The sequence below is a fragment of the Nonomuraea maritima genome (assembly GCF_900100395.1).
In the GTDB taxonomy this organism is placed as follows: Bacteria; Actinomycetota; Actinomycetes; order Streptosporangiales; family Streptosporangiaceae; genus Nonomuraea; species Nonomuraea maritima.
In genome coordinates, this window is sequence record NZ_FNFB01000004.1 from 114,050 (window position 1) to 168,410 (window position 54,361).

Below are 54,361 nucleotides of genomic sequence, written 5' to 3' on the forward strand. Positions count from 1 at the left end.
AGTACGGACAGGTCGGCGTCGCAGAGCACCGCGCCGTCGCGGTCGTCCGGTTCCACCCGGTCGTGCGCGGCGGTGAGGCGTACCAGCCTGGCCACCTCGGCGACGCGTTCCGCGGGCACGCCGCACCTGGGCAGCCTCGCCTGCGCGAGCTGGGCGCTGCGCTCCTCGTCCCAGCCGGGCCTGCCGTCGTAGACGGCGTCGTGGAACCAGGCCGCGAGCCGCACGGCCGTCTCGTCGCGGGCCTCGCCTGCGATCCCGTCGAGCGCCGTGAGGACAGCGGCGAGGTGGTCGAGGGTGTGGTAGCGGCGGTGCGGCTCCGACCAGCGGGCGATCAGCTCCGCCCCGGTGGCGAGCGAGGCGGGCGAGCGGCCCGCCGGCGCGGTCCAGTCGTCGATCATCTGTTCACCGTACGCCCCCGCTGGTAGCGTCGCCGGTATCGGGACGACAGCACGGGAGCCGCGGCGCCTGCCTCGCTGGCGGGAGCTGGTGCCGCTCATGCCCGGGTGGCCCCGCTGGTCGCGGTCGAGCCGGATCGCCACCGCGGCCGACGTCGCCGATCTACGGAGGCTGGCGCTGCGGCGCGCTCCGCGCATGGTGTTCGACTACGTCGACGGCGCGGCCGAGGGCGAGCTGGCGATGTCCCGGTCGAGGGAGGCGTTCGCCCGGGTGGAGTTCCGTCCCCGGGTGCTGCGCGACGTCTCGGCCGTCTCCACCGAGGTCGAGATCCTGGGGCGGCGCGTCACGATGCCGGTCGTGCTCGGACCGACCGGTTTCACCGGGATGATGCACCGCGTGGGCGAGCCCGGGGTGGCGCGGGCGGCCGCGAGCGCGGGGGTGCCGTACACGCTGTCGACGATGGGCACGACGACGGCGGCCGGGGTCGCCGCGGCGGCGCCTGGCGGGTGGAACTGGTTCCAGCTGTACGTGGTGCGCGACCGCGCCCGCAACCTGGAGACGCTGTCCATGGCCCGGCAGGCCGGCATGGACGTGCTGGTGCTGACCGTCGACGTGCCGGTCGCAGGGGCGCGGCTGCGCGACGTGCGCCACGGGCTGACGATCCCGCCCACGCTGCGCTGGCGCAGCCTGCTGCAGGCGGCGCGGCGACCGGCATGGTGGTTCGACCACCTGACCGGCGAGCCGCTGAGGTTCGCCACCATGGACGACGCGCCGCCCGACATCGCGGGGCTCACCAACCTGATGTTCGACCCGTCGGTGACCGTGCGCGACCTGGAGTGGATCCGGTCGGCCTGGGACGGGCGGCTGCTGGTCAAGGGCGTGCAGCGGGTCGACGACGCCCAGCAGCTCGCGGCCATGGGGGTCGACGGGATCGTGGTGTCCAACCACGGCGGGCGCCAGCTCGACCGCGCCGTGACGCCGCTGGAGCTGCTGCCCCACGTGGTGGAGGCGGTGGGCGACCGTACGGAGGTCTTCATGGACGGCGGCGTGCGCACCGGGGCCGACGTGGCCGCGGCGGTGGCGCTCGGGGCGCGGGCCTGCTTCGTCGGGCGCGCCTACCTGTACGGCCTCATGGCGGGCGGCGAGCCGGGGGTGCGGCGGGTGCTGGAGCTGTTGCGCGCGGAGCTGGTCCGTACGCTGCAACTGCTCGGCGTGACCGGCGTCGACGGCCTCGGCCCCGATCTCGTACGGCTGCGCTGAGCGAGGTTCGCTCCCGATCGGCATGACGCGTATCTGACGACCGCCATGGTCGCTCTGGTGCTCACAGGCCCGTCCTGTGAGAGGAGACCGCTATGGCGTCCGGAGAGTTCCACCTCATGAAAGTGCCGGCCGAGCAGCTGGCAGGGGTGGTCCACGGCCAGGTTGTCGACCCCGGCGCGCAGCCGACCAAGGTGGTGCGGCGGGGCGAGGGCTGGACCGTGGACGTGAGCTGGGAGGTCACCGGCGAGCTCGTCGACTGGCTGGCGGGCCGGTGGCGGCTGGAGGTCATCGCGGACCTGGTGGGCGGTGGCGAGTCGCGGCACCCGTCGCCGCCGGTGGAGCTGACGTTCACGCCTGGCTCGGGACGCTACACGGCCTCGATCCCCATGCGGGGGCTGCTCGCTCCCGGCACCTATGACCTGGTGGTCAACCTCACCACGACGACGGCCGCGGGCACCGCGGGGGCGCTGGGCGGCTTCGTCGTGATCAGCAAGCTGATGGTGACGGAGTGACCACCGCCGGATCGTGCCGCCCCAGGGCCGTCCCCGGGGCCGTCCCTGGGGTCGCCGCTGGGGCGGCACGATCCGGACTTCTCAAATCTGGCAAGAGTCCTGCAAACGGGTCGCAAGCCGCGATTCCTAGGCTCCTGCCCTGGCGGCTGGACGGGCCGCCGCGTGTTGACACCGCTGTGTCCGGCGCCACCGGGCACCGGCGAACGGGAGACCCCACATGCCCGACCCTGCGCTCACCGCGGACGACGTGCTGCGCATCGCGGCCTACCAGGGCCGCGGCCCGGCGCTCGAGGCGATGGTCATCGCCTGGAGCTACCACCGCGTGGCCGCCGACCTCGCCACGCGCCTCGGCACGGAGACGAACAACTGGTACTGCTACGCCGCCTGGACGTCCAAGGCCATCGGCGAGAGCCTCGACCTGTCGCCCGCCTCGCCCTTCATCGAGGACTTCGGCCGGCGGCTGCGGGTGCCGAAGCGGCTGCGCGGGCTGTTCCGGGCCGCGCTGCTCACCCTGCTCGGGCCCAGCTACCAGCTCGGGCTGGCGCTGGCCAACCGCGCGATCTTCCTGGAGACCGCCGGCCTCGCGGCGAACCTGTGGCAGGACGCCCCCTGCCGCCTCCTCAAGGTCAGCCCCGACCTGACGCCGGCGCCGCCGCGCTTCCTGTCGGACCTGCTCTCACCGGCCGACCCCCGCTACCTGAGGGACGCCGTCGAGCTCATGCGGGAGGCGGCGCGGACCTCCGACCCGCGGGCCAGGGCCGAGCTGATGCTGGGCGCCAACATCGCGCTGTCGGCGTACGAGCAGGCCCGCGCCCAGGCGGCGCTGGAGCTCGTGCTCTACCGGCCGGTCCGCTGGCTGACCCGGGTGTCGTGGCGGTCGCTGCGCTCGCTGGTCACCCGCCGCCCGTTCGCCCGCCTGCGCCTGTACGCCGCCGCCCACGCCGACCAGCCGTGGCTCACCCGCACGCTGGAGAGCCTGTGGTCCTCGCTCTACACCCGCCACTTCTTCGCGGTGCGCACGCCGCTCAGCGACATCCGGGTGGGCCGGCCGCTCACCGCGCCCGAGGGCGTCGACATGGACCAGGCGTGGGCGCCCATCCGCGACGAGCGGGTGCGCAAGCTGGCCGAGGAGTTCGTCACCGACGACCGGCAGGCGTCCACGGCCGGGGTGTCCGACTGGGTGTCCTACCGCGACCGCATGCGGTTCATCGTCAGCTACTTCCGCGTCTACCAGCGGGTGAACGCCCTCTACTCGGCGCCCTTCGCCCAGGACGTCGCCGACCGGCTGGCCGAGGAGATGGCGCGGGGCACGGTGCCCGAGCCGATGAGCGGGGGCGGGCTCTATCGTTACCCGTCGCGGACCACCGACCCGGACGCGTACGAGATGGCGCACTTCGACTTCGCACCGTTCCTGGAGGCGATCCCGCTTGACCCGGCGGCGGAGTAGTCAGTCGAGGAAGTCCCTGGTGATCTCGCGGTCCTGGAGCAGGCCCCTGAGCCTGGCGAAGCAGCGGGCGCGGGTGGGCCCGATGCTGCCGACCGGCCTGCCCAGCCTGCGCGCCACGTCCACGTAATGCGGTTCGGAGGTCTCGGTGAGCGCTCTGAACAGGACCCGCTGCGCCGGCGGCAGCTCGTCCACGAGTTCCTCCAGCGTGCCGGCCAGCCAGATCCTGGCCAGTTCGCGGTCGACGTCGTCGGTGCCGCCGAGCGAGTCGAGGTCGGGGATGCAGATCTCCCTCGTCCGCCGGGTGAGCTTGAGCCCTTCGCGGAAGGCGATCGTGGCGAGCCACCCGGCGAAGCGGTGGCCGTCGGTGACGCTGCCGAGGTTCTGCCAGGCGAGCAGCCAGGTGGTCTGCAGGACGTCCTCGGCGTCCTCCGGCCGGAGCCTGAAGCGGCGGACGCGGCCCCGCAGCATGGGGCTGAACTCCTCGACCAGCTGCTCCCAGGCGACGGGGTCGCCCTCCTTCGCGGCCGCCACGAGAGCGGCCGTGTCGGTGTGCGCGGCGTCCGGGCGCGCGACGGTGTCCACGTGCATGTCGATCTCCCTGCCGGCCGGACACTCGGGGGGTCATCTCCGGACGGCTCCCCCACCGTGCGCCCGGTGACCGGGCTGGGCTGTCTCGGGCGTGACAGTCCGGATGTGGCGTTCGTCACAGAGGAAAGATCAGTTCCGCCCTTCTGTCGGCCGGGTGCGTGCGGCCTAAAGTTCTCGCATGAACGCGCGCAGCGGGCCGCACGACGCCGAGCGGGTCGCCGCCGTGCTGTCGCGGACGTCGCTGTTCCGCGTCCTCGAGGAGGACGGCATCCGCGACGTCGCCAGGGCCGGGCTGTCGCGCCGCTACCGCCAGGGCGAGACCATCCTGCGCCAGGGCGACCCTGGCGAGTCACTGTTCGTGCTGCTGGACGGCCTGGCGAAGGTGGTGTTCACCACCGAGCACGGCGCCGAGATCGTCCTCAACATGCTGGAGGGCGGCGACGTCTTCGGCGAGCTGGCGCTGCTCGACGGCTCGCCGCGCTCGGCCTCGATCGTCACCACCCGGCCTGCGTGGGTGTTCGCGCTGCCCCGGGCCCGGTTCGTGGAGCTGATCCACGAGCACCCCGGCCTGACCGACGAGTTCCTGCGCCTGCTCGGCCGGATGGTGCGCAGGCTCACCGGGCAGGCGGCCGACCTCGCCTACCTCGACCTCGGCGGACGCCTGGCCAAGCTGCTGCTCCGGCTGGCCGACCGGAACGGCCGGCCAGGCGACGTGGTCGATCTGCCCGGGCTGACGCAGTCCGACCTCGCCGCGCTGGTCGGCGCGACGCGACCGGCCGTCAACCGGGCGCTGCAGTCGCTCGTGGCGCACCACCTCATCGCCGTCCACGGCCGGACGATCACCCTGCTGGATGTCGCCGCCCTGCGCAGACGGGGCGGCCTCTGACCGGATCTGGAGTGCGGGTCACATGAACGATCACGATGGACGCTGGCCGCAGGAGCGGTTCCGGCGGCTGCGGCAGCAGGCCGACCCGGAGATCGACAAGGTCGTCGCCGAGTACCTGCGGGCGCAGCCCGACGGCAGGAGCGCCCTCGACCTCGTCAAGGGCGTGGTCGAGGAGCTGGCGCTGGCCAAGCGGGAAGCCAGGGCGCCGTCGGGCGACCCTCCCGCGTCGCTGATCTTCGACGCGATCGACTTCGCCGCCGGCCTGCCCGCGTGGGGCGACGACAAGGAGCTGCTGGCCAGGGGCCAGGCCGTGTTCGCCGACTACGGGCTCTACCAGGCGGCCGCGCTGTTCTGCAAGTGCCTGCCGATGGCGTACGTGGAGGTGTCGAGCGCCAAGGTGCTGTACGGCGTCTCCAACCTGGCGACGCACAGCCTCACCCGCCGGGTGGCGGAGACCGGCCAGATGCTCGTGGACGTGATGGGCCTCAAGGCCACCGACAGCCTGCTGCCGGGCGGCCCCGGGCACACCACGGCGATCGGCCTGCGCATCCTGCACTCGTTCGTACGGGCGCTGGTGGACGAGCGCTTCGGCGACAGCTGGGACACCGCCCGGCACGGCCCGCCGGTCAACCAGGAGCTGCTGCTGGCCACGATCTTCGACTTCTCCGTCGTCACCTGGGAGGCGCTGAAGACCATGGGCGTGACGCTGACCCCCGAGCAGCGCGCCGCCCACCTGTACACCTGGAGCGTCTTCGGGCACATCATGGGCGTCGACGCCTGCCAGGACGGGCCCCTCACCCTGGCCGACGTCGATCCGGTCAGCCGCAGGCTGGGCCGCCTGTACGAGTCCAGCGACGAGGGCCGCCGCCTGATGGCCACGCTGCTGGCCGAGATGGAGGAGTTCATGCACCTCGGCTGGCGCAAGCTGCCGCGCAGCCTGGTGCACTGGGTGTTCCGCGACGCCGCGCACGGTGCCGACCGGGTGCCCGAGCTGCTCGGCGTGCCGAAGCCCGCGTGGTGGTGCACGGCGCTGTTCGCGGTGGCGCGCGCCGCCCACCGCCACGGCCGGCCGGCCGGTCCCGTGGACGTGGTGGTGCGCGGACTGGTCCGCCGGGTGGGCCGGCACATCGTCGTCGGCATGATCGACCGGCATTCCGACGGGCACGCGGCGTTCCGCATCCCGGAGGAGCTGGCGCGCGCCTGGCGCATCCGGCAGTCGGGCGTGGCGGTCAGGACCCGTACCGTCCGGCGGCGGGCCCGTGGCTTCTTCCGGGGCGCGGCGCGACGGCGGACGCCCGCCGAGCCGGGAGGGCCGCGCGCGTGAGCACCCCGCAGCCGCCCGGCACGCTCACCACCGCCACCATCCTGTTCACCGACGTCGTCAGCTCCACCGCGCTGCGCGTCAGGCTCGGCGAGGAGCGGGCCAACGTCGTCTTCCGCCGCCTGTACGAGTTGCTGCACTCGGTGGTGACGGCGAACGGCTCTACGTTCACCAAGAGCCTGGGCGACGGGCTGATGGCGGTGTTCGGCTCGGCCACGGCGGGGCTGGACGGGGTGATCGCGGTCCAGCAGGCGGTGGCCGACGAGAACGAGCGGGCCGCGGACCGGATCTCCGTCCGGGCGGCGCTCGCGGCCGGCGACGTGTGCTGGGGGCTCGACGACGTCAGCGGCCTGCCGACGGTCGAGGCGGCCCGCCTGGTCGCGGTGGCGGAGGGCGGCCAGGTGCTCTGCACCGACCTGGTACGGCGGCTGGCGCAGGGGCGCGGCAGGCACGAGTTCAAGGACCTCGGGCGGCTGCCTGGCAAGGGGCTGCGCGAGCCGCTGCACACGTACGAGCTGCACTGGCAGAGCGCCGCCCACCACCTGGGCGGGGCGCTCGCCCCGTGGCTGGACGAGGGCCACGTGCTGCCGTTCGTCGGGCGCGAGGAGGAGCTGCGGACGCTCGACTCCGCGCTCGCGGCGGCCGAGTTCGGCAGCGGGCTGGTGGTGCTCGAAGGCGACCCAGGGGCGGGCAAGACCCGTCTCGCCTCCGAGGTGGCCCGGCGGGCGCTCAAGCGGCAGTTCACGGTGCTGGCCGGGCGGTGCACGAATCCGGCGCGGCAGGCGTACGAGCCGATCGCCGGGGCCGTGGAGCGGCTCGCCCGCTCCTCGCCCGCGCTGCTCCTGCGCGCGGGCGTCGACCAGCGCTGCGGGCAGCTGGTCCGGCTCGCGCCGTCGCTGGGCGCGCCGCCGCTGTCGCTCCAGGTGCCGCCGGCCACCGAGCCGGTGTCGGAGCGGTACCACCTGATGGCCGCGGCCCGGACGTTGGTCGAGCGGCTGGCCGCGGTGCGTCCCGTGCTGCTGGTGATCGACGATCTGCAGTGGGCGACGCTGGAGTCGCTGCAGATGCTGGGCGCGCTCATGTGGGAGGCCGAGGCGCTGCCGCTGCTGGTCCTCGCCGTGTCGCGGCCCGTGCCGGTCGACTCCGCCGCGAGCGCGACCGGGCCCGAGCTGCACCGGCTGACCGCCGGCGCGCGGGTCGTCCAGGTGCCGGCCTTCCGTCCTGAGGAGGTGTCGCTCGCGCTGGACGGGGCGCGCGCGAGCGGCGACGCCGAGCTGCTGCACCGGATCACGGGCGGCAACGCGTTCCTCGTCAGCGAGGTGGTCAGGGAGCTGGCCGCGGGCCAGGAGCTGGACGCGCTGGCCGTGCCCGACGCGGTGACCCGCATGGTCGTGGCGCGCCTCGCGCAGCTGCACCCCGACGCCCGCGAGCTGGTGAGCCTGCTGGCCGTCGGTGAGCGCATGGAGTTCGCCGAGTTGCGCGCCGGGCTCGGGCTCGACGGCGTGGCGGGCGAGGCCAGGTTCGTGGCGGCGGTCGAGGAGGCGATGGGCGCGGGCCTGGTGACGACGCCGGCCAACGGCTCCTGCCAGTTCTCCCACGCGCTGACCAGGAACGCGCTGTACGCGACGCTGTCGCCGCCGCGCGCCGCGCTCCTGCACGGGCGGGTCGCCGACGCGGTGTGCGCCACCGACCCGACGGCGCTGCGGACGCGCCCGTACGTGGTCGCGGCCCATGTGATGGCCGCCGCCGAGCACGGCCGCGACCCGGCCAGGGTGAGCGCGGCGGTGGACGCCGGCGTGCGGGCCGCCGAGCACGCACTCGCCGGGCTGGCCCACCGCGAGGCGGTCGCCTGGTACCAGCGGGTGCTCGACCTGCTGGCCGACTTCCCCGCCACCACGCCGGAGCGGCGCGCCGAGCTGCTGGTGGAGTGCGGGCGGGCGATGTGGCTGGCGGGCGACCCGCAGGCCAGGCCGACCCTGCTGGAGGCGGCCGACCTGGCCAGGGAGCACGGGCGCGGCGACCTGATCGTCCTCGCCGCGCTCGGCGGCGACCGGGGGTTCTCCGGGGTCTCGGCCGCGCCCGACGAGCAGCGCATCGCGCTGCTGACCGAGGCGCGCCGGGTGGTCGACTCGACGGACGTCAGCACGCGGGCGCTGCTGGCCGCCATGCTGGCCTCCGAGCTCATCTGGGCTCCCGGCGGCGAGCGGCGCTTCGCGCTGAGCGACGAGGCGGTGGCGCTGGCCCGCAAGGCGGGCGACCCGCGCACGCTGGCCAGCGTGCTGGGGATGCGCAGCCTCACGATCGTCCCCGCGGACCCGCTGCACCAGCGGCACCGCGACGGCGACGAGATGCTGGAGGCGGCCCGGCGCACGGGCGACGACCTGGTGCTGTTCCACGCGTACGTGCAGCGCACTCCCCCGGTGCTCGACAGCGGCGACGCGGAGCGGGCGGGCGAGTTGCTCGACCGGGCAGGGGAACTGGCGCACCGGCTCGGGCAACCGCACCTCGACTGGCTGCTCGGCTACTCCAGGGCCGGCCTGACGCTCATGCGCGGCGACCTCGCGCAGGCCGAGGCGGAGGCGGAGGCGGCCATGCGGCTGGGCTCCGAGATCGGCCGCAGGCTGGAGGCGGTCGCGATCTACTCCGAGCAGATCGCCGAGATCCGGCGGCTGCAGGGGCGGCTGTGGGAGCTGCGCGACCGGCTGCGCCGCGCGGCGCTCGCCCCGCGCGTCGACCCGGTGCACGCGGTGCTGCGCTACCTGTGCGAGCTGGACGACGAGGAGGCCGCGCCGCTCCTCGACCGCATCCTGGCGGCCGGCGGGGCCGAGCCGCCGCGCAACATGGCGCACCGGCCGGCGCTGGACAACCTCGCCGTCGCCGCCTCCCGGCTGGGACGCGCGGACCTGGCCGGACGCCTGTACGACGCGCTGTCCGGCGAGGGCGAGACGTTCGGGCACGGCACGGTGGCCCACCACTGCGGGCACCACTACCTGGCGCACCTGTGCGTGGCGGCGGGCGACCGGGAGCGCGCCGCCGGGCACTTCGAGGCGGCGGCGGAGGTGCACGAGCGGCGCGGGGTGCCGTTGATGCTGGCCGAGTCGCTGCTCGACTGGGCCGACCTGCTCGACGAGGGCGGCACGGCCGGGCCGGACCCGGCCGACCTGCGCGCGTGGTGCCGCGGCCTGCTGACCGGCCGCGGCGCCGTACTGCTCGAACGCCGCCTGCACTGACCGGACGGCCGGCGGTTCAGAGGGCCAGTGGTTCAGAGGGCGACTGGTTCAGAGGGCCAGGGTGCGGCCCGCTTCGACGGCCTCCCGCACGCTCCTGGCCAGGGTCTCCTCCAGGGCCTCGCCCTGGGCCTCCAGCGCCCGTACCGCGTCCTGGTCGTGGGTACGGGCGAGCAGCGCCCGGTACTTGTGGTTGTTGTCGAGCGCCTCGCGCGCCCGCAGGGCCGCGTCCGCCTCCTGGACGCGGCGGGCGTACCGCTCCAAGCTCTCCACCCGGGAGGTGACGGCGGCCAGGGAGCGGCGCAGCGCCTCCTGCTGCGGCTCCAGCACGGCCTCCAGCTCGGGCGTCACGAGCCCGTGCCGGGCGCGGTCCTGCTCCTCCTGGAGGGACGCCTGGGTACGCAGCAACACGGCGATCTCCCAGATCTGGCGCGGGAGCACCACCTCGTTCGCCAGGCCGTCGAGCATCCTGTGGCGCATGGCCAGCGAGGCGTAGACCGAGGTCACAGCCCGCCTGGCGCGTTCCAGCAGGGCGCGGGCGGGCGGCGGCAGCTCCCGTACCAGGACGAGCCTTTCCGTGAGGACCGCCCGGTCGGCCCTCACGCCGAGCCACGGGACGAAGGAGTCGATGACAACCAGGCGCTCCTCCTCCGTCAGGTCGGGGTCGGCGACGAAGTCGACGGTCCGGCGGACGTGGTCGCGCTCCCTGGCGAGCAGGCGGCGCTCCTCGGCGGCGTCCTCCCTGCGGCGCAGCAGGTCGTACGTGAGGACGAGCCCGCACGGAGCCGCGAGGACCGCCACCAGGGCGATGACCGGGCTCGCGAACCCGGCCACCGCACCGAGCACGGCGACGACCACCAGGACCGACACGCAGAGCGCTGCCGTGGCAAGCGCATGGCCGCCGCTCTTGGCCACACCGTCCCCCTCAACGCGAGTTCACGAAGTGCCCTGAGAGTTCACAATAAACCGCGATATCCGGGGGATCGCTAGAATCTGCCGACTTGCGATGGCTGCGGGGTCAGCGGAGGTAGGAAGCGCCGTTCAGGTCGATGATCGTGCCGCTGGCCCACTCGGCCTCGGGAGAGGCCAGGTAGAGCACGGCTCCGGCGATCTCCTCTGCGCGGGCCACCCGCCCGAACGGGCTCTGCGCCCGGATCGCGTCGCCGCGCGGAGCCTTGAGGTGCTCGTTCGTCATGTCCGTCTCGACGAAGCCGGGCGCCACCGTGCCGACCGCGATGCCGCGCGGCGCGAGGGCGATGGCGAGCGACTGGCCGAGCGCGTTCATCCCGGCCTTGCTCGCCCCGTACGCCGGACTGTCGGGTTCGCCACGGAAGGCGCCGCGCGACGAGACGTTGATCACCCGGCCGCCGGGGGGCATGTGGCGCAGCGCGCACCAGGTCACGTTCGCCGCGCCGACCAGATTGACGTCGAGGGTGCGCCGCCACGCCTGCTGCCACTCCTCGTACGTGGTCTCCGTGACGGGGTGGTGCAGGAACAGGCCCGCGTTGTTCACCAGGACGTCGATCGCGCCGAGCGCCTCGGCCGCCTCGTCGACCATCCGGCGCACCTGCTCGGCGTCGGCGACGTCCGCGCGGACGATCGTGTGCCCCTCCCCGGGCAGTTCGGCGAGCAGGCTCTCGGCCTCCTTCGCGGAGTCGCGGTGATGAATCGCGACCCGGTCCCCGCGAGCGGCGAACGCCGCCGCGACCGCCCGCCCGATTCCCCTCGACGCCCCGGTGACAAGTACTGCACGTCCACTCATCCCCCGCACACTAGAGGATCACGTACGGGCATCCCCCGCCGGGGCCTTCCCCGCATCTTCGCCCGTCTCCTGGGTAGCGGCGAGCGGATGCGGATCGAGGACTGGTTCCTCGCAGAGGACGAACGCGACAATCCGGCCACCGCTCTGGCTCCCTGGACGTCGGGCAACGAGGTGCGCCCCCTGCTCCACGGCTCGACGTACGACGCCGAGCTGCTGGCCTGCCTGGAACGCCTCGGCGAGGGCGACTCCCTGATGTTCGCTCACTGGCGCGGCGACCCCGACGAACGCCTCTCCCCCGATGGGCCGACCGTGGGCACGGCCCTCGCGCGGACGGCCGGGCGCGGTGCGTACGTACGCGGGCCCATCTGGCGCTCACACCTCGACCTGCTGCGCTTCTGTCGTGGAGGGGCCCTCCACGACTGGTCAGCTCACCTCGTGCGACAACGAGGCTGGGTTCAGGCGGATCAGGGTGATGCCGTACGCGATGATCCAGGCAACCCACATCAGCCAGCCGGCGAGGCCAAGGAGGCCGAGGGGGCCGGTGTGGTCGATGACCAGGGGGGTGAGGGTGGCCGAGCCGAACAGCAGCGCGGCCGATGCCAGCCCCAGGGTGCCATGCCACGGCCGGATGAGACCGGCGCGCAGGCCGGCGACGGACAGGCCGATGAGGGCGACTGCCAGGAAGGTGCCGTTGAGGGTGAACAGCGCGTCGTGCAGGACCCACAGTCCCCCGGCTGTGGCGCTGTCGCGCGCGGCCGTCGACGTGAGAGCGAGGCGGGTCGCGATGACCGCGGCGAAGGTGGCGTTCTGCAGTGCCAGGCCGGTGAACCCGAACAGTGACCACGCCTCGCCCCGGCCGCGTTCGAAGCGCCGCAGCGCGGAGACGGCGCCCGCGCCGAACAAGGTGGCCAGCAGCCAGGCGGAGGGAGTGAGCGCGGACGCGATGGCCACGATATCGCCCTCGGTGCCGAAGAACGCGTTGACCTCGCCGATCTCGGCACCGGTGAGCGGCAGGCCGGCGGGCACCATGATCGCGTTGGCGAGGACGATCGTGACGGCGAAGCCAAGGGCGGCGATGCCGGTGAGTCGAGAGAAGTCCATGACTGCCTCCGTATTCACGTTTGACGTGGTAGGGGCGAGCGCATGCCCTGAATTGCCATATGTAGAGACAACGGGCTGTGGTGCTGGCGGCCGCCGCGCGCTGATCAGGCGGTGCCTGCCGCGCAGACCAGGACGAAACCGATCAGCAGCAGCCAGGAGCGCACGCCCTGGAAGACCTCCCAGCGGCGGCGGGTCCGTTCCCATCCGGCGGGCGGGTGCGCCGGGTCCCAGCGTCCGGTGGCGATGTTGATCGGGACGTTGACGGCGACGGTGAACCCCACCGCGACGGCGAACGCGACCACCGCGGACCAGGCGAGCCACCCGGGCCCGCTGCCCTCGATCGCGACGGCCACCGCGAGCACCACGCACAGCGTCATCCCGACCGGCATGACCCGCCCGAATGTCTTGAGCAGGCCCTTCTCGACGGTGATGCGTTCGGTGCCGGGCAGATGGCGCAGCACAGGATGGACGAAGGCATAGGAGCCGAACTCGGAACAGGCGACGAAACCGGTGACGGCCAGTGTGACGAAGACGAGCAGGTTCACGGCGACTCCGCGGGTAGTGGCCTCGACGGCGATGCGGCCCGCACAGCGGTCAACGCCGTCTCGATCAGCGCATCGGGCTCGGGCCATGGCATGTCGGGTTTGGTGATGCGCAGGTCAATGGCGCCGTGCAGGGAAGCCCACAGCTCTGTGGCCAGCACGAACGCCGCACCGCGGCGGGCGGGCGACAGGCACGCGCTGACCGCATCGACCAGTACCTTGTAGGAGGCCGCGCCGGGATGCGCAGCGCCGGGCTCGAGCCCCAGCCCGGCCGGGCCCGCGTTCATGGCGCTGAACAGCACCCGGTAGTGCCCCGGCTGCTCCAGACCGCTCCGGACGTACGCCCTGGCGATCGCCTCGAGCCGCGCGACGGGGTCGCCGGCGGCGGACACGGCGGCGCTTTCGAGCTGCTCGGTGAACTCGGCGAACCGCTCGGCGATGACAACACGCAGCAACGCCTCCTTGTCCGGGAAGTGCCGGTAGACCGAGGGCGCGGTGACGCCTGCGGCGGCGGCGACGGCCCGCATGGTGAGCGCGTCGGCGTCGCCGAGCTGCGCCAGCAGGTCGGCGGCCACCCGGACCACCACTTCACGCAGCTCGTGCCCGGTGCCACGGCGCCTGCGGTGCGTTGCGGTCATGGGGTGATGGTCTCGCCGTCCAGTAGCACGCGGACCAGAACCCGGCCGCTCGCGATAGCCGCGTGTACGTCTGCGGTGTCCGGGGTGCCGTCCGCGCCGACCCGGACCCGCGCCCAGCGCCCGTACGCGCGGTGGTCACGCACGAGTGCGGTGAGCGCCTCGGCCACAACAGTGGGCTCGCGCACCGCCTCGGCCACCGCCGCGACCCGGCGGCCCCGCAGCCGCAGCTCCACCGGCCCCCCGCCGTCGAAGTTGCGCCACCACCCACTCCTCGTGGTGATCAGCAGCTCGCGGTCACGCTGGAGGTAGTTGACGGGGGTGACGTAGCGGACGCCGCTGCGGCGCCCGGTGAAGCTCAGCAGGAGACTCCTCCGGCTCATCATCGGGTGCAGCGGTGAGGACAGGATCGCGGCCGGGATCCAGTTGCGCGGCGATGGGGTGGCCATCAGACGACACCGCCGGGGCGCGGCACACCCAGCCGCCGTCCCATCTCGTCGGCCAGCGCTTGCAACGTCGCGAGCGGCCGGACGAACAGCGTGAGATCCGAGATCCGCTCGTCCCGGTCCTGGCGGGCGACGAGCAGCCCGTCGGCCCGGCCGGGGTGGCCCGCGACCTGGGCGCCGAACATCAGAACCGAGGTGTCGCCGACGCCGCCGATGGTCGCCGACACCTCGATGTCGTGCAGCTCCCCGTCGAGTACAGCCCCGCTGATGTGAGACGCGGCACCGGCCCCCTTGATCGGCTCGTCGTGCACCGCGACCCGCGAGATGACGTCCTCGGCCAGCACCACGGATACGGCAGTGGCGTCCTCCGCGGCGAGCGCCCGTTTCAGCTGATCCAGCACGGCTCCCCCTCCAAGTAGGTTAACGACCGTTATGGTAACGTACGTTAACGTATTTTTGCAGTGCGGGCCCGCGGACGAGTCAGCGGGCGCCGTCCGAAGCTCACCGAGGACCAGGCACCGGCGGCCAGGCGCCGCTCGACACGCGCACAAAGGCGGGCGGCGCGCACCACCAGGAGTTCGTCGTCCTGCGCCACTACCGCGACCCCGCCCGTGACGTGGCCTTCGCCGGCGGCATCGACCTGTGCCACGGCCGCCGTGACGACGCCTCCCACGAGGGCGACCCGCAGCCCTCCCCCATGCCCCACGCGTACGGCGAGAACCATCGGGGCACGCCGGTGTACGTCCACGCGAAGGCGTGCGTGGTGGACGACGTCTGGGGCTCGGTCGGCTCCGACAACGTCAACCTGCGGTCGTGGACGTACGACTCCGAGCTGAGCTGCGCCGTCCTCGACGCCCGGGAGGACCCGCGGCCACCGCACGGCGCGCTGCGGTTCGCCCGGGACCTGCGGCTGGATCTCATGGCGGAGCACCTCGACCTGCCGGACGGACGGCGTGACGAGCTGTGCGACCCGGTGGCGGCCTTCGACGCGTTCGCCCGTTCGGCCGCGGCGCTGGACGCCTGGCACCGTCGCGGCCGCGTGGGGCCCCGCCCGCCCGGCCGCCTGCGGACGCACGCCGCTCCCCATCTGTCACGGGTTCGGAAACTGCTCGCGATGCCGCTGTACCGCTTCGCGGTCGATCCGGACGGCCGTCCGCCAGATTTGCGACGCTCGCGAGACTTCTAGCCAATACGGCTGCCGCATCCTTTTTGGCAATGATCCGCAATCCTGAATAGCGACCGGATCGATTCACCCCATGGACGGAAATTCCATAGCTCGATCTTCGGTATGTGAGCTTGCTCACATACCGCTAAATCCATTCTCTTGGGACGATCAATCAGAAGATCGGACAAGGCGGCATTACGGTTATCAAGTGGACCTTGGAGCATGATCCCGAAACTCGGCATCAAATCCCCGCACTGATGCTTCACACCGCCGCATCCAGCGAGCCAAGCGTCGCGATCACGCGACCCCTGCGGCGGGGACGTGCCGCGACGGCGCGCCTTCGGCCACCTGGCACCGCGCAGCGATGGCACAGCCCTCGGCTCCTGCGGCGACCTCAGTTCTCACGCGGGTCGACGACCGGCGGCCCCCTTCCCGGCCCTCGCCGGCCCCGCAGCGGCGAGACCTTGCGGGAGAGCACGGCAGCACGGCGGACCACCCGGCAGAGGAGCCCTGACAGGGTCTTACGAGAAGCCGGCCGGCGCGAGCGCCTCACACCCGGCCCCATGGCCCTGGTGGGGTTCGGGCGTCCTGGCGTCACGGCCCCAGGCGGTTCTCCGGCATGCCACGGAGATCGGTCGGTCCGGATACGCCGAGAGGCCGGTCCTTTGGGACCGGCCTCTCGGCGATGGTGGGCGATACTGGGATCGAACCAGTGACCTCTTCGGTGTGAACGAAGCGCTCTCCCCCTGAGCTAATCGCCCGCCCTTGCCGGCTCCTTCGCGGTGCCGACGGGGAAAACCATACCGCACTCCGGCACCTGCTGGCGAAGCGAAGTCCTCCGGACGCGATCTCCGCAGGCCACGACGCCCGTCCGGACGGCGGACAGACCGTCCCGCCGCCCACCCGGACAACCCGAGGACCGTCCCAGGAGACCGGGCGGACGCCTCCCGAAGGCGACCGAGCGACCCGCCCCCCGTACCGGACGACACGCGACCCGCCAAGGGCGTCTCCGCGGCCGGCCTGTCACCCGCCCCGCGCGGCGGAGGGCCCGTCTCGCGGCCGGGGCCCCGCCGTCGAGGCGCGGGAAGGGCGAAGTTTCCCGGGTCGCGACGCGGCCGGAGATCCTCGCGGAGGCGGCGCCAGAGGGATTCGGGTGAAACGCGGCGGTTGCCCATCGGCACGGCGGGTGGGTGGCATACCATCGTCCTGTCCCGGAAGGCTGCGGCCACGATCTTTACGCGAGAAACGTTCATGGAGGAGCCGTCCGGGGCAGGCTCCAGAGCACGCAAAACCCTTGCAAATACGACCCGATTGATGCCGTTTAGCCAGGTAGATGCCTAAATGTCCAGCTGTGATGTGCGTTACAGAAGGCCCCGGAAGCGGAATCTTTCCTACGGGTTTCTTCGTTCCGCGTCATAGCTCAGGACGAAGTCCGTCAGAGCAGCGAAAGCCCCGAAGAGGGGACCTACGACGAAAAGGTTTGGCTGACGATGAACAGCACCACCGTCTCCGCCGAGCTTGGCCTTCGGCTTGTGGTCCCCGACCGGACAACCGTCCCCCTGCTCGCCGGACTGAGCTACACAGCCGACGACCCGTATGCCATCCGTATGGCTTTCCACGTGGGGAATGACGAACCGGTCGAGTGGATCTTCGCCCGCGAGTTGCTGACCGTGGGCATCGTTCGACGCGTCGGCGACGGCGACGTGCAGGTCTGGCCCGCTAGGGCCGACGGCGAACGTACTTTGCACATCAGTCTCACCTCCCCGTTCGGTCAGGCGCTCTTCGAGGTGCCGCTGGCCCCGCTCACGGAGTTCCTCCACCGCACCTACGAGAAGGTGCCGGCGGGCCGGGAAACCGACTTCATGGACCTGGACGCCGAGCTCACCAACATGCTCTGGCCGTCCTGACGGTCGGCGTCACCCGAGTCGGGGCGAGGAAGCCCGGCTCAGCGCAACGCCTCCAGGGCCTTGCGCATGCGGGCGATCTCGATGCTCTGTCCCGAGTACACGTCCTTGGCCAGCAGGCGCATCCGCTGGTCGGCACCGCTCGCGAGCTGCTCGTCCGCCATCCGCAGCGCACCCTCGTGGTGCCGGGTCATGAGCTGGAGGAACAGCCGGTCGAAAGCCGTTCCCCTGGCCGCGCGCAGCGCGTTCAGCTCCTTCCGGGTCGCCATGCCGTAGCCCGCGGCGTCCGCGTGCGCGTGGGTGTCCGGCGGGGTACGGCCCAGCTCCCGCAGCCAGCCGGCCATCGCCCTGATCTCGGGCGTCTGCGTGGCCGCGATGCGGCGGGCGAACGACCGCACGGTCCTGGTCGTCGTACGGGCCTGCACCAGCGCGGCCATCTCCAGAGCCTGCCGGTGATGCGGGATCATGCCCTCGGCGAACCGTACGTCCGCCGCGACGGCCGCGGCGGGCGCCTGCCCGATCCGCTCTCCCGGCGACGCCGTGCGCGCCGGGGCGCCGGGGCTGCCTGGCACGATGACCGGAGCGTCCGTGCCGACCGGCGACGGTCCCGACGAACCGGAGAACTCCGGCGAGCACCCAGCAACCAGAAATGTCATCACAACTGTGATGAAGACCGTACGCGGCCGTGAACCTGCTGGCATAGCTTCCATAGTGGGCCACGAGACGAAGGGGATGCGTGTTGATCGCTGCCACGTTGCGCGGAGCTCTGCTCTGCACGGTGCTGCTCCTGACGTCGGCATGCGCGGCGGACGGCCCGGTGGTCGGTGATGCGACGCCGGCGAACCCGTCGCGGGAGAGCAGTGCCCCGTCGCCCGGCGGGGCCTCGGACGGCGTCATCAAGAGCGACAACGTCACCCTCGTGGCGAACGTGCCGCGCGCGGCGCCGTTCAACGGCGACGACGACTTCAACACCGACCTGGCCTTCCAGGGCGACTACGCGTACGTGGGCAACTTCGGCGGCTTCTCCGTCTTCGACATCGGCGATCCGGCCAAGCCGAAGCTGGTCAGCCAGGTGGCCTGCCCCGCCCAGCAGAACGACGTCACCGTCTACCGCGACCTGCTGATCCTGTCGGTCGACGAGCCCCAGTCGGGCGAGCGGTGCGGCTCCAGCCCCGGAACGCGCAGCTGGGAGGGCCTGCGGCTGTTCGACATCAGCGACAAGGCGAGCCCCCGGTACGTCGGCGCCGTCGCCACCGACTGCGGTTCCCACACCCACACGATGGTCCCCGACGGCGACACGCTCTACGTCTACGTCTCCTCCCCCGGCCCCGAGCCGGAGTCGCTGACCTGTCCGGCCCCGCACGAGCTGATCCAGGTCGTCGAGATCCCGATGGACGAGCCCGCGTCGGCGCGCGTCGTCGCGAAGCCCGACATCTTCCCCGAGCGCCGGCACTCCACGTTCGCCGCCGGCTGCCACGACATCACCGCCTACCCCGAGAAGAAGCTGGCCGCCGCCGCCTGCTTCGGCGACGGCGTGCTGCTCGACATCTCCGACCCGGTCAAGCCGAAGGTGCTCCAGCAGCTCACCGACACCGAGAACTTCTCGATCTGGCACTCGGCGACGTTCAACAACGACGGCACGAAGGTCGTCTTCAGCGACGAGCTGGGCGGCGGCGGCCAGGCCACCTGCGACCGCAACACGCCGGCCACCAAGGGCGCCAACGCCGTCTACGACCTGGTGAACGGCAAGCTGGAGCGGCGTGGCTACTACAAGATCCCGAGGGAGCAGCAGGAGACCGAGAACTGCGTGGCCCACAACGGCTCGCTGATCCCGGTGCCCGGCAAGGACGTCATGGTGCAGGCGTGGTATCAGGGCGGCGTGTCGATCTGGGACTTCACCGACTCGGCGAACCCCCGCGAGATCGGCTTCTTCGACCGTCCGCCGTACCCGGGCGGCGGCATCGCCGGGTCGTGGTCGGCCTACTACTACAACGGTTACGTCTACTCCAGCGACATCAAGGCGGGCCTCGACGTGCTGCGGATCGACGACCCGCTGATCGACCCGGCCAAGCAGGTCACGATGGACGACTTCAACGTCCAGACCCAGAAGTCGTACTGAGGACCTCGCGGGCGGCGGGACCCGCCGCCCGCGCGAAGGTCACGGGTTGAGGTCGGCGGCGGAGCGCTCGGCGAAGACGCTCATGGCCTTCGCGGTGATCGGGCCCGGCGCGACCGGCAGCTCGGTGTCGTCGACCAGCCTGATGGGCTGGATGTCGCGGGTCGTGGAGGTCAGGAACGCCTCCTCGGCGTCGTACAGCGCCTGGAGGGGGACGTCGACCTCCTCGCCGCCGCACCATTCGAGCACCAGCGCCCGCGTGACGCCGGCCAGGCAGCCCGACGCCAGCGTGGGCGTGATCAGGCGGCCGTCGCGGACGATGAACACGTTGGAACCGGTGCCCTCGCACAGGTCGCCCGCGAGGTTGGCGAAGATCGCCTCGCCGCCGCCGCGCTGCTTGGCGTACGCGAGGGCCTTGGCGTTGTCGCCGTAGGAGGTGCTCTTGACCCCGGCCAGGGCGCCACGCTCGTTGCGCGGCCACGGCACGACGGTGACGGCGGCGGCGGCCGGGAACGGCTTCTGCTCGTCGACGATGACGACGGCGGTGGTGCCCTTGTCGCCACGGTCGGAGCCGAGCGGGCCAGGGCCGCTGGTGTAGGTGATGCGGATGCGGCCGAGCTCCCAGGCGGGAGCGGCGTCGAGCAGCTTGGCGATGCCGTCGGCGATGGCGTCGACGTCGGGGTCGGGCAGGTCCATGCGCTGGGCGGAGAGCGTGAGCCGGTCGAGGTGGCGGGTGAGCGCGAAGGACTTCCCGTTGACGATCTTGATGGTCTCGAAGACGCCGTCGCCCACCATCAGCCCGTGGTCGAACACCGAGACGCGGGCCTGCGCGGGGTCGATCAGCTCCCCGTTGACCCAGACAGGGATGTTCATTCAGTTTCCTCCTGTGGATGCCAGTGCGATGAGCCTGGCCGCTTTGAGCTCGGTCTCGAGCCATTCGCGTCCGGGGTCGCTGCCCCAGGTTATGCCCGCGCCCGTGCCGAACCGGATCTCACCTGCCGAGATCCAGAATGTCCTGATGCCGACGGCCAGCGCCGCCTTCCCCTGGTCGGCGTCGACCCAGCCCACAGCTCCACAGTACGGCCCCCGCGGCACCGGTTCGAGCTCGTTGATGATGCGCAGCGCGGACGACTTGGGCGCGCCCGTGACAGATCCGGGCGGGAAGGTGGCGGCGAACAGCTCCGGCCAGCCCGCGCCGGGGGCCAGCCGGGCGCGCACGGTGGACACCAGATGGACGAGCCCGGGGTGCTCCTCGACCGCGCACAGCGCGGGCACCTCGACCGACCCGACGGCGGCGACCCGGCCGAGGTCGTTGCGCACCAGGTCGACGATCATGACGTTCTCGGCGTAGTCCTTGTCGAGCAGGTCGGCGGCGGTGACGCCGGTGCCCTTGATCGGCCCCGACTCGATCACGTCGCCGTCGCGCGACAGGTACAGCTCGGGCGAGGCCGACACCACGCTGAGCCCCGGGACGCTGATCACGCCCGCGTACGGCGCCGGGTTGCCCGCCGCCAGCCGGGCCGCGAGCGCGAGCGGGTCGGCGCCGGACGGCACGGGCGCGCTCAGGACGCGGCACAGGTTGGCCTGGTAGACCTCGCCCTGCTCGATGTAGTCGCGGATGGCCCGCACCCCGCGTTCGTAGGCGGCGCGGTCGAGCGAGCTGCGCCAGTCGCCGGGGGCCGGGCCGTGCCAGGGGCCCGCGGGCTCGGGCAGCGGAGCTCTGCGCACCCGGTCGAACCGGGCGCACGTCACCTTGCCCTCGAAGTCGACGACGACGGCCCACCACCCCCCGCCGTCGAGGGCGGCGAGGTCGGAGGTCACCTCTCGCAGATCGGTGGCGACATATTGCCCTAAGGCGGCGAAGCTGCCGTACACACCCGCCATTGTCCCAGCATCTCCACCAGTGCCAGCGCGGCGGGGAGCGGCGACGCGGGCAGGGCCGCGTAGACGCGCCGTACGGGAGCGGTGCCGCGCAGCGGCTTGAGCGCCACGTCGGAGGGTACGGCCCGCGCGGCCAGCTCCGGCACGAGCGTCACGCCGAACCCGGCCGCCACGAACCCGAACGTGCCCGACCACTCCGCGACCCGCAGCCCGGTGCGCGGCGTGAACCCGGCCGCCGCGCACGCCGTCGCCAGCATCGTCGGCCGGCCGCGCGGCGCGGCCTCGATCCAGTTCTCGCCCGCCAGGTCGCGCAGGTCCACGTCGGGCCCGGCGGCCAGCCGGTGGCCGGCGGGCAGGGCGACCAGCAGGCGGTCCGCGCCGAGCGGCACGGTGCGCAGGTCGTGGACGCTCAGGCCGGCCGGGTAGTCGCTGATCACCGCGACGTCGAGCGCGCCGGCTCTGAGCCGGGCCGTCAGGTGGGAGGTGAGCCCTTCTGACATCCGCAGCTCGACTTCGGGGCAGCGGCCCGCGAACCGCTTGAGCGCGCCCGGCACGAGATCGATGTTCGCCGTGGTGAACGCCCCGACACGCAGCGTGCCGCCCAGGCCGTGGTGAATGGCGGCCAGTTCCTCGCCGGCGCGTTCGAGCCGTTCGAGGACCGCGACGGCGTGCCGGTGCAGCGCCCGCCCGGCGGGGGTCAGTTTCTCGGACAGGGACGCATGGGCGTCCCCATGGCCCGGCGGCTCGTGGCGGCCGGGCACCAGGTGACGACATGGCCGCGCGGCACCGGGGTGGCGGTCGCCGACGCGGTGGACGGCACCCCGCTCGGCGCGGTCGCGGAGCGGCTACGCGTGCCTGCCGCCGAGACCCGCTACGCGCTCGCCCACGCGGCCAAGGACCTGGAGCTGGCGGCCTGGCCGGAGGCCCGGCTGGCCACGGCCGCCCGGTCACAGCTGCAGGAGGCACGGGCGGCGGCCCTGGGCGACCGTGACCTGACGGCCGTCGCCGAGTTCCTCCGGGCACCGCACGCGAGTGCCGGGGGCAGGCGGGCCGTCCCCGTCACATCACCGGAACGCCCCCGGCCAGCACGACCGTGGAGGTGTCGAAGCTGTTCGCACCGGGGCTGCTGCTGGAGGTGGACCTGGTCGTCGCGCTGTAGTCACCTCTCGCAGCACCCCTTTGACGAACCCCGCCGATCATAGGTTAGCCTCACCTAAGTTAGGTAGCCCTTTATCAAAGGATGGTGCGATGCGGAACGGCGGGAAGATCGCGGCTTTGGTGAGCGCCCTGGCCCTCGCCCTGGCGGGGTGCGGGAGCACCGCGGACCAGGCAGGTACGCAGGGGGCTGCGGAGAAACCGACCCTCACGTTGTACAACGCTCAGCACGAAGACCTGATGAAGGTCATGGTCGACGCGTTCACCAAGGAGAGCGGCATCAAGGTGGACATCCGCTCGGGCGAGGACCCCGACATGGCCCACCAGATCCTCCAGGAGGGATCCGCCTCGCCGGGCGACGTGTTCGTCACCGAGAACTCCCCCGCGATGACGCTCGTCGACGGCCAGGGCGGCTTCGCCAAGCTGGATCAGGCCACCCTGGAGCAGGTCGACCAGAGGTACCGTCCGGCGACGGGGAACTGGGCCGGGTTCGCCGCGCGGTCCACGGTGCTCGCGTACAACCCGAAGATGCTCGCCGCGGCGCGGCTTCCGGCCTCGCTCATGGACCTGGCCGCACCGGAATGGAAGGACAAGGTGGGCATCGCCCCCGGAGGCGCGGACTTCCAGGCCATCGTGAGCGCGGTCCTCGCACTGAAGGGCGAGGACGCCACCGCCGCGTGGCTGAAGGGACTCAAGGAGAACGCCCGCGCCTACCAGGGCAACGGCGCGGCGATGCGCGCGGTGAACGCGGGCGAGATCCCGGCCGCCGTCATCTACCACTACTACTGGTACAAGGACCGCGCCGAGGCCGGCACCAACAGCAAGAACGTCGAGCTGCACTTCTTCGGCAAGCAGGACCCGGGAGCGTTCGTCGGCGTCTCCGGCGCCGCGGTGCTCAAGGCCAGCAGGCATCCCGCCGAGGCTCAGGCTCTGGTGAAATTCCTCACCGGTGAGCAGGGCCAGCGGGTCCTCGCCCAGAGCGACGCCATGGAGTACTCGATCTCCGCCAAGGTGCCGGCCAACCCGGCGCTCAAGCCGCTCGGCGAGCTCGCCGCGCCGGACGTCGACATCTCGTCGCTCAACGGTCCCGAGGTGACCGAGCTCATGCGGCAGGCGGGCCTGCTCTGACCAGCCGGCCGTCGCCTTCGACCGCGCGCGGGTGGCTGCGCGCGTACCCTCCGCTGCTGCTGGCCGTCTCGGTGATCGTGGCCCTCGTCGCGGCGATCCCGCTGGTCTTCGTCGCCGGCTACGCCGTCAGCGTCGGCTGGGACCAGGCGTGGCAGCTGATCGTCCGGCCCCGTGTCGGCGAGCTGCTGCGCAACACCGTCGAGCTGACCGCCGCCTGCATGGCCGCGTGCGCCCTCCTCGGCACCGCGGCGGCGTGGCTGGTGGAACGGACCGATCTGCCGGGCCGCAGGGTCTGGCACGTGCTGCTCACGGCCCCCCTCGCGGTGCCCGCCTTCGTCACCGCCTTCGGCTGGATCTCCATCACCGGTGACGTCGAAGGGGTGAGCGGTGCCCTGCTCGTCGTCACCCTGGCGTACTACCCGCTGGTGTACCTGCCGGTCGCCGCGGCCCTGCGCGGGCTCGACCCGGCGTTGGAGGAGACGGCGCACTCGCTCGGGCTCGGGCCCTGGCGCACGTTCATCCGGGTCGTCGTCCCGCAGCTGCGCCCGGCCGTGCTCGGCGGGTCACTGCTCGTCGGGATCCACCTGCTGGCCGAGTTCGGCGCCCTGCAGATGCTGCGCTTCCCCACGTTCACCACCGCCATCTACGACCAGTACCGCTCGTCGTACGACGCCGACTCGGCCACCATGCTGGCGGGTGTGCTGGTGGTGCTGTGCGCGGCGCTGCTCGCGGCCGAGCTGCGCCTGCGCGGGCAGCGGCGCTACGCCCGCGTGGGCGGGGGCACGCCCCGCGCCACCCGGCCGCTGCGGCTCGGCCTGTTCACCGCGCCCGCTCTCGTCGTCGTGGCGGGCGTCGTCGTCCTCGGGCTCGGCGTCCCGCTGGGAAGCCTGGTCTACTGGCTCGCCGCCGGCACCTCGACGGTGTTCCCGCTGGGCACCCTGGCGCTCACCGCCGGCACCACGATCGGGCTGGCGCTGCTGGGCGCTCTGCTCACGACCGCGTGCGCGCTGCCGGTCGCGTGGCTGTCCGTGCGCCATCGCGGCCGGCTGAGCAGCCTGGCCGAACGCAGCACGTACGTCGGCAACGCGCTGCCCGGCATCGTGGTCGCGCTGGCGCTGATCACGGTGTCCGTCCGGCTGGTGCAGCCGGTGTACCAGACGACGGGGTTGCTGCTCGCCGCGTACGTGATCATGTTTCTGCCGCGTGCGACGGTCAGCGTCCGCGCGGCGATCGCGCAGGTGCCGCCCGTGCTGGACGACGTCGCCCATTCGCTGGGCGCGCGTGGCGCGGCGACGGTGGGCCGGGTGATCCTCCCGCTGATCGCCCCGGGGGTGGGCGCGGGCGCCGCCCTGGTGTTCCTCGCCGCGGCGACCGAGCTGACCGCGACGCTGCTGCTCTCGCCCACCGGTACGCACACGCTGGCCACCCAGTTCTGGAGTTCCGTGCGCGACGTCGACTACGGGGCGGCGGCGCCGTACGCCGGGCTGATGGTGCTGATCGCCGCACCGGCCACCTATCTGCTCACCATCGCATCGGGGAGGTCCGACACGTGACCGCGCTCACCATCAGGGGGCTGACCAAGCGGTTCGGCGCCGTACAGGCTCTGGCCGGGATCGACCTCGACGTTCCCGAGCAGGGCATCACGGCGATCCTCGGGCCTTCCGGCTGCGGCAAGACGACCCTGCTGCGGCTGATCGCGGGGTTCGCGTCGCCCGACGCCGGCACCATCGCCTTCGGCGCGTCCGTGGTGGCCGGGCCCGGCACGGCGGTCCCGCCGCAGAAGCGCCACATCGGGTACGTCCCGCAGGAAGGCGCGCTGTTCCCGCACCTCAGCGTGGCCGACAACATCACCTTCGGGCTGCCCCGCGCGATGCGCCGCTCAGGGCACCGGCTGGCCGAACTCCTCGACCTCGTCGAGCTCGACCACGCCACAGCCCGGCGGCACCCGCACGAGCTGTCCGGCGGGCAGCAACAACGCGTCGCCCTGGCCAGGGCGCTGGCTCCGCGGCCGTCGATCGTGCTGCTCGACGAGCCGTTCTCGTCGCTCGACGCGAGCCTGCGGCTGTCCACCGGCCAGGCCGTGGCGCAGGCGCTGGACGCGGCGGGAGCCACGGGGATCCTGGTCACGCACGACCAGGACGAGGCGCTGTCCCTCGCCCACCAGGTGGCGGTCATGCGCGAGGGCCGCCTGGTTCAGGTGGGCGCACCGGGCACCGTGTACGGCACGCCCGCCGACCCGGACGTGGCCCGGTTCGTCGGCGCGGCGATCCTGCTGCCCGCCGTCGTCGACGGCGAGCGGGCCACGTGCGCGCTCGGCACACTGGCCACCCGCCCCGGCGCCGTGCAGGGGCGGGCGCACGTGCTCATCCGCCCGGAGCAGATCGGCATCCTGCCGGACGACGCGTCGTCCGGCGGCGTGCCCGCCGTCGCCGGCGCGGTCAGCTACTTCGGCCACGACGCCACCGTCGAGCTGGCCGTCCAGCCGGACCGTACGCGGGTCACCGCCAGGGTCATGGGCACCCGGGCGCCCGATCCCGGCACGACGGTGCGGTTGTCCGTGTCCGGCCCGGTCATCGTCTTCCCGGTCGACGGGTCCTAGGCGAGCGTTCCTGTGACGGACTCGGCGGCCGTGACGACGCCGCCCTCGGCCACCAGGCGTACGGCGGAGTCGATCTCGGGGGCGAGGAAGCGGTCGGGGCCGGGCGCGGGCACGGTCTCGCGCAGGGCGTCGACCACGGCCGCCGTCGCCGGCGCGGGCCGGAGCGGGGCGCGCAGGTCGATCGCGCGGGCGGCGGTCAGCGTCTCGATGGCCAGCACCCGGGCGAGGCCGTCGACCGCCTTGCGCAGCTTGCGCGCCGCCGACCAGCCCATGGACACGTGATCCTCCTGCATGGCCGAACTCGGGATGGAGTCGACGCTCGCGGGCACGGCCAGCCGCTTCATCTCGGAGACGATGGCGGCCTGGGTGTACTGGGCGATCATGTGGCCGGAGTCGACTCCCGGGTCGTCGGCCAGGAACGCGGGCAGCCCGTGGTTGCGGGCGACGTCGAGGAAGCGGTCGGTGCGCCGTTCCGACATCGAGGCCAGGTCGGCGGCCGCGATGGCGAGGAAGTCGAGCACGTAGCCGAGGGGCGCGCCGTGGAAGTTGCCGTTGGACTCCACGCGGCCGTCGGCCAGCACGGCGGGGTTGTCGACGGCGGCGGCCAGCTCGCGCTCGGCCACGGCGGCGGCGTGCGCGATCGTGTCACGCACGGCCCCCGCGACCTGCGGGGCGCAGCGCAGCGAGTAGGCGTCCTGGACGCGGGTGCACGCCTCGGGGTCGCGGTGGCTCTCCATGATTCCTGAGTCGCGCAGGACCTTGGTCATGTTGGCGGCCGACAGCGCCTGGCCCGGGTGCGGGCGCAGCGCCTGCAGCTCGGGGGCGAACACCCGGTCGGTGCCGAGCAGCGCCTCGACGCTCATCGCGGCGCTCACGTCGGCGGTCCTGACGAGCATGGAAAGGTCGTCGATGGCCATGATCAGCATGCCGAGCATGCCGTCGGTGCCGTTGATGAGCGCGAGGCCCTCCTTGGCGGCCAGCTCGACGGGCTCGATGCGAGCCTGCTTCAGGGCCTCGGCCGCGGGCTGCACGACGCCGGAGGCGTCGCGTACGACGCCCTCGCCCATCAGGGTGAGGGCCACGTGGGCCAGCGGCGCGAGGTCGCCCGAGCAGCCGAGGCTGCCGAACTCGTGCACGATCGGCGTGATGCCGGCGCTGATGAGGGCGGCCAGGGTCTTCGCGGTGGTCGGCCTGATGCCGGTGTGGCCGGTGGCGAGGGTGTGCAGGCGCAGCAGCATGAGCGCGCGCACCACCTCGGTCTCGACCTCGGGCCCGCTGCCGGCCGCGTGGGAGCGCACCAGCGAGCGCTGCAGCTGGGTGCGCATCGCGGGGTCGATGTGCCGGGTGGCGAGCGCGCCGAACCCGGTGGAGATGCCGTACGCGGGGACGGGGCTCTCGGCCAGTTCGTCCACTCGCTGGCGGGCCGCCGAGATGGCGGCGATGGCGTCGTCGGTGAGCCGCACGGGGGCTCCGTGTCGGGCCACCGCGATCACCTCGTCGAAGGTCAGGGGCTCAGGACCGACATTCACGACCGCGTTGTCGCGCATGGTGCGTCTCTCTCGCTCAGGTAACCGGCGTAGACGATGTTAGCTCCTTACCGGAGAAGAGCGACTCCAGCCCTTCCCTGCCCTCGTCCGTGAGCACCACCGCTCTCGGGACCGCGCCACGCCGGTACCAGCCGAGGTCGAACAGCGCCCGTGTGACGGCCGCGCCCAGCGCGCCGCCGAGATGGGAGCGGCGCTCGGTCCAGTCGAGGCACTCCGGTGCGAAACGGCGTCGCGAGCCGCGCGCGCCCGCGACGTCCACGCCGAGGCCCGCCAGCAGCCGCTCCCCCGACTCCGTCAGGTCGTTCCCGGCGAAGTGGCCGCCCTCCCTGAGCCGGTCGAACAGCCTGACACCGGCCCGGCCGGCGAGGTGGTCGTAACAGGTGCGGGCCTCCTCCAGCATCCTCGCCTGCCGCGACTGGCGCAGCGAGCGCACCGGCGGGCGGGAGCTGATCGTCGCCAGCGACTCCAGCACCTCGGCGATCTCGTGCCCGGAGAGGCGGTAGTAGCGGTGGCGCCCCTGCGCGACGACGGTGACGAGCCTGCCGTCGAGCAGCCGGGCCAGGTGGGCGCTCGCGGTGGCGGCGCTGACCCCGGCCACCCTGGCCAGCTCCCCCGCCGCCAGGGCCCGCCCGCCGAGCAGCGCCGTCAGGATCGCCGCTCTGGTGGGGTCGGCGATGAGCGCGGCCACGGGAGCGATGTCGGCGTCACGCGCGAAGAACTCCATGTTCACGACGCTAGTACCCCGACATTTCGGCACCGGACGAAGGGTCAGCGCTTGCCGAGGGCCTTCGTGATCGCCTCGCGGGCGCGGTCCATCAACGCGAGCGGGGTGCCGAGCAGCAGGTTCCTGGCCGCCGACTCGGCGCCGGGGTGCGGGAGCGCGGGCGCGCACGCCTCGGCGGCCCGTACCGCCGCCGCCATGGCCCGCCGTTCCAGGACGGACGTGCCCGCGCGCAGACGGGCGAACTCGTAGCGCTCCTCGCTGCGTGCGTGCGCGGTCACCGCCGTGCGCAACCGGCCGAGGCCGTCCCAGAAACCGGGGTCGTCCACGCCCTTCCTGTGCAGGTCGACGAGCATCCGCTTGGCGCGGCTCTCCTCCTCCAGCCGGTCGCCGACGACGCCATGGCCGTTGTCGAGCCTTCGGCGCGCGTACGGGTGGACGATCTCCTCCTCGGCGGTCTCGTGCACCGACAGCATGCGTGTCAGCCGGTCGAACGCCTGCGCGAGCTTCTCCGGAGGCGCCTGCTCGACCTCGTCGAACATGTCCCTGATCCGGCCGTGCTGAGCCGTCAGCAGGTCGATGACATCTTCTTCAGCCACCCTGCGCGCCTACCCGGCACGAAAGGTGACACGCCGTTCCTTACCGAACGCGGGACGTTCGGGGCCCGAACGCGGAGGTTGCCCGCCCCGGCCCCGGGTACCCGCAGCGACATGGCCTTCGACCCACTCAACGAGCGAGGCGTCCCGCTGGACGAGCAGCTGCGCGACTGGCGGGAGCTCTCCGTCACGCCGATCGACCCCGGCGGCTGTGACCCGTACACGCGCTGCCGGATCATCGCCGTGAACGCGATCGAGACCGAGGCGATCTTCTTCAGCCACCAGCTCGCCCGGCACTGCCCCGACAAGAGGATCAGGCAGCAGCTGGCGCAGGTGCGTTACGTCGAGGCCCAGCAGCAGAAGGCGGTCAACTGGCTGTTGCCCGGCTCGCAGTCGACGCTGGAGACGACCCTCGCCCACGAGCAGGCCGCGGTCGACCTGACGGCGTGGGTGGCGCGCATGGAGCCGGACCCGTACCTGCGGCAGGCGTACCAGTTCGGCGTGCTGGAGCACGTCGACCACCTGTACCGCTACGCCAACCTGTACGAGACGATCGAGCACCGCGCGGCGGAGAAGGTCATCGGCCGGCTCACCGAGGTCGTGCCGGGACGGCCCACGTACCTGCAGCACCGCGACCCGACGGACACCGTGCGCGAGCCGTACCGGCGGGGTGTCACGGAACCGCTGTCGCGCCTGCACGCGCTGACGGTCATGGCGGTCGAGCAGCAGACGATGAACTTCCACCTGAACGTCGGCCCCACCTTCATCGAGCCGCTCGCCCGGCAGCTCTACCAGGAGATCGGGCTGATCGAGGAGCAGCACGTCAACCACTACGAGTCGCTCGTCGACCCGGGCGAGAACTGGTGGGAGCAGCTGCTCAACCACGAGTACAACGAGTGCTACCTCTACCACTCGTTCATGGAGACCGAGTCCGACACCCAGGTGCGGCACCTGTGGGAGCTGCACCTCGACATGGAGCTGGAGCACCTACGGGTGGCCGCCGAGCTGTTCAGGCGGTTCGACGGACGCGACCCCGACCAGGTGCTCGCCCCTGAGCTGCCGCCGCCGCTGACGTTCGAGTCGAACGCCGACTACGTCCGCGACCTGCTCATCACCCAGCAGGACGTCACCACGCGGGGCACCGGATACGCGCGGGAGGCGCACGAGCGCTTCGAGGCGATGCAGCACGCCGTCATGGACGGCGAGCGGCCGCCGTCGGAACGGGTGATCGACGAGAACCGGGCGATCTCCGGCGCGGAGTACCGGCTGGAACAACAGCTCAGCCCGTGAGGGCGAATTCCGGTTTGGGGACTCGGCGAGGATTCGCTAGAGTTCTCTCGTCGCCCGGTTCCGACGGGGCGCACGCGGAAGTGGCTCAGGGGTAGAGCATCACCTTGCCAAGGTGAGGGTCGCGGGTTCGAATCCCGTCTTCCGCTCGGGGCTTTCGGCTCGGTGGCGTGGCCGAGAGGCGAGGCAGCGGCCTGCAAAGCCGTCCACACGGGTTCAAATCCCGTCGCCACCTCTGCAAAGGACGATTAGCTCAGCGGGAGAGCGCTTCCCTGACACGGAAGAGGTCACTGGTTCAATCCCAGTATCGTCCACCACCTTCTTCTCACCGCCCGCCACGGCCGGGCTCCAGCACCCCGGCGACCAGGTCGCCGAGCACTCCGTACAGGCGCGTAGCCGCCGCACCGTCGAACTCCGGGCGCGACAGCGACACCCGCTTGCCGCGCCGCAGGGCCGTCAGGGGCTCGGCGGGCGGGTCGGCCAGCAGCTCGGCCGGGCGCTTCGACGCGGCCTGCACGCTTGATCCCAGCACGGCCGCGGCCGCGCCGACGAGCGCGCGTACCGGCTGGTCGAACTGGCGGTGCATGCCGCTGTCGACGAAGAGCGGGTTGTACAGGACGTAGCGGATGCGGCTGCCGGGGTCGCCGGCCGCGAAGCCGACCCCGAGCAGGTCGTTGGCCCGCGAGCCCTGCATGGTGGCCTCGAACAGGGAGTAGCCGCGGGTCAGCTGGAGGTCGTCCCAGTGGATGCGGCCTGCGGGGATGCCGCCCGTGCCGCACAGGTTGAGAATCACCGGTGTCTCGGCCCTTTCCAGCGCGGGGCGGAGCCGTTCGGCCAGCAGGTAACGGCTCAGCACGCCGATGGCGAACGTCTGCTCGAAGCCTTCCGCGGTCACCACGCGCCGCCGGGAGAAGCGGCCGGCCGCCAGCACCAGCGCGTCGATCCGGTCCGGCAGCCGGGCCGCCAGGTCGGCGCTCTGCCTGACCGACGTCAGGTCGGCGTCGGCGCTGCCGATCGCGATCACCCGCTCCCCCGCCGACCGGAGCCGGTCGGCCAGGGCCCCGCCGATGCCACGCGTACCGCCCGCGATCGCCACTGTGCGCATACGTTGATGCTGTACGCCCGCACCGGTCACAGGGAAGAAGGCACATCCATGTCACCTGTCCTCCCGCTCCCCGTCACCCCTGCCGACCGCCAGGCGTGCGCGGCGACCGAGGTCCTGCGCCGCGTCGGTGAGAAGTGGAGCGTGCTCGTGCTGGCGCTGCTCGGCGAACGTCCGTACGGGTTCAACGAGCTCGACCGGTCCGTGCACGGGCTCAGCCGGCGCATCCTCACCCGTACGCTGCGGACCCTCGAACGCGACGGGCTGGTGAGCCGCAGGGAGACGCCGCGACGGGTCGAGTACGCGCTGACCGACCTGGGGCGTTCGCTGCTCCCGCTGATCGTCACGATCGGCGAGTGGGCCGTGGAGCACGCGCCGCTGATCGACGAGGCGCGGGCCCGCATGGACGGACGGGCGACATGAGGTGCTCGTGCTCGGAACGACCGGGGCCGGCAGGGCGATCTCCGTGTGGGCGGGCAGGCTGATCCTTCTGGCGCGCTCTGGGGAGAGACGGAAGGATGCGGGATCATCGGAATATCCGAGGAGGGCGCGACGCTTTAGCGGTCAAAGATTCAATAGTCAGGAACGGTGACTAAAAATGCAGTTCGGGATCTTCAGCGTGGGAGACGTCACCACCGACCCCACCAACGGCAGGACGCCGACCGAGCACGAGCGCATCAAGGCCATGGTGACCATCGCGCTGAAGGCCGAGGAGGTCGGGCTGGACGTGTTCGCGACGGGCGAGCACCACAACCCGCCCTTCGTCCCGTCCTCGCCGACCACCATGCTCGGCTACATCGCGGCCAGGACGGAACGGCTGATCCTGTCCACCGCGACGACGTTGATCACCACGAACGACCCGGTGAAGATCGCCGAGGACTTCGCGATGCTGCAGCACGTGGCCGACGGCCGGGTCGACCTCATGATGGGCCGCGGCAACACCGGCCCGGTCTATCCGTGGTTCGGGCAGGACATCCGGCAGGGCATCCCCCTGGCCATCGAGAACTACGCGCTGCTGCACAAGCTGTGGCGCGAGGACGTCGTCGACTGGGAAGGACGCTTCCGCACCCCGCTGCAGGGCTTCACCTCGACGCCGCGCCCGCTCGACGGCGTGCCGCCGTTCGTCTGGCACGGCTCGATCCGCAGCCCCGAGATCGCCGAGCAGGCCGCGTACTACGGCGACGGCTTCTTCGCCAACAACATCTTCTGGCCGAAGGAGCACTACATGCGGCTGATCAGCCTCTACCGCCAGCGGTACGCGCACTACGGGCACGGCACGCCCGAGCAGGCCATCGTGGGTCTGGGCGGTCAGGTGTTCATGCGCAAGAACTCGCAGGACGCCGTGCGCGAGTTCCGTCCGTACTTCGACAACGCCCCCGTGTACGGTCACGGGCCGTCGCTGGAGGAGTTCACCGCCGAGACCCCGCTCACGGTGGGCAGCCCGCAGCAGGTCATCGACCGCACCCTGGAGTTCCGCGAGTACTTCGGCGACTACCAGCGTCAGCTGTTCCTCATGGACCACGCCGGCCTGCCGCTGAAGACGGTGCTGGAGCAGCTCGACATCCTCGGCGAGGAGGTCGTGCCGGTGCTGCGCAAGGAGTTCGCCAAGGACCGCCCGGCCGAGGTGCCCGACGCCCCCACGCACGCCTCGCTGCTCGCCGCCAAGAACCAGTCCGAGACCGTCGGCGCCTGACCCCGTACGTCGGGCGCGGAAGGAGAATCCCCCATGAAGCTCGTCGTGGTGACGGCGGGTCTGACCCAGCCGTCGTCCAGCCGCCTGCTCGCCGACCGCCTGGCCGAGGCGGTCAGGCAGCGGACGGAGGCGGAGGTCCGCGTGGTCGAGCTGCGCGAACTCGCGGTGGACGTCGCGAACAACTTCGTGACCGGCTTCGCCAACGCGCGGCTGAGCGAGGTGATCGAGGCCGTCACGGAGGCCGACGGGCTCATCGCCGTCACGCCGATCTTCAGCGGCTCCTACAGCGGCCTGTTCAAGTCGTTCTTCGACGTGGTCGACAACACCGCGCTGACGGGCAAGCCGGTGCTCATCGGGGCGACGGGCGGCACGGCCAGGCACTCGCTGGCCCTGGAGCACGCGCTGCGCCCGCTGTTCACCTACCTGCGCGCGGTGGTGGTCCCGACCGCCGTCTACGCGGCCTCGGAGGACTGGGGCGGCGGCCGGGACGCCTTCACCGACGGGCTCGGCGACCGCATCGCCCGCGCGGCGGACGAGCTGGCCGACCTGCTGCGGCACCGCGCTCCACGGCAGCGGCCCGACGAGGACGCGGTCGTCCCGTTCGCGGACCAGCTCGCCGCGCTGCGCCCCGAGTAGAGCCCGAGAGCCCTCCCCGGCCCCGCAGCGGACCGGGGAGGAGCGCGGCAGGCCGCGTCAGCGCCTGACGGCGACCACGTCGTAGGTCGTCTCGGGCGTCGGGGGCGTGCTGAACCTGGCGTTCGGCAGGTAGAGCCGGTGGCCGTGGGCGGCGACCGTCGTCGGCACGTCGAACCTGTCGTCGGTGATCCGCTTGACGATCCTGCCCGAGGAGGCGTCGCGCGACAGGCCGACCACGGCGATCGTGTTGTCGCGGTTCAGCACCGCGTACAGCGTGCGGCCCGACAGCAGGAGCCCGTCGCCGTTGACGAGCGACTGCCCGCCGAGGTCGACCTCGCCGGTGACGCCGGACTTCGGGTTCACCTCGAACAGCTTGCCGGTGTTCGACTGGACGACCAGCAACGACCTGCCGTCGGGGCTCGGGGCGACGCCGTTGGCGTTGATGCCTTCCGCGTAGGCGATGTCGCCGCGCAGCGGGATGGTCTTCGCCCTGGCGGGCAGCGAGCCGTGGCGGCCGAGGTCGAGCTTGTACAGGACCGGGTTGGTGGAGTCGGTGAAGTACGCGGCCCCGCCGGTGAGGACGACGTCGTTGACGAACGACTCACCGGTGGCCAGCTTGTACGACTTCAGCACCTTCCCGGTGCGAAGGTCGATCACCCGGGCGTCGCCGCCCGTGCCGCCGGCCACGAACAGCCGGCGCCCGTCGGTCTTCATCCCGAGCGACGGGGTGCCGGGGCCCTGGCTGATCACCTTCCCCTTGCCGGTGCGCAGGTCGGCGCGGTAGATGTCGCCGTCCACGCGCGAGCCGAAGTAGGCGTACGGGCCCGGCCCGACGGCGATGCCCTCCGGCTGGAAACCGTCGGGCAGCGAGAACGTCGTGGGGTGCGGTTTCGTGGCGGCCTGCGCCGGCAGGCCGGCGAGCGAGACCATGAGTGCGGTACTGAGCACGGTGCTGAGTGCGGTCTTCAGGATCGCGGATCTCATGCGGCCCACGATGCACAAGCCGACAGACGCCGCAAAGACCCAGAACCGGCTTCACAGGGACTTCTCAGCAACGCCCGCCGGTCCGCACAAGAGGGCCGCACCGGCGCCCGGCGCCGAGTACGTTGGGACGAAGACCAACAAGCGGGGTTGAATCATGTCAAACGGTTCTCGTCATGCCCTCGGATTCGTCGCAGGTCTCCTTCTGCCGCCGCTCGTCCTCGCCGCGCTGTGGTACGGCGCGGGCATGTTCGGCCCGGCGCTCCGCCAGTCGTTCGTGATCGACTGGCTGGGGGCCGCCGCTCTGGCCGCCGCGGCGATCGGGCTCGCCCTCCTGGCCGGCTCGCGACTCTCACCGGTCGCCTCGCTGCTCGGCGGCCTGTGGTTCACGGCGCTCGGCCTGGCCCCCGTCGCCGCGGTGACCGGCGCCGGCATCGCACTGCCGACCGACCTGCTGCCGGGGGTCGTGCAGCAGGGATTCGCCACGGTGGCCGACTCCGGGCTGCAGGCCCTGCTGGGCGTGATGCTGCTGGTCGTCTCGGTGTTCCCGTCCCGGTGGCGGGCGCGGGGGGTCACGAACCCCGTCGTGTACGACGAGACACCGTCGTACGAGCCGGCGCCGTACGATCAGACGCTGTCGGAGGAGCAGCGGCCGTCGCTCTTCCGGCCCGACGACAGCACGAGGCCGATGCACCGCCCATGAGCCGGACGTGACCTGAGACAATGCCGCCATGCGCGACTTGAGGATCGTCGACTTCCTCGCCGAGCTGGCCGCCCGGGTGCCCGCGCCGGGCGGCGGCGCCACGGCGGCCCTGCACGCGGCGCAGGCCGCGGCCCTGCTCGGCATGGTGGCCCGCTACACCACCGGCGACAGGTACGCCGCGCACGCCGAGACCGTCGCGGCGGTGACCGACGAGACCGATGTCCTCAGGGCCGACGCGCTGCGACTGGCGGAGCAGGACGCCACCGCGTTCACCGCGGTCACCGACGCCTACCGGCTGCCCCAGGGCGAGGAGCGCGACGCCACTCTCGCCAGGGCGCTGGCGGGCGCCGCCGAGCCGCCGGCCCGCGTGGTCGAGGCCGCCGTCCGCCTGGTGGAGCTGTGCGAGGTGCTGCTGCCCGTCGCCAACCGCAACCTCGTCACCGACGTGGCCGCCGCCGCCGACGCGGCCCGCGCCGCGCTCACCACCGCCCGGATCAACGTCGAGGTCAACCTCGGCGGCATCGAGGACGAGCGGCTGCACGAGGAGCTCAGCGCCCGCCTGTCCGGCGTCGACGCGGCCGTGTCCGCGGCGGACGGGATCGCGGCCCGCGTACGCGAGGAGATCACGCGATGAGGACGCTGAACGGAAAGAACCTGGCCGCCGCGATCCGGGCGCAGGCCGAGGCGGAGGCGACGGCCGGCCCGCAACCACGGCTGGCCGTCGTGGCGGCCACCGCCGACGAGGCGAGCCTGTGGTACGTCCGCTCGATCGCGAAGGCGGCGGCAGGCGTGGGCATCGCCTGCGACGTGGTCGACCTCGGCGCCGACGCCGACGCCGGGCAGATCGGCGCGACCCTGTCGCGGCTCAGCAGCGACCCGCAGGTGCACGGCGTGATGCTGCAGACCCCGCTGCCGGCGGGCGCGTCCGCCCAGCAGCTCGCGGCCGCCATCGACCCGCGCAAGGACGTCGACGGAGCCAACCCGCTGTCGCTCGGCCGGCTGGCCGCCGGACTGCCCGCGTTCCCGCCCGCCACAGCGGCGGCCGTGCTGGCGCTGCTCGACCACTACGAGGTCGAACTGGAGGGCCGCCGGGCGGTGGTGGTCGGCCGCTCGACCGTCGTCGGCAAGCCGCTCGCCCACCTGCTGCTCGACCGGCACGCAACGGTCACCGTCGCTCACTCACGCACCCGCGATCTGGCCTCCGTCACCTCCACCGCCGACGTGCTGGTCGCGGCGGCGGGTCGCGCCGGGCTGATCGGCGCCGCCCATGTCGCGCCCGGCGCGGTGGTGATCGACGTCGGCACCAACCCGACCGAGGACGGCGGGCTGACCGGTGACGTCGACTTCGAGGCGGTGTCCGGCGTGGCCGGGGCTCTCACGCCGGCGCCCGGGGGCGTCGGCCCGGTGACCACCGCCCTGCTGCTCCGCCACACCGCCAGGGCGGCTAACCTGCCGTGATGCGCAGTTGCGAATCTCAGGGGGCCTGTGATGGGTGACGTCCTCATCGTGCAGAACAGCAAGAGCGGCGGGCCGAGCCGCGTGGGCGCCTGGTTGGAGGCTGCCGGGCTCGGGCTTGACGTCGTGCTTGCTCATGACGGCGCTCCGCTGCCGGATCGGCTGGAGCATGACGCGATGATCATGCTGGGCGGCGGCTACCTGCCCGGTGAGGACGACCGCGCCCCGTGGCTGCGCGACGCCCGGCGGCTGATGGAGCAGGCGCTGGAGGACGGCGTGCCCGTCTTCGGCATCTGCCTGGGCGGTCAGATGCTCGCCGAGGTGGCGGGCGGTGAGGTCACCGGTGACGTGGGCGCGCCAGAGAACGGGAGCCTGCCCGTCACGCTGCGGCCCGAGGCCGCGGACGACCCGCTGTTCCGCGGGCTTCCGCCTGTGGTGCCCGCGATCGAGCACCACAAGGACGCGATCACCCGGCTGCCCGACGGCGCCGTCCACCTGGCCGAGACCGAGCGGTGCCCGTACCAGGCGTTCCGGATGGGTGAGCGGGCGTGGGGGGTGCAGTTCCACCCTGAGGTGCTGCCGGAACGCATCCGACGGTGGGAGGTGGACGGGTTCGACCCCGACGAGGTGTACGCGCGTGCGGTGGCGGACGAGCCGGTCTCCACACCGGTCTGGCACCAGGTGACCACCCGCTTCGCCGCCATCGTGAGCGAACGCGCGGGCGCGTAGACCACGCCGTCCTGGCGCGCGCTTCTCCGGTGCGTGGGCTGATCACGCGTCCCGATCGGGCCGAGCGCTCGGTTCTCCGGGCGGGACGCGGGCGTGGTCAGGGTTCGGTCGGCGGGCGGAGTCCGAGGAGGTCGGTGGAGCGCTCGCGCATCTCGACCTTCCTGATCTTGCCGGTCACGGTGAGCGGGAACGCGTCCACCACGTGGACGTACCGGGGGATCTTGAAGTGGGCGAGCCGGCCCGCGCAGAACTCCCTGACCCGCTCGGCCGTCAGCGGCTCCGCGCCCGGCCGCATGACGACCCAGGCCATGACCTCCTCGCCGTACTTCTCGTCGGGCACCCCGATGACCTGCACGTCGGCGATGTCGGGGTGCGCGTGCAGGAACTCCTCGATCTCGCGCGGGTAGACGTTCTCACCGCCCCGGATGATCATGTCCTTGATCCGGCCGACCACGTTGACGTAGCCGTCGTCGTCCATGGTGGCGAGATCGCCCGTACGCATCCAGCGGGCGGCGTCGATGACCTCGGAGGTCCGCTCGGGGTCGTCCCAGTAACCGAGCATGACGGAGTAGCCGCGCGTGCACAGCTCCCCCGGCTCGCCCCTGGGCACCACGCGCCCTGACTCCGGGTCGACGATCTTCACCTCGACGTGCGGCATCGCCCGTCCCACCGTGCCGGTCCTGCGCGCCAGGTCGTCGTCGGGACGCGTCATCGTCGACACGGGTGAGGTCTCGGTCATGCCGTAGCAGATGGCGACCTCGCGCATGTTCATCTCGCCGACGACGCGCTTCATCACCTCGACGGGGCACGGGGAGCCCGCCATGATGCCGGTACGGAGCGAGGCCAGGTCGAAGTCCGCCACCAGCGGCAGCTCGGCGATGAACATCGTCGGCACGCCGTACAGGGAGGTGCAGCGCTCCTGCTGGACGGCGCGCAGCGCGGCCTCCGGGTCGAAGCCCGGCGACGGGATCACGATGCACGCGCCGTGGGAGGTCGCGCCCAGGTTGCCCATCACCATGCCGAAGCAGTGGTAGAAGGGCACCGGCAGGCAGACGCGGTCGTGCTCGGTGTAGCCGAGCAGTTCGCCGACGAAGAACCCGTTGTTCAGGATGTTGTGGTGCGACAGCGTCGCGCCCTTGGGGAAGCCGGTGGTGCCCGAGGTGTACTGGATGTTGATCGGGTCGTCGAAGCTCAGCTCCGCCTTGCGCGCCTCCAGCGCCGCACGGTCCGCCTTGCGCTCGGTGAGGGCGTCCCAGGTGGGGTCGTCGAGGTAAACGACGTCGGAGAAGCCGATCTCCTCGACCATCGCGCGGTAGTCGCTGCCCCTGTGGGCGAGGGCGCTGATCAGCAGCCGCAGGCCCGACTGCTCGACCACGTACCGGAGCTCGTGGGTGCGGTAGGCCGGGTTCACGTTGACGAGGATCGCGCCGATCTTGGCGGTGGCGTACTGGACGAGCACCCATTCGGCGCGGTTGGGCGCCCAGATGCCCACCCGGTCGCCCTTGCCGACGCCCCTGGCCAGCAGCGCGCGGGCCAGGTCGTCGACGTCGGCGTCGAGCTGCGCGTAGGTCCACCGGCGGCCGGTGGGCACGTCCACGAGGGCTTCCCGGTCGGCGAAGCGGGCCACCGTGCGTTCGAGGTTCGCGCCGATGGTCTCGCCCAGCAGGGGCGTCTCGGCGGTGGCGCTGGAGTACGACAGCATGGTCACAGTGTCATCCGTGACCGCGCCGCTGCCCAGCCCCTTTCGGATCAGGCGAGGGCGTCGGTGATGACCTGGGCGGTGGCTTGCCAGATGGGGGTGCCCGGCAGGATGACGTCGAAGTGGTTGCCCGCCATTTCCAGATATGTCACATCATCACCGGCTGCTTGGGCGGCGGCGGCGTGGCGGCGGCTGAAATCAATGAGGTCGAGGTCGTCGCCCGTGCCCTGGACGATCAGCTGCGGCACGCCGATGGGCACCCGGTGCAGCGGCGAGGCGGAGGCGTACAGCTCGTCCGTGGCGTCGTCCCCCGCGAAGGCGCGGCCGAGCGCCACGGCGACCGCGCCGGCGCCGAGCCCACGCCGGTCGCCCTGGACGAGGTCGAGCGCGCCCGCCAGCGACACGGCGAGCCTCGCCCGCGCCCCGTCGGCCACGGCCCGCAGGGCCAGCTGGCCCCCCGCCGAGTGGCCGGCGACGGCGATCCTGTCGAGGTCGAGGCTCAGGTCGACGCCGGGATCGGCGGACTCGATCGCGGCCAGGCCGGCGGCGACGTCGGCGACCGTGGCGGCCCAGCCGTGCCGGTCGGGGCGGCGGTACTCGAGGTTCCACACGGCGAGACCGCGCCCTGCCAGGTCGGCGCAGAGCGCCTCCATCAGGTCGGCCTCCCAGATCGACCGGTAGTAGCCGCCGTGCACCAGCGCCACGACCGGCACCGCACTCGACACCGCACTCGACACCGCACTTGACACCGTGCCCGCGCGCGTGGTGGGGAGGTACAGCTCGGCCCACTGGTCGGTGAGGCCGTCACCGTACGGGACCCGCAGGGCGGGCGGGTGGTGCAGGCGGTGGAAGGCGTGCCGGATTCCCCACGCGAGCCCCGCCACGCCCCGGCCCTGGATGTGCCGGAACCCGTCGCCCGCGATCTTCTCGACGCGCTCGATGTCCACCCAGGTCATGACCTCAGGGCCGAGCGGCTGCCCGATCAGCGACCGCGCCTGCGGCCCCGGGACGACGACCGCCGCGTCGCCGTCGCGTACGAGGTCACGCAGGTGGGCGACGTCGCGGGCGTGGACGACGGCGCCCCGCACGGCGAGGGCGGTGAACTCGCGGGAGGCGATCTCCTCCAGCAGGGCCGCGTCGGCGGGCACCCCCGGACCGACGACCACCGAGATCTCAGTCATGCGGCCGACCCTACAGAGCCGCCGTCCTGCACCTGCCCCCGCCCTCGTATAGCGTGGCGCGGTGCACGTGAAACCCCTCCACCCGTGGCCCTCTGGTGTCGCCGAGGCCGAGGCCGTCCAGGACCGCCTCCGCGCGCACGTCGAGCTGACCGGCCCCGACACGTTCTCCCTGATCGCCGGCCTCGACGTGCACTACCACGGGGACGAGGAGGTGACGGCCGCGGTGGTCGTGCTCGACGCGGCCACGCTCGCGCCCGTGGAGCAGGTGGTGGCGCACGGGCGGGTGACGTTTCCGTACGTGCCCGGCCTGTTCGCCTTCCGCGAGCTGCCCGCTCTCGTCGACGCCCTCGAACGGCTCACGGTGACGCCCGACCTGCTGGTCTGTGACGGCTACGGCCTGGCCCACCCGCGAGGTTTCGGGCTGGCCTGCCACCTCGGCGTGCTGACCGGGCTGCCCGCCCTGGGCGTGGGCAAGACGCCGTTCGTCGGCACGCACGAGACGCCCGGCGAGGAGCGCGGGGCGTGGACGCCGATCGTCCACGAGGGCGTCACCGTGGGCCGGGCTCTGCGCACACGGGCCGGGGTCAAGCCGGTGTACGTCTCGCAGGGGCACCGCATCTCGCTGGACACCGCCACCGAGCAGGTGCTGCGGCTGGCGTCGCGCTACCGGCTGCCCGAGCCCGTCCGCCACGCCGACCACCTGGCCCGTCACCCGTCCTGACGGGCTTTCGCGACCGAGCCGCGCCCCCGGCGGGTGGGGGCGCGGCTCGATCAGCGCGGCGTCGTCACGTCACCCCGCCGGTTCCACTGATTGAGACCCGTTGGCGGTGTTTCCACCATTGATGGTGTTGCCGCTCGCCGTGGACCCGTTGGTGTTGGAGAAGTTACCGCTGTTGATCGCAGTGCCTTCGTGATGATAGTTCCCGCTGTTTGTCGAATTTCCGCTGTTCTCGGGACCGTTGACACAATTCGTGGGCGAATTGTCTGATGGCGAGTTGTAGGCGACCAGGCGGTTGCCGCAGAAAACACTGGGCAAGGTGCTCATGACCTGGCCGAGGTCGGCCCCCGTCGCCTGCATGAGCAGCGAGCCGCTGTTCTCGGGACCCTCGGCGGAGGCGGCGGTCGCCGGAAACAGCGCACCACAGCCGAACATGGTGATCATCGCGATTCTCGCGACTGCTCTCAATGTTTCCCCCGTGTACTCGTGATGGTGCAGCGACGATAGCAGCGCACACCGGAATATCACGGCAAGCGGTTCGGGAGAAAGGCCACGGCACGGTTGCCCTGGAGACTTCGCGAATGGAATGGGAATTCGATGAGGATTGTTCGCGCGGAAGGTACGGCCCGACGAACTCCCACTCCTCGTCCGTCAGTCGCACCCGCGTCATGCAAGACGATCCACCGCATCAGACCTCCGCAGGAGGACAGGTCGCCCCCGGTCCCCGCCCTGGGGAGCGGTCAGAAGACGAAGACAGGGCGCCCCCGTACGCCGCCGGCCTCCATGAGTGCGTGCGCCTGGGCGGCCTCTTCAGGGGCGAAGGTGGCCGCGACACGGAGCGTCAGGACGCCCGACTCGGCCTGGTCGCGCAGTTGGTCGAGGGCGCCGGTGTCACCGAGGTCCTTGCTGACGTCCACGGCGCGCAGGCGCACCCCACGGTCGGCCGCGTCGGTGACAGGGCGCAGCGTGGCGACCACCCCGCCCTCCCGGACCGCGGCGGCCACGGCCGCCGTGAACCGCGCCGTGTCGATCAGCCCGTCCACGCCGTCCGGACGCAGCCCAAGGACGGCGTCGATGAATCCGTCCCCTCGTGGCACCAGGTGGTCGGCGCCCAGAGCGGCCACGAGGTCACGATCCCGTTCGCTCGCGTCCGCGATCACGGTCAGTCCTGCGGCCTTGGCCAGCTGTACCGCGAACCCACCGACCGCACCGGCCGCGCCGATCACCGCGACGGTCGCGCCAGGGGGAACTTCCAACAGCTCCAGAGCCTGCCGGGCGGTCACCCCGTTCATCAGCAGCGTCGACGCCGCTGTCGGTGTCACGCCCCGCGGCGCCCGCACCACCGACTCCGCCGGGGCGACCAGGTACTCCGCCTGTGCCCCGCGCGTCAGCTGCGGAAGCACGAGTGCGAGCGCTTCGGTCCCCACGGTCAGCTCGGAGCGCACGTCGTCGCCGACCTCGTCGATCACGCCCGCGGCGTCCCACCCGACGACGTACGCGTCGGAGTCCGGGAACGCTCCGGGGCTGAGCTTCTTCACGTACCCGGACCGGTAGACGCCGTCGGACGGATTGACGTCCGCCGCGGCCACCTTGATCCGTACTTGGCCGCGACCGGCGTGCGGCTCAGGCAGCTCCAGGATCCGCATCACCTCTGGACCTCCGAACTCCGTGAACCCGACAGCTCGCACAGCTGCACCTCCATGATCGACGCACGAACCCGAGACAAGCTTGTTCCGGGTTCGCTCACCCTAGCAGCCGCTAAACTCTCCTTTCAGCGCAGTCCTCCTGGTAGGAGGACCAGGGAAGGATGCTGCGAACGTGAAAACCGACTCCTCGTGGCGGCGACCGCCCGGCGCGTCAGGCCCGGCGCGCGACCCTGAACTCGACGAGAAAATCCTGCGATCCGCGATCGAGCTTCTCGCCGAAGGCGGGTTCCCCGCGCTGAGCATGGACAAGGCGGCGGCACGGGCCGGCGTGGGGAAGGCGACCGTCTACCGCCGCTGGAGATCACGCGTCGAGCTCGCCGCGGACGCGTTGGATCGCGCCGCGGTGGCCGCCGGGCACAGAGCGGTCAGGATCGGCCCGGGCCGGCTCCGTCAGGAGCTCATCGACACCCTGATGCAGGTCGAGCAGTGCACCAGCGCGCCGCACAACGAACTCGTCGCCACGCTGCTCGCCACGGCCCGGCACCAGCCGGAGATCTTCGCGCTGGTCCGCGAGCGTTACGTCGACACGATGCATCGGCTGGTGGGAGAAGTGCTCGCCCACGCGGTCGAGCGCGGCGATCTTCCCCCTCCGCCGCCGTCCGAGGAGTCGGACGGGAAGTGCGCGATCGAGATATCCGCCGCGGTCGCGCTGCTCATCCACTGGCAGCTCGTCCGTGACGGCGAGGCACTCACCGAGGACCACGTCATCTCGGTCGTCGACAGGATCCTGCTCCCGCTCGTGTCCCGTTCGGGCCAGGATCGCATGTGACTGTCGGCGCACAGACGCCCGCGACACGCCTCCTCGCCTGTGGCTGCGGCGCACCGGCCCGCACCCTGGGTCCTCCGCGCGAGGACGGGTTCCGCATATGGATCACGACCCGGTACGCGCCCTAGAAGCGCATCTCGGAGGGCAGCCGGGTCGCCGCGTCCGTCAGCTCCACCCCGAGGAGCTCTCCCGAGCCGCCGAGTTCCAGCACGGCGTCGTCGGCCTCCACCCGGCACACGGCCTCACCGGCGGTGATCTCGTGCTTCATCGCGATGTAGGCGACGTTGCCCGCCTGGTTCCAGGTGACGTACACCGATCTGACCCGGGAGTCCTGCGGCAGGTCGTCGGCGGCGAGCAGCCCGGCGCGGGCCTCGTGCGACCCGGCGAGCGCCACCCGCACCATGGCCAGCGCCAGCTCCATCGCCTCCAGCGAGTCGAACCCGGTGACCTTCCTCTCGTGCTCCCATCCGTCCAGCCCGTCGATCCGGTACGGACATGACCAGTCGCCCGACGGCTCCTCGTAAGGCAGCCCGACGGTGACGACGACGTCACTCGGCGGCTCGGTACGCAGCACCAGCGTCCGTTGGGCGATCTCGTACATGTCAGCTGAACTACCCGGACACCACTCAAGAAAGACTCACGTTCAACGAGAGGAGGTTCCTTGGCTTATCGTCACTCGAGAGACTTCTCGCGCCGCGACGACGAAGGAGCGCTGCAATGGACCAATCGTTCGGGGAACGGCTGCGGACCAGGCTGGACGAGCGGGGGCCGCTCTGCGTGGGCATCGACCCGAGTCCGGCCCTGCTGCACTCCTGGGACCTCGACGACTCGCCCGCCGGGCTCGAGCGCTTCAGCCGTACGGTGGTCGACGCCGTGGCGGACGTCGCCGCCGCGGTGAAGCCCCAGTCGGCCTTCTTCGAGCGCTGGGGCAGCCGCGGCATCGCGGTGCTCGAACGCGCCATCGCCGACCTGCGCGACGCCGGCACGCTGGTGGTCCTCGACGTCAAGCGGGGCGACATCGACAGCACCATGGCCGCCTACGCCGAGGCCTACCTCGACCGGGGCAGCCCGCTGGCGGCCGACGCCGTGACGCTGAGCCCCTACCTGGGGTTCGCCTCGCTGGAAGGCGCGATCGCGTCGGCGGTGGCCAACGACGCGGGCGTGTTCGTGCTGGCCCGTACGTCGAACCCGGAGGCGGCGCCGCTGCAGCGGCTCGTGGCGGGGCAGGTGATCGCCGGGGCCACCGCCGCGAACGCGGGCCACAGCCCGTTCGGGCCGGTCGGGCTGGTCATGGGCGCCACGCTGCCCGGCCTGGAGGAGTCGCTGGACGACTTCAACGGGGCCATCCTCGCGCCGGGGCTGGGCGCCCAGGGCGCCACTCCCGCCGACGTGGCGCGGCTTTTCGCACCGGTACGGCACGCGGTGCTGCCCTCGGTCTCCCGCGCCGTGCTGGCCGACCCGGCCAGGATCCGCGAGCGTACGCTCGCCTACCGCGACGAGTGCGCGGACCAGTTGAGCGCCACGCCGGTGTGAACGGGCTCACCGGGTCGGCGGGGCGCCGGGCGAAGGCGGTGGTCCGCAGCGCCGCGAGGCGCTCCTCGGCTGAGGCACCGCGACCGTGAGGCTGCAGGAGGCCAAGGCGGGAGAACTCCGCCGCGACGCGGCCGGCCCGCGGTAGGGGACGAGGCCGCCGCGCGAACCCGTGCCGGGGCAGGGCGAGCCGATCGTGTGCACCCCGCCCGCCACGCGGGCGGAGCCGTGCAGGACCCTGAGGGCCCCGGGCCGGCGCGACTCGACCTCGTCGTGAGGCTGTCGACGATGCCTCGGCCGCACGGCACCCCGGCGGGCTCTCGTGAGCAGCACCTGCACGGAGCAGATGAGGAACAAGCCGGTGTCGACCGGGGAGAGCCTGCTCTCCACGGCGTGTATGAAGCCTGGGAGCATCATCGATGTCTCCTCTTCGTCGGCGGGTCCCGGTGCGGGCGTCGCGGCGGCCGTCCGGTCACTGTTCGCGAGCGTCTGCCGGGGCCCTGCCGTCAGGTGGTGTGGCGGTCATTTGGTCGGTGCGTGGCGTTCTCGCGCCCGAGGGGCGACGACTTCGCCATTGCCCACTCCTACACCTGACCAAGGCAAGCACACATGCGGCGATTAGCGCGAGCATCACAGAGGGGCGGCATGACCCGTCCTTGAGGTGTTTGAAGGCTCAGCCGACAGGGGCGCGCGCACACGGCGAAAGCGCCGCCGGCAAGTTTTCCCAACGGCGCGAAAAGCAAGACATACCAGGAATTTGCCGTAAAAGCCGAGGAAAAAAGGACAAACAATTCCTCAAGCGAGACGGCCGTCAGCCGACGGGGCCGATGTCAGGACGGACAGGGTCGTCGCCCCCGAACTCTTCCCAGGTCCGCGGGAGCGGCAACGCCTCCTCTCCATCCCCTGGCATGTCGGCGCAGAGAGGACGACGAGTCCTTCGTGTGATGCAGCCCGAGCGTTCGGCGACCACGTCGCTCTCCCCGTTGATCCCGGAGAACACCTCGGGCAGTTCTTCGGGTATTTGCGTCATGCCGCCTCACTGCCCTGCGGCTCCCTGCCGAATCCACCTGTTATGGTCCGGCCATGATCACGCGCATCGAACGTCCGGCCGCCCGCCTCATCCTGGCCGACCCGCGGGGGCTGGTGCTGCTGTTCCGGTTCATCCCGCCCGAGCCGTGGCCCAGGGAGCACGCCTGGCACCTGCCCGGCGGCGGGCTCGAACCGGGCGAGACGCCGGCGCAGGCGGCGGCCCGCGAGGCGCTGGAGGAGACGGGCCACGTGCTCGACCCGGCCGCCCTCGGCGAGCCCGTGGCGGTCAACGAGGGCACGTGGTCCAACCAGGGCCGCCACTACCACACCGAGACCACGTTCTTCTTCGCGCGGGTCGCGGCCGCGACGGTGGCGCCCACGGTCGCCGGCGACTACGCCGACGAGGACTGGCTGAACGGCAACCGCTGGTGGAGCGCGCAGGAGCTGGCGGACACGAAGGAGCTGGTGTTCCCGCCCGGACTGGCCGCGATGGTGCCCGGCCTGCTGTCGGGCGCCCGGCCCGCGCAGCCCGTACGGCTGTCGTGGAGGCACGACTGAGGTTTCCTCCCGGGGGACGTAGAGAAGGCTCGGACCGCTCCGACCCACTGGCACAACGCCGAACAAGGAGCACACGTCATGAGCAAGCTCGTCCACTGGGTGCACACCTCGCTCGACGGCCACATCTGCGGCCCGAACGGCGAGTTCGACTGGGCGCAGATGGGGCCGGAGCTGTCGGCGTACGGCGACGAGGTGCAGGAACGCACCGGCGTCCTGCTGTACGGGCGCGTCGTGTGGGAGATGATGTCCGGCTACTGGCCGAACGCCGAGTCGATCTCGGACGACCCGCACGACCTGAAGTTCGCGCCGATCTGGCGGCGTACGCCGAAGGTGGTGTTCTCCACGACGCTGCGCGAGGCCGGCTGGAACACCCGCGTCGTCTCCGGCGACCTCGCGAAGGAGATCGCCGAGCTGAAGCGGGAGAACGACAAGGACCTCCTGCTCAACGGCGGCTCGAAGCTGGCGACGGCGCTCACCGCGCTCGGGCTCGTCGACGAGTACCACGTCATGGTGCACCCGGTCGTCCTCGGCGGCGGGCTGCCGGCGTTCCCGCCGCAGGAGCGGATGGCCCTGCGGCTGGTCGACTCCCGGGTGTGCGACGGGCGGACGGCGGTGCTGCGCTACGAGCGGGGCTGACGTCCCGCGATCAGTCGAGGGCCTCCTCGATCTCGCGGCGGGTGGGCGTCGACGTGCTCGCGCCCTCCCGCTGCACCGACAGCGCCGCCGCCACCGAGGCGAAGCGCAGCGCCTCCTCCATGTCGAGCCGCTCGCTGCGGGCCACGGCGAGCGCGCCGACGAACGTGTCGCCGGCCGCCGTCGTGTCCACGGCGCGGACCTTGACGGCGGGCACCCGCAGCCGCGTCCCCGAGCGCGACCCGTACAGCGCCCCCTCCTCGCCGAGCGTGATCACGGCCTCCTCGACCTGCTCCAGCAGCGCCTCGAGCGCGGCCTCCGGGTCCTCGACGCCGGTGAGCGCGGCGGCCTCGTGCTCGTTCGGGACGATCATCGTCACGGCGGCGAGCAGCTCGGGCGGCAGCGGCTGGACCGGCGCGGGGGTGAGGACCACCGGCACCCCGGACACCTGGGCGGCCTGCGCCGCCGCCACCACGGCCTCCATCGGCAGTTCCAGCTGGAGCAGCAGCGCGTCGGAGCGGGCGATGGCGGCCATGTCCTCGCCAGAAGGGCCCTTGACGGCGCCGTTCGCCCCGGGGACGACGATGATCGAGTTGCCGCCGTCGTCGTCCACCACGATGTGCGCGATGCCGCTGGAGCCGGGCACCTCGCGCAGGCCGCGTACGTCGGCGCCGGCCTCCTTGAGCGTGGCCCGCAGCTCCGCCCCGAACCCGTCGTCGCCCACCGCCCCGAGGAACGCCACCCGCGCGCCCGCGCGGGTGGCGGCGATGGCCTGGTTGGCGCCCTTCCCGCCGGGGATCGTACGGAATCGGTGTCCGGTGACCGTCTCCCCCCGCCGGGGGGCCTGCGAGACGTACGCGACGAGATCCATGTTGGCGCTGCCGAATACCGAGATCATGAGGCCATCATCTCCTGAGTACGCGCGGCGAGCTCGCCGAGCCCCACCCCGTCGAACCCGGTCAGGCTGCTCGCCAGGCTGTCGCGCAGGCGCCACCGGTCGGGGACGCCGCCGTTGAGCGCCCCCGCGACCGAGCCCGCGGTGGCCCCCGCCGAGTCGGTGTCCCAGCCTCCGGCGACCGCCCCGGCGATCGTCGCGGTGAAGTCGCCGCGCCCGTGGACCAGCGTGGCCGCGATCAGGGCGGCGTTGTTGATCGTGTGCACCCAGTGCAGGTCGCCGTGGCGCTCGTGGAGGAGGTCGACGACGCGTTCGAAGTCGTCCTCGCGGGCGGCGTCGGCGACGGCCATGCGTACCGCCTCGTGCAGGCGGGAGCCGGACGGCACCACCGACAGCCCCGCGTCCACGACCTCCTCCGCCGACGAGGCGACCAGCGAGGCGGCGCACATCGCGGCCGTGAACATCGCCCCGTGGATCCCGTTGGCGGTGTGCGTCAGGCGGGCGTCGCGCCAGGCGTACACGGCGGCCCTGGCCGGGTCGCCCGGGTTGACCCAGCCGTACACGTCGGCCCTGATCAGCGCGCCGATCCACTCGCGGAACGGGTTGCGGCGGGTGGCCGTCGCCGGCGGCTCGACGCCGTCGAGGAGGTTGCGGTACGCGACCCGCTCGGCGGTGAACGTCCGCCCGGCGGGCAGCTCGTCCAGCCACAGCTTCGCCACGTCGTCGGTGGTGAAGTCGCGGCCGTGCCGCTCCAGCACCGACAGCGCCAGCAGCGGGTAGTTGAGGTCGTCGTCCTCGGGGATGCCGTCGACGTTCTCGGCGAGGGAGTTGACGGCGCTGCGCCGGTTCCACGGCCAGCGGGCGGCGACGTCGGCGGGCAGGCCCCGCGCGGTGAACCAGCCGCGGATCGGCCAGTTGCCGGTGGCCTCGGCGATCTGCCTGATGCCCTCTCGCGGGATCTTCTCGACGGGTTTGCCGAGCACGCATCCGGCCGCCCGTCCCTGCCAGGCGCCCAGCACGCGCGCCGGGTCAGCCTCGCGCCGCCCCGACGGTTCCGGCCAGCCGGGGCAGGCCGCGACGATCGCCTCCAGCTCGGACGGCTCCTCCAGCGGCGACGGTATCGCCGCCAGCTCGTCCAGCAGGGCCTCGGCCGTCGCGCGCAGCCGCGCCGAGCCCGGCTCGGAGGCGCCGGCGCGCGGCGGGGCGTCGTGCCCGCCCGCCGCGTGCCAGCGCGCGGCGATGTCGCGGAGCGCCGGCCCGTCGCGGCCGTCCTCGGCGGCCTGGCGCAGCTCGTGCCCGATCAGGTCCTCGGGCTGGACCCAGGTGAGCCGGATCATCGGCGGTCGAGGCCGGCGAAGGCCTCCTCGTGACGGCGGCGGCGGGCCACGTCGTCGGCGTGCACCCGGCGGGCCACCTCCGCGATCGCGAGCCCCGGGGCGACCAGGTCGGTACGGCTGGCCGTCCCCACCTGCTCCACCCACTGCGGCGGCACGGACGGCAGCCCGCCGAGCGCGCCCGCGATGGCCCCGCCCATCGAGGCGATCGAGTCGGCGTCGCGGCCGTAGTTGACCCCGCCGAGCACGGTGTCGCGGTAGTCGCCCTTGGCGATCAGCAGGAACCCGAGCGCCAGCGGCAGCTCCTCGATGCTGTGCACCCGGCTCGGCCGCCGCGCGCCGAGCCCCTGGTCGCGGTAGGTGTCGGCGACCGTGTCGAAGGGACGCATCGCGGCGCGCAGCACCTCGAAGGAGCCCTCCCAGTGGCTGAGCCCCGAGGCCGCCTCGCAGACGGCCTCGACGGCGGCCTTCGTGCCGTCCTTGGCCAGGCGCAGGCAGGTCGCGACCACGGAGTCGGCGCTCGCGCCCGGGCGCATGGCCTCGGCGACGGCGGCGGCCATGACGCCGGCGGCCTCGCGGCCGTAGCTCGCCTGGTGGGCACCGGTCAGGTCGATCGCCTCGGCGTACGCGGCGTCGGGGTCGGCGGCGTTGACGATGCCGACCGGGGCGACGTACATGGCGGCGCCGCAGTTCACGATGTTGCCGACGCCCGCCTCGCGCGGGTCGGCGTGCCCGTAGTGCAGCCGGGCCACGATCCACTTCTCGGCCAGGAAGATCCGCTGCAGCGGCAGCGCCTCGGCCTCCAGCTCGGGGATCCAGCGCCGCTCGCCCATGAGCTCGGGCACCAGGTAATCGGCCATCGCGTACGCGTCCAGGTGGCCGCCGGCCTTCTCGTACACGCGGATCAGGGCGTGCGTCATGAGGGTGTCGTCGGTGATGTGGCCGTCGCCCTTGTGGTACGGCGCGATGGGCCGGGCGTTACGCCAGTCGTCGTTGAACGGCGGCACGATGCCCTCGACGCGGCCGCCGTAGCGTTCCACGATCTGCTCGGGGGTCCAGCCCTCGGTCGCGCCGCCCAGCGCGTCACCGACCGCCGCTCCCGCCACGCAGCCAGTTGCCCTGTCCTCCAGCGGCGTCATGCGATTCCTTTCGTGAGAGTGTCCGCGATTTCGATGAGATCCCGCCCGGCCAGTTCTGGCAGGCAGCAACCGGCCAGCGTGCGGGCCGAGGCGAGCCACCCCTGCGGGATGGCCGCGTACCCGCCGCACGCGCCGGCGATGGCGCCGGTCAGCGCCGGGGCCGAGTCGGCCACCGGCGCGAGGCACGCCGCCGCCGGCACCGCCCGGGCCAGCTCGCCGCCGGCCGCCTCGGCCAGCGCGAGCGCCACGGGCACCGTCTGCGCGGCGCCCACGGCGTAGCTGTAGACGTGGTCCAGCACCTCGGCGTCGAGCGCGGGCACCGCGGCGAACGGGTCACCGGCCGCGCGGGCCGCCGACAACGCGGCGCGCGCGTTGTGCCCGATCGCCGTCTCGGGCGGCAGGACGGCGAGCGCCGCCTCGACCGCCCGGCCCACCTGCCCCGACGCGACGGCCTCGGCGACCGCGGCGGCCATGGCCCGCGCGCCGAGCACGCCGTCGAGGGCGTTGGTCACCTGCGCGTCCTCGGTGGGGTCGCGCCCGGCGGCCCCGTACGCGACGGCCCGGACGGCGGCGGCGTCGTCGAAGTGGTGCGGGTTGTCGTGCCCGGACGCGGGCGGCTCGATGCCCTTGGCGAGGTTGTCCAGCGCGGTCGCCACCGAGATGCGTGCCCGGACGTCCGTCAGCTCGCCGAACGCCTCGGCGCGCGGGCGGTCGATGGTCAGCGCCGTCCACGCGAGCCACTCGGCGTCGTCGGACGGGCCGATCCGCAGCGGCGCGACGGGCTGGTTCAGCGCGAACGGCACCGGCAGCGTGGTGACGCGATGCTCCTCGGCGAACGCGTCGAGCTCGCGGTGGAGGCGGCGGCTCCAGGGCGCGTGCAGCGCCGAGCGGTGCCGGCCCGCGGGCCAGCCGACGGCGTCGCCGACGGCGAGACCCGCGAAGGCTCCCCTGATCCTGTCCCCCGACATGATGCTTTCTACAGTCCTTCCGCCAGTTCGTCCGCTGTGTCCAGCACGTGTCTGCCCGCCACGACCGGCAGGCACGTGCCCGTCACGGGCCCGATCGCGCCGGCCCAGCGAGCGGGAACTCCCGCCTCGCCGCGCGCGGCTCCGGCCACGGCCCCGGCGATGGCGCCGATCGTGTCGGCGTCGCGGCCCAGGCTCACGCCGAACGTCACGGACGCCTCGACGTCGCCGTCGCCCGCCAGGAACGCGGCCAGCGCCAGCGCGACGGCCTCGGGCGCGAGGTCGGTCCACGGGTAGTGCCGCACGACCACCGCCTCGTGCAGGGCCTCGACCGCGTCCGTGCCGTTCCGGTCGAGGCTTTCGCAGGCCCGCAGCACGTTCCTGGCCGTCCATGAGTCGGCCGGGATCACCGACAGCGCGGCCTGCACCACGTCGCGCGGCCCGGCCCCTGCCATGGCGGCGGCCACCGCGGCGGCGACCGCCCGGCCGCCGGCGATGCCCTCGCCGGACGCGCTGACCAGCCCGTCCTGCTCCACCAGCCGGGCTGCCTCCACCGGGTCGCCGGGACAGAAGATCCCGTACGGCGCGGCCCGCATGGCGAGCCCGTCGGACCAGCCGTGCTGGTGCGCGAGCCCGGTCAGCGGCGGCTCCAGGCCACGGCGCAGCGCCTCGACGGTGCCGCGTTCGGAGAACCCGGCGCCGCGCATCGGGACCTCCGCCCGCGGCACGACCTCGCGCCGGTACGCCTCCGCAACGTCGCGCGAGGTCAGCGCGTGCCCGTAGCGCACCAGCAGGGACGCGGCGAAGATCGCGTACTCGGTGTCGTCGGTGCCGCCGCCCTCGATCTCGGTGAGCCTGCCCCACCGGCGGCGGATCTCGGCGGGCGTCAGGTTCTCGGCCGGGGCGCCGAGGGCGTCGCCGGCCGCCAGGCCGAGCAGACACCCCCGAGCCCTGTCACGCATGTCGGTCACCGGTGGTACCGCTCCAGCACCTGGTTGCCCTCCTCGACGAGCCGCTTCGCCGCGTCGTCGAGGGAGATCTTGTTCGCGTAGTACTCCTGCAGCACCGGCGTGGCGACCTTCGAGCGCCACTCGTCGTAGCCGTTCACCTTCAGGAACGGCGCGACGACCAGGTTCTTCGCCGACGCGGTCGCGACGTCCCAGCCGTTCTCCTTCGTGGTGATCGCCGGGTCGCTCTCGGCCTTCTGCGAGGTCGGCAGGAGCCAGTCGCCCTTGGCGAGCTTGGCCTGGTTCTCGGCGTTCAGGAAGTACGCGATGAACTGCATCGCCTGGTCGGGGTGCTCGCTGTCCTGTGCGATCGACAGGGTCTGGGAGACCGCGCCCTGCTCCGCGGTGACGCCCTTCGGCGCGGGCAGCGTCACCCACTCGAACCCGTCCGGGGCCTGCTCGGTCACCTGCTGGCGCAGGTAGACGCCGGTCGGCAGCATCGCGAACTTGCCCTGGAAGAAGGCGGGCAGCGGGTCGGCGGTGCCCTGGCCGAGCGCGGCAGGGTCGGCGGACTTGTCCTTGTAGAGCTGGTCGTGGATGCGCTGGAGCACCTCACGCTCCTCCGGCCCGACCTTGACGGTCGTGTTGCCGTCGGCGCCGGTCTGGAAGAACGTGCCGCCGAAGTTGAGCGCCAGGTTGAGGGTCCGGTTGACCGGCGACTTCATCGCCCAGGCCACGCCGTACGTGCCGTCCTTGGTCATCTTCTTGGCGGCCTCGGAGAACTCGTCCCAGGTCCACGGGTTGTCCGGGGTGGGCACGCGCACGCCGGAGGCGTCCAGCAGCTTCTTGTTGGCGATGATGACCTGCGACTCCTGCAGGAACGGCACGCCGTAGACGCCCTGCTCGCCCTCGCCGCCCATGAACGTGACGGTGTCCCAGGCGGCCTGCGGGATGTCGCTCTTCAGCTCCGCGGGCAGCTTGGCGGTGAGGTCGAGCAGGTAGCCGTCGGAGGCGAAACCCGCCAGGGCGGGCGAGTCGTTGTGGATGACGTCCGGTGCCGTGCCACCCGCGAACTGGGTGACGAGCTGGTCGTTGACGTTGTCCCAGCTGCCCTGGACGTAGGTGACCTGGATGTCCGGGTGGGACTTGTTCCACTCGGCCACGATCTCCTTGTTGGCGGCGACCGACTCCTTCTGCCAGGCCAGGCTGAGGAAGTCGAGCTTGACCGGCTGTCCGTCCCCGGACGGCGTCTCGCCGCCGCCCCCTCCCCCGCCGCACGCCGCGGCGAGCGTGACGATCGCCGCGACCGCCAGAGCGGATCTGATGCGCATACGAGCCTCCTAGCCCTTGACGGCGCCGGCCATCAGGCCGGACTTCAGGCGCCGCTGGATGATTGCGAAGAAGATCAGGCTCGGGATCGTCGCCATGAGCGACGCCGCGGCGAGCGGTCCGAGCCGGGCCACCCCCTCAGGGCCGGTGAACCTCACCAGCGTCAGCGGGAGTGTCATGACGTCGGGGTCCTGGAGGAACACGAGTGCGAACAGGAACTCGTTCCAGGACGAGATGAACGCGAACAGCAGGGTCGCGACCACGCCCGGCGCCAGCAGCGGGGCCACCACGCTGGCGATCGAGCGCAGCCGTCCCGCGCCGTCGACGGCCGCGGCCTCCTCCAGCTCGCGCGGGACGGCCCTGACGTACCCCTGCAGCATCCACAGCGCGAACGGCAGCGTGAACGTCACG

57 protein-coding genes and 4 tRNA genes (2 of these 61 cut by a window edge) are annotated in these 54,361 nt (G+C 72.4%); 29 read left to right on the forward strand and 32 right to left on the reverse strand.

Annotated elements, in window-relative coordinates; genetic code table 11:
• A protein-coding gene (locus BLR04_RS09315; protein WP_090761769.1) for an HD domain-containing protein crosses the window boundary here: on the reverse strand, positions 1-398 show its 5' portion. 235 nt of this gene lie to the left of the window's left edge; only the first 398 of its 633 coding nucleotides appear in the window; it begins with the start codon at positions 396-398; its stop codon lies off the left edge, out of view.
• Positions 399-495: 97 nt separating this feature from the next.
• Between BLR04_RS09315 and BLR04_RS09320 the strand changes: the two genes are divergently transcribed.
• From BLR04_RS09320 to BLR04_RS09330, 3 genes are all read left to right on the forward strand, one after another.
• Positions 496-1,656, forward strand: coding sequence for an alpha-hydroxy acid oxidase (locus BLR04_RS09320; protein ID WP_090762253.1), 1,161 nt, complete (start codon positions 496-498; stop codon positions 1,654-1,656).
• Between the two features lie 92 nt (positions 1,657-1,748).
• Positions 1,749-2,168 carry a hypothetical protein gene (locus tag BLR04_RS09325; protein ID WP_090761771.1) on the forward strand — a complete coding sequence of 140 codons (420 nt, stop codon included), beginning with the start codon at positions 1,749-1,751 and terminating at the stop codon, positions 2,166-2,168.
• A gap of 217 nt (positions 2,169-2,385) precedes the next feature.
• Positions 2,386-3,615, forward strand: coding sequence for a hypothetical protein (locus BLR04_RS09330; protein ID WP_090761773.1), 1,230 nt, complete (start codon positions 2,386-2,388; stop codon positions 3,613-3,615).
• On the opposite strand, the gene BLR04_RS09335 is transcribed toward BLR04_RS09330, so the two are convergent.
• On the reverse strand, positions 3,616-4,203 hold the full coding sequence (locus BLR04_RS09335) for an RNA polymerase sigma factor (RefSeq protein WP_090761775.1): 588 nt from the start codon (positions 4,201-4,203) through the stop codon (positions 3,616-3,618). It lies immediately after the preceding gene.
• 178 nt (positions 4,204-4,381) lie between these two features.
• On the opposite strand from BLR04_RS09335, the gene BLR04_RS09340 reads away from it, so the two are divergent.
• From BLR04_RS09340 to BLR04_RS09345, 3 genes are read left to right on the forward strand one after another with little or no spacing between them, the layout of a single operon-like run.
• Positions 4,382-5,089, forward strand: coding sequence for a Crp/Fnr family transcriptional regulator (locus BLR04_RS09340; RefSeq protein WP_090761777.1), 708 nt, complete (start codon positions 4,382-4,384; stop codon positions 5,087-5,089).
• 22 nt (positions 5,090-5,111) lie between these two features.
• On the forward strand, positions 5,112-6,413 hold the full coding sequence (locus tag BLR04_RS40505) for an oxygenase MpaB family protein (protein WP_176903009.1): 1,302 nt from the start codon (positions 5,112-5,114) through the stop codon (positions 6,411-6,413).
• Positions 6,410-9,640, forward strand: coding sequence for an ATP-binding protein (locus tag BLR04_RS09345; protein ID WP_176903010.1), 3,231 nt, complete (start codon positions 6,410-6,412; stop codon positions 9,638-9,640). Before BLR04_RS40505 ends, BLR04_RS09345 begins: the two co-directional genes overlap by 4 nt.
• A gap of 48 nt (positions 9,641-9,688) precedes the next feature.
• Here the strand turns inward: BLR04_RS09345 and BLR04_RS09350 are convergent, their stop codons facing one another.
• The 7 genes from BLR04_RS09350 to BLR04_RS09385 form a co-directional block, all read right to left on the reverse strand.
• Positions 9,689-10,552 (reverse strand): hypothetical protein, encoded by an 864-nt coding sequence (locus BLR04_RS09350; RefSeq protein ID WP_090761780.1) that lies wholly within the window; start codon positions 10,550-10,552, stop codon positions 9,689-9,691.
• 103 nt (positions 10,553-10,655) lie between these two features.
• Positions 10,656-11,399, reverse strand: coding sequence for an SDR family NAD(P)-dependent oxidoreductase (locus tag BLR04_RS09355; protein ID WP_090761782.1), 744 nt, complete (start codon positions 11,397-11,399; stop codon positions 10,656-10,658).
• 423 nt (positions 11,400-11,822) lie between these two features.
• Positions 11,823-12,500 carry a hypothetical protein gene (locus tag BLR04_RS09365; RefSeq protein ID WP_218128791.1) on the reverse strand — a complete coding sequence of 226 codons (678 nt, stop codon included), beginning with the start codon at positions 12,498-12,500 and terminating at the stop codon, positions 11,823-11,825.
• 104 nt (positions 12,501-12,604) lie between these two features.
• Entirely contained in the window at positions 12,605-13,045 is a 441-nt protein-coding gene (locus BLR04_RS09370) for an anthrone oxygenase family protein (RefSeq protein WP_218128792.1), read from the reverse strand.
• Positions 13,042-13,680, reverse strand: a complete 639-nt coding sequence (locus BLR04_RS09375; protein ID WP_090761786.1) for a TetR/AcrR family transcriptional regulator — start codon at positions 13,678-13,680, stop codon at positions 13,042-13,044. Before BLR04_RS09375 ends, BLR04_RS09370 begins: the two co-directional genes overlap by 4 nt.
• Positions 13,677-14,126: a nitroreductase/quinone reductase family protein gene (locus tag BLR04_RS09380; RefSeq protein ID WP_143021996.1), complete on the reverse strand. Its 450-nt coding sequence runs from the start codon at positions 14,124-14,126 to the stop codon at positions 13,677-13,679. The genes BLR04_RS09375 and BLR04_RS09380 overlap by 4 nt, the downstream gene beginning before the upstream one ends.
• Positions 14,126-14,524, reverse strand: coding sequence for a hypothetical protein (locus BLR04_RS09385; protein ID WP_090761790.1), 399 nt, complete (start codon positions 14,522-14,524; stop codon positions 14,126-14,128). Before BLR04_RS09385 ends, BLR04_RS09380 begins: the two co-directional genes overlap by 1 nt.
• A 215-nt stretch (positions 14,525-14,739) precedes the next feature.
• Between BLR04_RS09385 and BLR04_RS09390 the strand changes: the two genes are divergently transcribed.
• Entirely contained in the window at positions 14,740-15,309 is a 570-nt protein-coding gene (locus BLR04_RS09390; protein ID WP_176903011.1) for a phospholipase D-like domain-containing protein, read from the forward strand.
• A 665-nt stretch (positions 15,310-15,974) separates the two neighbouring features.
• On the opposite strand, the gene BLR04_RS09395 is transcribed toward BLR04_RS09390, so the two are convergent.
• Positions 15,975-16,049, reverse strand: a tRNA-Val gene (locus BLR04_RS09395).
• A gap of 729 nt (positions 16,050-16,778) precedes the next feature.
• Here BLR04_RS09395 and BLR04_RS09400 point away from each other — a divergent pair.
• The gene (locus tag BLR04_RS09400) at positions 16,779-17,195 is read left to right on the forward strand and encodes an SsgA family sporulation/cell division regulator (RefSeq protein WP_020547189.1); all 417 of its coding nucleotides are present in this window, start codon (positions 16,779-16,781) and stop codon (positions 17,193-17,195) included.
• A gap of 38 nt (positions 17,196-17,233) precedes the next feature.
• Here the strand turns inward: BLR04_RS09400 and BLR04_RS09405 are convergent, their stop codons facing one another.
• The gene (locus BLR04_RS09405) at positions 17,234-17,848 is read right to left on the reverse strand and encodes a DUF305 domain-containing protein (RefSeq protein ID WP_090761792.1); all 615 of its coding nucleotides are present in this window, start codon (positions 17,846-17,848) and stop codon (positions 17,234-17,236) included.
• A gap of 83 nt (positions 17,849-17,931) precedes the next feature.
• Here BLR04_RS09405 and BLR04_RS09410 point away from each other — a divergent pair, with 83 nt between their 5' ends.
• The gene (locus BLR04_RS09410; RefSeq protein WP_090761794.1) at positions 17,932-19,311 is read left to right on the forward strand and encodes an LVIVD repeat-containing protein; all 1,380 of its coding nucleotides are present in this window, start codon (positions 17,932-17,934) and stop codon (positions 19,309-19,311) included.
• Between the two features lie 39 nt (positions 19,312-19,350).
• On the opposite strand, the gene BLR04_RS09415 is transcribed toward BLR04_RS09410, so the two are convergent.
• The 3 genes from BLR04_RS09415 to BLR04_RS09425 are packed head-to-tail and all read right to left on the reverse strand — an operon-like array spanning position 19,351 to position 21,950.
• Positions 19,351-20,181 (reverse strand): aminotransferase class IV, encoded by an 831-nt coding sequence (locus tag BLR04_RS09415; RefSeq protein WP_218128793.1) that lies wholly within the window; start codon positions 20,179-20,181, stop codon positions 19,351-19,353.
• Entirely contained in the window at positions 20,182-21,192 is a 1,011-nt protein-coding gene (locus BLR04_RS09420) for a chorismate-binding protein (protein ID WP_090761796.1), read from the reverse strand. It abuts the gene before it with no gap.
• Positions 21,159-21,950 (reverse strand): LysR substrate-binding domain-containing protein, encoded by a 792-nt coding sequence (locus BLR04_RS09425; RefSeq protein ID WP_245740134.1) that lies wholly within the window; start codon positions 21,948-21,950, stop codon positions 21,159-21,161. Before BLR04_RS09425 ends, BLR04_RS09420 begins: the two co-directional genes overlap by 34 nt.
• Here BLR04_RS09425 and BLR04_RS39560 point away from each other — a divergent pair.
• From BLR04_RS39560 to BLR04_RS09440, 4 genes are all read left to right on the forward strand, one after another.
• A complete protein-coding gene (locus BLR04_RS39560; RefSeq protein WP_143021997.1) occupies positions 21,921-22,391 on the forward strand; it encodes a hypothetical protein in 471 nt (156 codons plus the stop codon). The genes BLR04_RS09425 and BLR04_RS39560 overlap by 30 nt on opposite strands.
• Positions 22,392-22,437: 46 nt before the next feature.
• Positions 22,438-23,472: an iron ABC transporter substrate-binding protein gene (locus BLR04_RS09430; protein WP_090761800.1), complete on the forward strand. Its 1,035-nt coding sequence runs from the start codon at positions 22,438-22,440 to the stop codon at positions 23,470-23,472.
• Positions 23,473-23,543: 71 nt separating this feature from the next.
• The gene (locus BLR04_RS09435) at positions 23,544-25,025 is read left to right on the forward strand and encodes an ABC transporter permease (protein WP_218128794.1); all 1,482 of its coding nucleotides are present in this window, start codon (positions 23,544-23,546) and stop codon (positions 25,023-25,025) included.
• Positions 25,022-26,071, forward strand: coding sequence for an ABC transporter ATP-binding protein (locus BLR04_RS09440; protein ID WP_090761804.1), 1,050 nt, complete (start codon positions 25,022-25,024; stop codon positions 26,069-26,071). Before BLR04_RS09435 ends, BLR04_RS09440 begins: the two co-directional genes overlap by 4 nt.
• Here BLR04_RS09440 and hutH read toward each other — a convergent pair.
• From hutH to BLR04_RS09455, 3 genes are read right to left on the reverse strand one after another with little or no spacing between them, the layout of a single operon-like run.
• Positions 26,068-27,618, reverse strand: coding sequence for a histidine ammonia-lyase (hutH, locus tag BLR04_RS09445; protein WP_090761806.1), 1,551 nt, complete (start codon positions 27,616-27,618; stop codon positions 26,068-26,070). The genes BLR04_RS09440 and hutH overlap by 4 nt on opposite strands.
• A 16-nt stretch (positions 27,619-27,634) precedes the next feature.
• Positions 27,635-28,342, reverse strand: coding sequence for an ArsR/SmtB family transcription factor (locus BLR04_RS09450; protein WP_090761808.1), 708 nt, complete (start codon positions 28,340-28,342; stop codon positions 27,635-27,637).
• 44 nt (positions 28,343-28,386) lie between these two features.
• Complete coding sequence (locus tag BLR04_RS09455) at positions 28,387-28,938, reverse strand: hemerythrin domain-containing protein (RefSeq protein WP_090761810.1); 552 nt, start codon at positions 28,936-28,938, stop codon at positions 28,387-28,389.
• Positions 28,939-29,049: 111 nt separating this feature from the next.
• On the opposite strand from BLR04_RS09455, the gene BLR04_RS09460 reads away from it, so the two are divergent.
• The 4 genes from BLR04_RS09460 to BLR04_RS09475 all read left to right on the forward strand — a co-directional run bounded on the left by BLR04_RS09460 (position 29,050) and on the right by BLR04_RS09475 (position 30,539).
• Positions 29,050-30,225, forward strand: a complete 1,176-nt coding sequence (locus BLR04_RS09460; protein ID WP_090761812.1) for a hypothetical protein — start codon at positions 29,050-29,052, stop codon at positions 30,223-30,225.
• A gap of 74 nt (positions 30,226-30,299) precedes the next feature.
• A tRNA-Gly gene (locus BLR04_RS09465) sits at positions 30,300-30,371 on the forward strand.
• 15 nt (positions 30,372-30,386) lie between these two features.
• Positions 30,387-30,457, forward strand: a tRNA-Cys gene (locus tag BLR04_RS09470).
• A gap of 7 nt (positions 30,458-30,464) precedes the next feature.
• Positions 30,465-30,539 (forward strand) — tRNA-Val (locus tag BLR04_RS09475).
• Between the two features lie 8 nt (positions 30,540-30,547).
• On the opposite strand, the gene BLR04_RS09480 is transcribed toward BLR04_RS09475, so the two are convergent.
• Entirely contained in the window at positions 30,548-31,327 is a 780-nt protein-coding gene (locus tag BLR04_RS09480; RefSeq protein ID WP_143021998.1) for a Rossmann-fold NAD(P)-binding domain-containing protein, read from the reverse strand.
• Positions 31,328-31,375: 48 nt separating this feature from the next.
• On the opposite strand from BLR04_RS09480, the gene BLR04_RS09485 reads away from it, so the two are divergent.
• The 3 genes from BLR04_RS09485 (at position 31,376) to BLR04_RS09495 (ending at position 33,653) form a co-directional block, all read left to right on the forward strand.
• Positions 31,376-31,747 carry a winged helix-turn-helix transcriptional regulator gene (locus tag BLR04_RS09485; protein WP_176903012.1) on the forward strand — a complete coding sequence of 124 codons (372 nt, stop codon included), beginning with the start codon at positions 31,376-31,378 and terminating at the stop codon, positions 31,745-31,747.
• A 175-nt stretch (positions 31,748-31,922) separates the two neighbouring features.
• Entirely contained in the window at positions 31,923-33,017 is a 1,095-nt protein-coding gene (locus BLR04_RS09490) for an LLM class flavin-dependent oxidoreductase (protein WP_090761818.1), read from the forward strand.
• Between the two features lie 33 nt (positions 33,018-33,050).
• A complete protein-coding gene (locus BLR04_RS09495) occupies positions 33,051-33,653 on the forward strand; it encodes an FMN reductase (protein ID WP_090761820.1) in 603 nt (200 codons plus the stop codon).
• A 57-nt stretch (positions 33,654-33,710) separates the two neighbouring features.
• On the opposite strand, the gene BLR04_RS09500 is transcribed toward BLR04_RS09495, so the two are convergent.
• Entirely contained in the window at positions 33,711-34,637 is a 927-nt protein-coding gene (locus tag BLR04_RS09500) for an NHL repeat-containing protein (RefSeq protein ID WP_090762259.1), read from the reverse strand.
• Positions 34,638-34,791: 154 nt separating this feature from the next.
• Here BLR04_RS09500 and BLR04_RS40510 point away from each other — a divergent pair, with 154 nt between their 5' ends.
• From BLR04_RS40510 to BLR04_RS09520, 4 genes are read left to right on the forward strand one after another with little or no spacing between them, the layout of a single operon-like run.
• Positions 34,792-35,337: a hypothetical protein gene (locus BLR04_RS40510; RefSeq protein ID WP_090761822.1), complete on the forward strand. Its 546-nt coding sequence runs from the start codon at positions 34,792-34,794 to the stop codon at positions 35,335-35,337.
• A gap of 28 nt (positions 35,338-35,365) precedes the next feature.
• A complete protein-coding gene (locus BLR04_RS09510) occupies positions 35,366-35,971 on the forward strand; it encodes a cyclodeaminase/cyclohydrolase family protein (RefSeq protein ID WP_090761824.1) in 606 nt (201 codons plus the stop codon).
• Positions 35,968-36,795 (forward strand): bifunctional 5,10-methylenetetrahydrofolate dehydrogenase/5,10-methenyltetrahydrofolate cyclohydrolase, encoded by an 828-nt coding sequence (locus tag BLR04_RS09515; RefSeq protein WP_090761826.1) that lies wholly within the window; start codon positions 35,968-35,970, stop codon positions 36,793-36,795. The genes BLR04_RS09510 and BLR04_RS09515 overlap by 4 nt, the downstream gene beginning before the upstream one ends.
• A 30-nt stretch (positions 36,796-36,825) precedes the next feature.
• Positions 36,826-37,521 carry a type 1 glutamine amidotransferase gene (locus BLR04_RS09520; RefSeq protein WP_090761828.1) on the forward strand — a complete coding sequence of 232 codons (696 nt, stop codon included), beginning with the start codon at positions 36,826-36,828 and terminating at the stop codon, positions 37,519-37,521.
• A 97-nt stretch (positions 37,522-37,618) separates the two neighbouring features.
• On the opposite strand, the gene BLR04_RS09525 is transcribed toward BLR04_RS09520, so the two are convergent.
• Both BLR04_RS09525 and BLR04_RS09530 read right to left on the reverse strand, forming a co-directional pair.
• Positions 37,619-39,223: an AMP-binding protein gene (locus BLR04_RS09525; protein WP_090762262.1), complete on the reverse strand. Its 1,605-nt coding sequence runs from the start codon at positions 39,221-39,223 to the stop codon at positions 37,619-37,621.
• Between the two features lie 47 nt (positions 39,224-39,270).
• Complete coding sequence (locus BLR04_RS09530) at positions 39,271-40,401, reverse strand: alpha/beta hydrolase (protein ID WP_090761830.1); 1,131 nt, start codon at positions 40,399-40,401, stop codon at positions 39,271-39,273.
• Between the two features lie 61 nt (positions 40,402-40,462).
• On the opposite strand from BLR04_RS09530, the gene nfi reads away from it, so the two are divergent.
• Entirely contained in the window at positions 40,463-41,122 is a 660-nt protein-coding gene (gene nfi / locus BLR04_RS09535) for a deoxyribonuclease V (RefSeq protein ID WP_090761832.1), read from the forward strand.
• Between the two features lie 69 nt (positions 41,123-41,191).
• On the opposite strand, the gene BLR04_RS09540 is transcribed toward nfi, so the two are convergent.
• Entirely contained in the window at positions 41,192-41,563 is a 372-nt protein-coding gene (locus BLR04_RS09540; RefSeq protein WP_090761834.1) for a hypothetical protein, read from the reverse strand.
• A 296-nt stretch (positions 41,564-41,859) separates the two neighbouring features.
• Positions 41,860-42,807: an NADP-dependent oxidoreductase gene (locus BLR04_RS09545; protein ID WP_090761836.1), complete on the reverse strand. Its 948-nt coding sequence runs from the start codon at positions 42,805-42,807 to the stop codon at positions 41,860-41,862.
• 130 nt (positions 42,808-42,937) lie between these two features.
• On the opposite strand from BLR04_RS09545, the gene BLR04_RS09550 reads away from it, so the two are divergent.
• Entirely contained in the window at positions 42,938-43,594 is a 657-nt protein-coding gene (locus BLR04_RS09550; protein WP_090761838.1) for a TetR/AcrR family transcriptional regulator, read from the forward strand.
• A 121-nt stretch (positions 43,595-43,715) separates the two neighbouring features.
• Here BLR04_RS09550 and BLR04_RS09555 read toward each other — a convergent pair whose 3' ends face one another.
• Entirely contained in the window at positions 43,716-44,192 is a 477-nt protein-coding gene (locus BLR04_RS09555) for a DUF6968 family protein (RefSeq protein ID WP_090761842.1), read from the reverse strand.
• Positions 44,193-44,308: 116 nt separating this feature from the next.
• Here BLR04_RS09555 and pyrF point away from each other — a divergent pair, with 116 nt between their 5' ends.
• The gene (gene pyrF, locus BLR04_RS09560) at positions 44,309-45,124 is read left to right on the forward strand and encodes an orotidine-5'-phosphate decarboxylase (protein ID WP_090761845.1); all 816 of its coding nucleotides are present in this window, start codon (positions 44,309-44,311) and stop codon (positions 45,122-45,124) included.
• Positions 45,125-45,932: 808 nt separating this feature from the next.
• Here pyrF and BLR04_RS39570 read toward each other — a convergent pair.
• Positions 45,933-46,151 (reverse strand): hypothetical protein, encoded by a 219-nt coding sequence (locus BLR04_RS39570; RefSeq protein ID WP_143021999.1) that lies wholly within the window; start codon positions 46,149-46,151, stop codon positions 45,933-45,935.
• A 53-nt stretch (positions 46,152-46,204) separates the two neighbouring features.
• On the opposite strand from BLR04_RS39570, the gene BLR04_RS09570 reads away from it, so the two are divergent.
• Together BLR04_RS09570 and BLR04_RS09575 are read left to right on the forward strand one after the other, a co-directional pair.
• Positions 46,205-46,708 (forward strand): NUDIX hydrolase, encoded by a 504-nt coding sequence (locus BLR04_RS09570; protein ID WP_090761849.1) that lies wholly within the window; start codon positions 46,205-46,207, stop codon positions 46,706-46,708.
• A gap of 78 nt (positions 46,709-46,786) precedes the next feature.
• Positions 46,787-47,344, forward strand: a complete 558-nt coding sequence (locus BLR04_RS09575; RefSeq protein ID WP_090761851.1) for a dihydrofolate reductase family protein — start codon at positions 46,787-46,789, stop codon at positions 47,342-47,344.
• Between the two features lie 10 nt (positions 47,345-47,354).
• Here BLR04_RS09575 and rbsK read toward each other — a convergent pair whose 3' ends face one another.
• The 7 genes in view from rbsK to BLR04_RS09610 are tightly spaced (at most 9 nt apart) and all read right to left on the reverse strand, a layout consistent with a single transcriptional unit that may run on beyond the window.
• Positions 47,355-48,239, reverse strand: coding sequence for a ribokinase (gene rbsK, locus BLR04_RS09580; RefSeq protein ID WP_090761853.1), 885 nt, complete (start codon positions 48,237-48,239; stop codon positions 47,355-47,357).
• Positions 48,236-49,573, reverse strand: a complete 1,338-nt coding sequence (locus BLR04_RS09585) for an ADP-ribosylglycohydrolase family protein (RefSeq protein ID WP_090761855.1) — start codon at positions 49,571-49,573, stop codon at positions 48,236-48,238. Before BLR04_RS09585 ends, rbsK begins: the two co-directional genes overlap by 4 nt.
• Complete coding sequence (locus tag BLR04_RS09590) at positions 49,570-50,709, reverse strand: ADP-ribosylglycohydrolase family protein (RefSeq protein ID WP_090761857.1); 1,140 nt, start codon at positions 50,707-50,709, stop codon at positions 49,570-49,572. Before BLR04_RS09590 ends, BLR04_RS09585 begins: the two co-directional genes overlap by 4 nt.
• On the reverse strand, positions 50,706-51,677 hold the full coding sequence (locus BLR04_RS09595) for an ADP-ribosylglycohydrolase family protein (RefSeq protein WP_090761859.1): 972 nt from the start codon (positions 51,675-51,677) through the stop codon (positions 50,706-50,708). The genes BLR04_RS09590 and BLR04_RS09595 overlap by 4 nt, the downstream gene beginning before the upstream one ends.
• A gap of 8 nt (positions 51,678-51,685) precedes the next feature.
• Positions 51,686-52,636, reverse strand: a complete 951-nt coding sequence (locus BLR04_RS09600) for an ADP-ribosylglycohydrolase family protein (RefSeq protein ID WP_090762264.1) — start codon at positions 52,634-52,636, stop codon at positions 51,686-51,688.
• 5 nt (positions 52,637-52,641) lie between these two features.
• Positions 52,642-53,952, reverse strand: a complete 1,311-nt coding sequence (locus BLR04_RS09605) for an ABC transporter substrate-binding protein (protein ID WP_090761861.1) — start codon at positions 53,950-53,952, stop codon at positions 52,642-52,644.
• 9 nt (positions 53,953-53,961) lie between these two features.
• Positions 53,962-54,361: the 3' end of a carbohydrate ABC transporter permease gene (locus BLR04_RS09610; protein WP_090761863.1), read on the reverse strand. 419 nt of this gene lie beyond the right edge of the window; 400 of the gene's 819 nt are visible here — the last part of the coding sequence; its start codon lies off the right edge, out of view; the stop codon is at positions 53,962-53,964.

Excerpts from the sequence above, each read along its gene's own strand:
- BLR04_RS09320 (WP_090762253.1), top strand. The coding sequence starts at position 496 with ATGCCCGGGTGGCCCCGCTGGTCGCGGTCGAGCCGGATCGCCACCGCG.
- BLR04_RS09325 (WP_090761771.1), top strand. The coding sequence starts at position 1,749 with ATGGCGTCCGGAGAGTTCCACCTCATGAAAGTGCCGGCCGAGCAGCTG.
- BLR04_RS09330 (WP_090761773.1), top strand. The coding sequence starts at position 2,386 with ATGCCCGACCCTGCGCTCACCGCGGACGACGTGCTGCGCATCGCGGCC.
- BLR04_RS09335 (WP_090761775.1), bottom strand. The coding sequence starts at position 4,203 with ATGCACGTGGACACCGTCGCGCGCCCGGACGCCGCGCACACCGACACG.
- BLR04_RS09340 (WP_090761777.1), top strand. The coding sequence starts at position 4,382 with ATGAACGCGCGCAGCGGGCCGCACGACGCCGAGCGGGTCGCCGCCGTG.
- BLR04_RS40505 (WP_176903009.1), top strand. The coding sequence starts at position 5,112 with ATGAACGATCACGATGGACGCTGGCCGCAGGAGCGGTTCCGGCGGCTG.
- BLR04_RS09355 (WP_090761782.1), bottom strand. The coding sequence starts at position 11,399 with ATGAGTGGACGTGCAGTACTTGTCACCGGGGCGTCGAGGGGAATCGGG.
- BLR04_RS09365 (WP_218128791.1), bottom strand. The coding sequence starts at position 12,500 with ATGGACTTCTCTCGACTCACCGGCATCGCCGCCCTTGGCTTCGCCGTC.
- BLR04_RS09375 (WP_090761786.1), bottom strand. The coding sequence starts at position 13,680 with ATGACCGCAACGCACCGCAGGCGCCGTGGCACCGGGCACGAGCTGCGT.
- BLR04_RS09380 (WP_143021996.1), bottom strand. The coding sequence starts at position 14,126 with ATGGCCACCCCATCGCCGCGCAACTGGATCCCGGCCGCGATCCTGTCC.
- BLR04_RS09400 (WP_020547189.1), top strand. The coding sequence starts at position 16,779 with ATGAACAGCACCACCGTCTCCGCCGAGCTTGGCCTTCGGCTTGTGGTC.
- BLR04_RS09405 (WP_090761792.1), bottom strand. The coding sequence starts at position 17,848 with ATGACATTTCTGGTTGCTGGGTGCTCGCCGGAGTTCTCCGGTTCGTCG.
- BLR04_RS09415 (WP_218128793.1), bottom strand. The coding sequence starts at position 20,181 with ATGAACATCCCTGTCTGGGTCAACGGGGAGCTGATCGACCCCGCGCAG.
- BLR04_RS09420 (WP_090761796.1), bottom strand. The coding sequence starts at position 21,192 with ATGGCGGGTGTGTACGGCAGCTTCGCCGCCTTAGGGCAATATGTCGCC.
- BLR04_RS39560 (WP_143021997.1), top strand. The coding sequence starts at position 21,921 with ATGGCCCGGCGGCTCGTGGCGGCCGGGCACCAGGTGACGACATGGCCG.
- BLR04_RS09430 (WP_090761800.1), top strand. The coding sequence starts at position 22,438 with ATGCGGAACGGCGGGAAGATCGCGGCTTTGGTGAGCGCCCTGGCCCTC.
- hutH (WP_090761806.1), bottom strand. The coding sequence starts at position 27,618 with ATGCGCGACAACGCGGTCGTGAATGTCGGTCCTGAGCCCCTGACCTTC.
- BLR04_RS09450 (WP_090761808.1), bottom strand. The coding sequence starts at position 28,342 with ATGGAGTTCTTCGCGCGTGACGCCGACATCGCTCCCGTGGCCGCGCTC.
- BLR04_RS09460 (WP_090761812.1), top strand. The coding sequence starts at position 29,050 with ATGGCCTTCGACCCACTCAACGAGCGAGGCGTCCCGCTGGACGAGCAG.
- BLR04_RS09480 (WP_143021998.1), bottom strand. The coding sequence starts at position 31,327 with ATGCGCACAGTGGCGATCGCGGGCGGTACGCGTGGCATCGGCGGGGCC.
- BLR04_RS09485 (WP_176903012.1), top strand. The coding sequence starts at position 31,376 with ATGTCACCTGTCCTCCCGCTCCCCGTCACCCCTGCCGACCGCCAGGCG.
- BLR04_RS09490 (WP_090761818.1), top strand. The coding sequence starts at position 31,923 with ATGCAGTTCGGGATCTTCAGCGTGGGAGACGTCACCACCGACCCCACC.
- BLR04_RS09495 (WP_090761820.1), top strand. The coding sequence starts at position 33,051 with ATGAAGCTCGTCGTGGTGACGGCGGGTCTGACCCAGCCGTCGTCCAGC.
- BLR04_RS09500 (WP_090762259.1), bottom strand. The coding sequence starts at position 34,637 with ATGAGATCCGCGATCCTGAAGACCGCACTCAGCACCGTGCTCAGTACC.
- BLR04_RS40510 (WP_090761822.1), top strand. The coding sequence starts at position 34,792 with ATGTCAAACGGTTCTCGTCATGCCCTCGGATTCGTCGCAGGTCTCCTT.
- BLR04_RS09510 (WP_090761824.1), top strand. The coding sequence starts at position 35,366 with ATGCGCGACTTGAGGATCGTCGACTTCCTCGCCGAGCTGGCCGCCCGG.
- BLR04_RS09515 (WP_090761826.1), top strand. The coding sequence starts at position 35,968 with ATGAGGACGCTGAACGGAAAGAACCTGGCCGCCGCGATCCGGGCGCAG.
- BLR04_RS09520 (WP_090761828.1), top strand. The coding sequence starts at position 36,826 with ATGGGTGACGTCCTCATCGTGCAGAACAGCAAGAGCGGCGGGCCGAGC.
- BLR04_RS09525 (WP_090762262.1), bottom strand. The coding sequence starts at position 39,223 with ATGCTGTCGTACTCCAGCGCCACCGCCGAGACGCCCCTGCTGGGCGAG.
- BLR04_RS09530 (WP_090761830.1), bottom strand. The coding sequence starts at position 40,401 with ATGACTGAGATCTCGGTGGTCGTCGGTCCGGGGGTGCCCGCCGACGCG.
- BLR04_RS09540 (WP_090761834.1), bottom strand. The coding sequence starts at position 41,563 with ATGATCACCATGTTCGGCTGTGGTGCGCTGTTTCCGGCGACCGCCGCC.
- BLR04_RS09555 (WP_090761842.1), bottom strand. The coding sequence starts at position 44,192 with ATGTACGAGATCGCCCAACGGACGCTGGTGCTGCGTACCGAGCCGCCG.
- pyrF (WP_090761845.1), top strand. The coding sequence starts at position 44,309 with ATGGACCAATCGTTCGGGGAACGGCTGCGGACCAGGCTGGACGAGCGG.
- BLR04_RS39570 (WP_143021999.1), bottom strand. The coding sequence starts at position 46,151 with ATGACGCAAATACCCGAAGAACTGCCCGAGGTGTTCTCCGGGATCAAC.
- BLR04_RS09570 (WP_090761849.1), top strand. The coding sequence starts at position 46,205 with ATGATCACGCGCATCGAACGTCCGGCCGCCCGCCTCATCCTGGCCGAC.
- BLR04_RS09575 (WP_090761851.1), top strand. The coding sequence starts at position 46,787 with ATGAGCAAGCTCGTCCACTGGGTGCACACCTCGCTCGACGGCCACATC.
- rbsK (WP_090761853.1), bottom strand. The coding sequence starts at position 48,239 with ATGATCTCGGTATTCGGCAGCGCCAACATGGATCTCGTCGCGTACGTC.
- BLR04_RS09585 (WP_090761855.1), bottom strand. The coding sequence starts at position 49,573 with ATGATCCGGCTCACCTGGGTCCAGCCCGAGGACCTGATCGGGCACGAG.
- BLR04_RS09590 (WP_090761857.1), bottom strand. The coding sequence starts at position 50,709 with ATGACGCCGCTGGAGGACAGGGCAACTGGCTGCGTGGCGGGAGCGGCG.
- BLR04_RS09595 (WP_090761859.1), bottom strand. The coding sequence starts at position 51,677 with ATGTCGGGGGACAGGATCAGGGGAGCCTTCGCGGGTCTCGCCGTCGGC.
- BLR04_RS09600 (WP_090762264.1), bottom strand. The coding sequence starts at position 52,636 with ATGCGTGACAGGGCTCGGGGGTGTCTGCTCGGCCTGGCGGCCGGCGAC.
- BLR04_RS09605 (WP_090761861.1), bottom strand. The coding sequence starts at position 53,952 with ATGCGCATCAGATCCGCTCTGGCGGTCGCGGCGATCGTCACGCTCGCC.